General features: G+C 41.7%; 39 protein-coding genes (2 of these 39 cut by a window edge). 16 read left to right on the top strand and 23 right to left on the bottom strand.

The features are described 5' to 3' along the window. The 12 genes from VYM24_RS00515 to VYM24_RS00460 all read right to left on the bottom strand — a co-directional run. A protein-coding gene (locus VYM24_RS00515; protein ID WP_425286621.1) for a DUF4962 domain-containing protein crosses the window boundary here: on the bottom strand, positions 1–629 show its start. 1978 nt of this gene lie to the left of the window's left edge; 629 of the gene's 2607 nt are visible here — the first part of the coding sequence; the start codon lies at positions 627–629; its stop codon lies beyond the left edge, outside the window. 9 nt (positions 630–638) lie between these two features. Then, positions 639–1922 (bottom strand): sugar MFS transporter, encoded by a 1284-nt coding sequence (locus VYM24_RS00510; protein ID WP_299088113.1) that lies wholly within the window; start codon positions 1920–1922, stop codon positions 639–641. 14 nt (positions 1923–1936) lie between these two features. Beyond that, positions 1937–2866 carry an ROK family protein gene (locus VYM24_RS00505; protein WP_299088111.1) on the bottom strand — a complete coding sequence of 310 codons (930 nt, stop codon included), beginning with the start codon at positions 2864–2866 and terminating at the stop codon, positions 1937–1939. A gap of 26 nt (positions 2867–2892) precedes the next feature. Beyond that, complete coding sequence (locus tag VYM24_RS00500) at positions 2893–4521, bottom strand: Tat pathway signal sequence (protein WP_291548762.1); 1629 nt, start codon at positions 4519–4521, stop codon at positions 2893–2895. Between the two features lie 14 nt (positions 4522–4535). Continuing rightward, positions 4536–6146: a sulfatase family protein gene (locus tag VYM24_RS00495; RefSeq protein ID WP_299088108.1), complete on the bottom strand. Its 1611-nt coding sequence runs from the start codon at positions 6144–6146 to the stop codon at positions 4536–4538. A gap of 13 nt (positions 6147–6159) precedes the next feature. Continuing rightward, positions 6160–8157 (bottom strand): heparin-sulfate lyase HepC, encoded by a 1998-nt coding sequence (gene hepC, locus VYM24_RS00490; protein WP_299088106.1) that lies wholly within the window; start codon positions 8155–8157, stop codon positions 6160–6162. A 16-nt stretch (positions 8158–8173) separates the two neighbouring features. After that, positions 8174–9463 carry a DUF4995 domain-containing protein gene (locus tag VYM24_RS00485; protein WP_291548757.1) on the bottom strand — a complete coding sequence of 430 codons (1290 nt, stop codon included), beginning with the start codon at positions 9461–9463 and terminating at the stop codon, positions 8174–8176. A 123-nt stretch (positions 9464–9586) separates the two neighbouring features. After that, a complete protein-coding gene (locus VYM24_RS00480) occupies positions 9587–11353 on the bottom strand; it encodes a RagB/SusD family nutrient uptake outer membrane protein (RefSeq protein ID WP_291548756.1) in 1767 nt (588 codons plus the stop codon). Positions 11354–11379: 26 nt separating this feature from the next. Next, complete coding sequence (locus VYM24_RS00475; protein WP_291548755.1) at positions 11380–14586, bottom strand: SusC/RagA family TonB-linked outer membrane protein; 3207 nt, start codon at positions 14584–14586, stop codon at positions 11380–11382. 378 nt (positions 14587–14964) lie between these two features. Further along, a complete protein-coding gene (locus VYM24_RS00470) occupies positions 14965–16101 on the bottom strand; it encodes an aldose epimerase family protein (protein WP_425286671.1) in 1137 nt (378 codons plus the stop codon). A gap of 9 nt (positions 16102–16110) precedes the next feature. Then, entirely contained in the window at positions 16111–20145 is a 4035-nt protein-coding gene (locus VYM24_RS00465; protein WP_291548753.1) for a hybrid sensor histidine kinase/response regulator, read from the bottom strand. Positions 20146–20183: 38 nt separating this feature from the next. Beyond that, positions 20184–22082 carry an ulvan lysase-like protein gene (locus tag VYM24_RS00460; protein ID WP_330941207.1) on the bottom strand — a complete coding sequence of 633 codons (1899 nt, stop codon included), beginning with the start codon at positions 22080–22082 and terminating at the stop codon, positions 20184–20186. Between the two features lie 247 nt (positions 22083–22329). Here VYM24_RS00460 and VYM24_RS00455 point away from each other — a divergent pair, with 247 nt between their 5' ends. The 6 genes from VYM24_RS00455 to VYM24_RS00430 all read left to right on the top strand — a co-directional run bounded on the left by VYM24_RS00455 (position 22330) and on the right by VYM24_RS00430 (position 29305). Next, on the top strand, positions 22330–24291 hold the full coding sequence (locus tag VYM24_RS00455) for a sulfatase (RefSeq protein ID WP_330941206.1): 1962 nt from the start codon (positions 22330–22332) through the stop codon (positions 24289–24291). Between the two features lie 68 nt (positions 24292–24359). Then, positions 24360–25547: a heparin lyase I family protein gene (locus VYM24_RS00450; protein ID WP_330941205.1), complete on the top strand. Its 1188-nt coding sequence runs from the start codon at positions 24360–24362 to the stop codon at positions 25545–25547. A 118-nt stretch (positions 25548–25665) separates the two neighbouring features. Further along, positions 25666–26703, top strand: a complete 1038-nt coding sequence (locus VYM24_RS00445) for a DHH family phosphoesterase (RefSeq protein ID WP_118435907.1) — start codon at positions 25666–25668, stop codon at positions 26701–26703. 103 nt (positions 26704–26806) lie between these two features. Next, complete coding sequence (gene bamK / locus VYM24_RS00440) at positions 26807–27403, top strand: BamK family beta-barrel-assembly machinery protein (RefSeq protein WP_299088089.1); 597 nt, start codon at positions 26807–26809, stop codon at positions 27401–27403. A gap of 37 nt (positions 27404–27440) precedes the next feature. Next, positions 27441–28829 carry a phosphoglucosamine mutase gene (gene glmM / locus VYM24_RS00435; protein ID WP_291548743.1) on the top strand — a complete coding sequence of 463 codons (1389 nt, stop codon included), beginning with the start codon at positions 27441–27443 and terminating at the stop codon, positions 28827–28829. A 146-nt stretch (positions 28830–28975) separates the two neighbouring features. Next, on the top strand, positions 28976–29305 hold the full coding sequence (locus VYM24_RS00430; protein ID WP_330941204.1) for a hypothetical protein: 330 nt from the start codon (positions 28976–28978) through the stop codon (positions 29303–29305). A gap of 356 nt (positions 29306–29661) precedes the next feature. Here the strand turns inward: VYM24_RS00430 and VYM24_RS00425 are convergent, their stop codons facing one another. Together VYM24_RS00425 and VYM24_RS00420 are read right to left on the bottom strand one after the other, a co-directional pair. Continuing rightward, positions 29662–30168, bottom strand: coding sequence for an NUDIX hydrolase (locus VYM24_RS00425; protein WP_291548739.1), 507 nt, complete (start codon positions 30166–30168; stop codon positions 29662–29664). A gap of 4 nt (positions 30169–30172) precedes the next feature. Continuing rightward, positions 30173–31402, bottom strand: a complete 1230-nt coding sequence (locus VYM24_RS00420; protein WP_330941203.1) for an S-adenosylmethionine:tRNA ribosyltransferase-isomerase — start codon at positions 31400–31402, stop codon at positions 30173–30175. Positions 31403–31551: 149 nt separating this feature from the next. Between VYM24_RS00420 and VYM24_RS00415 the strand changes: the two genes are divergently transcribed. After that, positions 31552–32613: a DUF2027 domain-containing protein gene (locus VYM24_RS00415; RefSeq protein WP_291548734.1), complete on the top strand. Its 1062-nt coding sequence runs from the start codon at positions 31552–31554 to the stop codon at positions 32611–32613. Between the two features lie 87 nt (positions 32614–32700). Here the strand turns inward: VYM24_RS00415 and VYM24_RS00410 are convergent, their stop codons facing one another. Then, entirely contained in the window at positions 32701–34005 is a 1305-nt protein-coding gene (locus tag VYM24_RS00410; RefSeq protein ID WP_330941202.1) for a DUF5723 family protein, read from the bottom strand. A 222-nt stretch (positions 34006–34227) separates the two neighbouring features. Here VYM24_RS00410 and VYM24_RS00405 point away from each other — a divergent pair, with 222 nt between their 5' ends. Both VYM24_RS00405 and VYM24_RS00400 read left to right on the top strand, forming a co-directional pair. After that, a complete protein-coding gene (locus tag VYM24_RS00405) occupies positions 34228–36258 on the top strand; it encodes a tetratricopeptide repeat-containing sensor histidine kinase (protein WP_330941201.1) in 2031 nt (676 codons plus the stop codon). A 121-nt stretch (positions 36259–36379) separates the two neighbouring features. Continuing rightward, positions 36380–37132, top strand: coding sequence for a LytR/AlgR family response regulator transcription factor (locus tag VYM24_RS00400; RefSeq protein ID WP_299088076.1), 753 nt, complete (start codon positions 36380–36382; stop codon positions 37130–37132). A gap of 90 nt (positions 37133–37222) precedes the next feature. On the opposite strand, the gene VYM24_RS00395 is transcribed toward VYM24_RS00400, so the two are convergent. The 6 genes from VYM24_RS00395 to VYM24_RS00370 form a co-directional block, all read right to left on the bottom strand. Next, positions 37223–37576, bottom strand: a complete 354-nt coding sequence (locus VYM24_RS00395; protein ID WP_044266298.1) for a hypothetical protein — start codon at positions 37574–37576, stop codon at positions 37223–37225. 288 nt (positions 37577–37864) lie between these two features. Continuing rightward, on the bottom strand, positions 37865–39007 hold the full coding sequence (locus VYM24_RS00390) for a DUF4249 domain-containing protein (protein ID WP_330941200.1): 1143 nt from the start codon (positions 39005–39007) through the stop codon (positions 37865–37867). Between the two features lie 15 nt (positions 39008–39022). Beyond that, positions 39023–41809, bottom strand: a complete 2787-nt coding sequence (locus VYM24_RS00385; protein WP_330941199.1) for a TonB-dependent receptor — start codon at positions 41807–41809, stop codon at positions 39023–39025. Position 41810: 1 nt separating this feature from the next. Beyond that, positions 41811–42683: a FecR family protein gene (locus VYM24_RS00380; RefSeq protein WP_291548721.1), complete on the bottom strand. Its 873-nt coding sequence runs from the start codon at positions 42681–42683 to the stop codon at positions 41811–41813. 728 nt (positions 42684–43411) lie between these two features. Then, entirely contained in the window at positions 43412–43831 is a 420-nt protein-coding gene (locus VYM24_RS00375; RefSeq protein WP_224320507.1) for a hypothetical protein, read from the bottom strand. A 468-nt stretch (positions 43832–44299) separates the two neighbouring features. Further along, a complete protein-coding gene (locus VYM24_RS00370; RefSeq protein ID WP_330941198.1) occupies positions 44300–44839 on the bottom strand; it encodes an RNA polymerase sigma-70 factor in 540 nt (179 codons plus the stop codon). A gap of 808 nt (positions 44840–45647) precedes the next feature. Between VYM24_RS00370 and VYM24_RS00365 the strand changes: the two genes are divergently transcribed. The 7 genes from VYM24_RS00365 (at position 45648) to VYM24_RS00335 (ending at position 55856) form a co-directional block, all read left to right on the top strand. Beyond that, positions 45648–48980 carry a SusC/RagA family TonB-linked outer membrane protein gene (locus tag VYM24_RS00365; RefSeq protein ID WP_330941197.1) on the top strand — a complete coding sequence of 1111 codons (3333 nt, stop codon included), beginning with the start codon at positions 45648–45650 and terminating at the stop codon, positions 48978–48980. A 22-nt stretch (positions 48981–49002) separates the two neighbouring features. Beyond that, on the top strand, positions 49003–50598 hold the full coding sequence (locus VYM24_RS00360; RefSeq protein ID WP_330941196.1) for a RagB/SusD family nutrient uptake outer membrane protein: 1596 nt from the start codon (positions 49003–49005) through the stop codon (positions 50596–50598). A gap of 26 nt (positions 50599–50624) precedes the next feature. Next, positions 50625–51503, top strand: a complete 879-nt coding sequence (locus VYM24_RS00355; RefSeq protein ID WP_330941195.1) for a zinc-binding metallopeptidase — start codon at positions 50625–50627, stop codon at positions 51501–51503. 9 nt (positions 51504–51512) lie between these two features. After that, entirely contained in the window at positions 51513–52823 is a 1311-nt protein-coding gene (locus VYM24_RS00350; protein WP_330941194.1) for a DUF4302 domain-containing protein, read from the top strand. 25 nt (positions 52824–52848) lie between these two features. After that, positions 52849–53220, top strand: coding sequence for a hypothetical protein (locus VYM24_RS00345; RefSeq protein WP_330941193.1), 372 nt, complete (start codon positions 52849–52851; stop codon positions 53218–53220). Positions 53221–53232: 12 nt separating this feature from the next. Then, positions 53233–54345, top strand: coding sequence for a BACON domain-containing protein (locus VYM24_RS00340; RefSeq protein ID WP_330941192.1), 1113 nt, complete (start codon positions 53233–53235; stop codon positions 54343–54345). 152 nt (positions 54346–54497) lie between these two features. Continuing rightward, entirely contained in the window at positions 54498–55856 is a 1359-nt protein-coding gene (locus VYM24_RS00335; protein WP_330941191.1) for a transposase, read from the top strand. Between the two features lie 308 nt (positions 55857–56164). Here VYM24_RS00335 and hemW read toward each other — a convergent pair whose 3' ends face one another. Together hemW and VYM24_RS00325 are read right to left on the bottom strand one after the other, a co-directional pair. After that, positions 56165–57295 carry a radical SAM family heme chaperone HemW gene (gene hemW, locus VYM24_RS00330; protein WP_330941190.1) on the bottom strand — a complete coding sequence of 377 codons (1131 nt, stop codon included), beginning with the start codon at positions 57293–57295 and terminating at the stop codon, positions 56165–56167. Between the two features lie 78 nt (positions 57296–57373). Beyond that, positions 57374–57671 carry the 3' end of a DUF2264 domain-containing protein gene (locus tag VYM24_RS00325; RefSeq protein WP_291548712.1) on the bottom strand. The gene runs 1721 nt beyond the window's last position, so the window shows 298 of its 2019 coding nt (coding positions 1722–2019); its start codon lies beyond the right edge, outside the window — the gene reads right to left on this strand; its stop codon occupies positions 57374–57376.

Genomic DNA, 57671 nt, shown 5'->3' with positions numbered 1-57671 from the left:
ATCTCTTCCTGAAGATGCTTCAACGGACGGGAAATGCATTGGGAAGCCTTGTCCATATAAGTCCGGGCTTCCGGATTATTTTTATTTTTCGCTATAATCTTTTCCCAGTCAGCTGCATCCAGCAACACACGCGGGTGATGGGAAGGATATTCTGCCAAGACTTTTTCCAAAGTCGGCGGATTGAATTCCGGTGTATCTTTATCTATATAGAATTGGTAAACCGGCGACCATTCTTCAGTACCTTCGGGGGTAACATAAGCATGCTGCCAATACCATTTTCCTTGTGCCAGGCACTGGAAAGGGTTGAAGAAAGCCCAGGCACGTTCACCGGTAAGGACATCTTTCCGGAAATTCTTGTCTTGGGAGATACGAATCCGGTAAACTACTTTGGGCTTTTCATCTACTTGTCCCGGAACTCCATCCAGCACCGGACCTAAATGAGGGAATTTGTCCGGCCACATGAAACGCGGTGGATTCACCTTGATGTATGTGCCATCGGCAGGAGAGGGAGTTGCACGGACTTCATGCATCAATGTTTCTTCGGAAACCTTGATCACGGCAGGTTGCTCGGAACTGCCGCATGCCATTAATAGGCAGAGGGCGGATAAGCCCAATATTATCTTTTTCATCTCAGAATCTTATTTTTGTTTTTTGAAGGTAACCAGCTCTTTCAAGCTAACTGTCTTATTATTAACCAAAGGGTGTGCCCAGAAGCCGATAAACGTAATGTATCCCATGAAAACCAAAATAAGCAGCATGCCTGTTCGCAACGAAGTGGCGTCGGATACCAGGCTGACGAGCAACGGGCCACCTGCACCTCCCACTATTCCGGAACAAAGGATGCCTGCAAAAGAACCGTGATTCTGGGTTACTGTATTCAGGGCAAGTGAAAACACTATGGAGTACATCATGGAGATACAAAAGCCTATTGCAGGAAAAGCCCACACCGCTATTTTCGCGGAGCCGAATAATGAGATTAACAGCAAACTCATGGAAAGTATGCCCGATATTTGCAGCAAACGCTTACTGTCTATCAACTTGAGCAGGAACATGCCAAACAAACATCCGACAGTCATTGAACCCCAGAAATAACTGATGCTTTGCGCACCCACGGTCTTCGGATCAATACCATGATATTGTTCCAGAAAAGTACTCATGAAAATAGAAACTCCCTGTTCCGTACTGACATAGCAAAAGATTCCCAAGAAGAAAAGCCATACGTATCTTTGACGGAACAATTTCTTGTAGGAAGCCGAAGAACCGCTGCGTTCATCATCTTTCAGTTCAATGCGCGGGAAGCGAACCAATGACACAACGAGCAGCATAATCAGCAATAACACTGTGAATACCCAATAAAGGGAAACCCAGGGAAGAGTGACCGGAGTGATGTCCGCCAAAATATCGAGCAGGAAATTCTTTCCCGGCTGATAGACTCCCGGTGCAAGCGCATGTATTAACCAAGTATAAACCAAAGGACTGATAAACGATGCTACTCCAAACACAAACTGTGCCAATTCGGCTATGAATGCGTAGTTCTCTTCTCCACCGACAACACGCTGCAAAGGGTTAATTACGGTCTGCAACATGGCCATTCCCAAGCCGATAATAAAGGAAGACACCAGTAATATCAAATAAAACGGGAAACATGCAAACAAGACGGTTCCGATAAATGGCATAAGGAAACCGGTAAACAGCACCGGCTTTTCTCCATATTTATCTATCAGTATACCTGCCGGTATCGACATAATGGCATAAGCCAGGAAGAAGGAAGTCGGGATAAATCCCGCCATTGCCAAATCCTTCAGCTCAAAGTTATGGATAATGTCAGGAATTAACGGCCCGAGAATGTTTGTAATGAATGAAATGGTAAACCAGAACATCATTATCAATGTCAGCATACCCCATTTCTTATTATTTTTCATAATAATTCGTTTGTTTATAGAATTAGTGATGCTGCACCGATAAGACCGGCTTTATTGCCCAATTCGGCAGCCACAATCTTGGTATTCAGGGCACAGTCTGCTATTACGTGCTTTTTGACTACCGTCCTTATTTCCTCTAAATAGAAGCTGCCGGATTCTGCAACACCTCCTCCTATCACAATCCGTTGGGGACTGAAGATATTGACGAAGCCGGCAATTCCTCTGCCCAAATAGTAAAAGTGTTCGTTCATGCACTCGACAGCGAGCGGGAAATCTTCATGATACAGGCGAACAATCAATTCCCCGTTTATTTCCGTATCAAATCTCAGATTCTGCTCTTTCGCCAATGCGCTAAAACGTCTTGTCAAGGCGGCAGTCGAAGCATAATGTTCCAGGCAACCGATTGCCCCGCAGGCACAACGTTCACCGTTGGCAATCAACGGTACATGTCCCAACTCCGTACCCCGGTTAGCATATCCATTGAACAATTTACCATCAATGATGACAGCTCCGCCGATACCGGTTCCCACAGTCAGAAACACCACATGAGTACAACCTCTTCCTGCACCATATTTCGTTTCTCCCAGTCCCATCAGGTTGGCATCATTTCCAACAACTACCGGTAGATTCATCTGTTTCTCCATAAGGGAGGCTACATCTATATTTTCCCAGCCGACAATATTTTCCGCACCTCCCAGTACGATACGGTTTGTTTCATCTACAATTCCCGGTGTGCCGAGCCCTATGCCCAGTACGGTCCAGTTCTGTTTTGCAGCTTCATCTTTCAGTAAGGTGGTAGCCTTTATCAACTGTTCCATCACTTTTGCAGCCGAAGCAGAAGCAAAAGAGGGTAATTTTCCCTCAAAGAAAGAATTACCCGCTTTATCTACCAAAGCATATTTTATAGATGTGCCACCTAAATCAATGCCAATTGCGTATTTCATAATTTATTACATCAAATAAGGAAACATTATGTTCTTTCCACCCATATAGGAGAACTCCATGCCCATTGCTGGTCACGCTGGCGAACTCTGATATAGTAATAGTCCGTATCTCTTTCGGGTTCAGTGTCTTCCATATAATGTTCAACCATAAAGCAACTTTCCGGCATTGCACGGTTGAATAGAATAGCTTCACTAAGCCATCCGATCATGAAATGGGAGCGGGAACCTTCCAGAAGTTCGCCCAGTGAATGTTCAAACTTCTTGCCGTTGAACTCTGCTGTAATCATACCGTCTTTAGGCATAGTGACATCCAGAATGACGGCCTGCATGGCGGGAGTGGTGGTGTTCGGATTCTTGGAGCTGTACATATCCAACTCCGTATCCTTGTCCGTAACAGACACAATACGGTTGACCTTTGTTTCAAACTCGGGTTCTCCCGGTTGCGGAGAGGTGAAGGCAGCGCCACGGAAGCAAGGTTCCACAGCATTGATAGTTCCTTTGCTGATAGATAGTTTTCCTTGCCAATGTACATACTGCTCTTCACGATTCCATCCAAATTCAATCTTTACCTTACAACGTACCATGTCTCCTTCCGGCATTTCGGGCAACAACGGACCACTTAAACGGGCTATGCATTTCCGATTCTTGACAATGTCTATGTAATCGATACAACTGCCGCCTTCCACATTCAAATAAATACGGCGACTGTTACCCCGTACCACGTCGCCCGGAAAAGCGTCGTTCAGACGAAAATCTATATTGATCTTATCACCGGTAGCGCAACAAACATGACGGTTCTTCATGGCATCCCAGATCTTATCACGGGTCAATGACTCTGCCAGTATGCCTATACGCCCATCACCATAACTGCCCGGATATCCGGCGTGCTGGTCTGTCGAGCCCATAATACCGAATTTCTTGCCTTGCTCCAATCCACATTGAATTGTACCTTCCCATTGGCGAGGTCCCATATCATGCAGATAATTATAATCGCCCTGATCGCTCTCTGCCAATCCATGGCGGGAATACATCTCTACGAACGGAGTCTGGTCTCCTTCCGTAAAGAAGTTCCAGTTATATCCGCGGTAGCCCGTCTGGTAACCCATGTGATGCGGAGTTATAAATACTTTATGTCCGCGGGCTTTTTGTTTCCAGTCTTCAATGGAGTTACATTCCACCAACGGTGCATCCAAGTCATAGTTCAGGGCCACATGATCTCCATGTTCCATGCTGTGTGCCTCATAGCCTACAAAGGCAAGAAATTCTCCTTCCTTATTGTACTCATTGGTCATGGCTACGTATTTCTCATAGCCTCCCTCGCTCAAACGCTTGAAAGCACCGGTATGATAATCAATTACCCACTTCAGACGAGGATCATCTGCTCCGGGTATGTCAGGCCACATAGCATGTGGAGTGACAGATACAAAATCCAATTGCCCCTTGGCGGCTTCGAACGCAGAACGCATGTCGCCATGACCGTAGGTTATGTTACAGTGGTTATGTAGATCTCCCCAGAAATATTTCAGATTACTGGCAGAGGGCATAATTTTCTTTCCTGCGGCAGTTCCGCGCTGGCATGCGGACAATAAACTACCGGAAACTGCTAATCCGAGAAAGGACCAGCTTGTATTCTTTAAAAAACTTCTTCTATCCATGGTATTCATTTAGATTATCTATTTTTCATCAATCGTCTGTCACCTTTGAACAGCTCATTTACCTTTTCATCCGGATCATCATCCTTATACTGCTTTTGAGTTTCTTTCAGCTGTGACATCAGTTCTGTCCGTTTGTCGGCATATTCCGGTTTGTCAAACACGTTATTCAGTTCATTCGGGTCATTCTTCAAATCGTACATTTCCCACTCGTCCACATCATTATAGAAGTGAATCAGTTTAAAATCAGCTGTACGAATACCATAATGTCTTTTAACCGAATGTTCCGCCGGATACTCATAATAGTGGTAATAGGCGGCTTTTCTCCAACCTGCCGGTACTTTTCCCTCGTTATCCAAAATCGGTTTGAGCGACTGGCCTTGAATATCGGCGGGTATGTCTACTCCGGCAAAATCCAGCAAAGTGGGAGCAAAATCTACATTCATGGCAATGGCATTCGAAACACTGCCACTCTTGATAGCCTTTGGGTAGCGGATGACCAGCGGCATACGCTGACATTCCTCATACATGAAGCGTTTGTCGAACCAACCATGTTCGCCCAGGAAGAAACCTTGATCCGAAGTGTAGATAATGATTGTATTGTCCAATTCACCGATTTTTTCCAGATAACTGAGTAACCGCCCTATATTTTCATCCACAGCAACAATTGTTGCCAGGTAATCCCGCATATATTGCTGGTATTTCCAACTGATCAACTCTTTACCTTCCAGTTTACCACTGCGATACTCGGCAATACGCTGGGCATATACTGAATCCCACTTATCCTGTACATCAGCCGGCATGCGTTTGTAGACCTGATAGAGGCGATTGGTTGTATCTTTCAGCATTTCTTCACGAGTCAGTAATTTCAGATCCCAGTCATTGGTCAATGTATGTTCAATAGACATATCTTGTTCCCTGGCAGCGGAACCTCTTCCTTCATACGTATCGAAGAGTGTAGCCGGTTCAGGAAAAACGGTATTATTGAACATACCCAAGTGGCGGGGGGCAGGCATCCAGTTACGATGCGGAGCTTTCTGATGGTACATCATGCAGAAAGGCTTGCTTTTGTCTCTGTGTTCCAGATACTCGATGGCCTTATCCGTGATAATATCGGTAGCATAGCCCTGTTCTACAATCTGCTTTCCGTTCTCATTGAAATCGGGATTATAATAATCCCCTTGTTCATGTTGTCCGGTCAAGATGCACCAATAATCAAATCCCTGAGGCTCGGTGATCAGATGCCATTTACCGATAATCGAAGTTTGGTAGCCTGCGGACTGTAGCAATTTGGGAAAGGTCTGCTGATTGCCGTCAAAAGTACTGGCATTATCAGTGAATCCATTGATGTGGCTGAATTTGCCCGTCAAGATACAAGCTCTTGACGGGCCGGATAAAGCATTGACCGCATAGCAATTGTCCATACGAATACCTTCATTGGCAATCCGATCCATATTGGGAGTTTGCAAGAGGCGTCCGCCGTAGCATGACATAGCCTGCGTAGTATGGTCGTCTGTCATCATAAAGATAATGTTCGGACGTTTCACCTCCTCTTTGGCCTTATTGGAGCTGCAAGCGGAGACTCCGATGGCAGTGAGAGGTAAAAATAAGTATGATAAGCGATTCATAATAAAAGTCTTCTTATAGTTTATACTCCAATTGACGTTTCTTTCCATCAACAGATATCTCTATTTTCACTCCATTCTCATCAAACTTCTTATTCAGGAATTTAGCCTTGAATGCAGGAAAAGAAGCTGCATTTTTCGAAGGATAGATAATGGTTATGTAGCGTACAGCTTCCGAATCCTTTTTGTCCACATCAAAAGCAACTGAAGTACGGGGTACACGTACGCGATAAGCAGTTGAACGCCATCCCTCTTTTTCTCTTATCGAAGCTTTCTTTTCGGCAAAGCATTGTAGTTTCATATTGCTCGGTCCGTCGTAAGCGGTGGTCAGAATATGGTTCTTTCCATCCACATTCACAGTACCTTCACATAAATGATAATTCAGATTCACTGTTCCTTTTGCGTCTCCCACAGCCTCATCGACAATGACAAAATAAGATTGGTCTACAAAGAAGACAGAACGTCTGTGCTTCAAACCCTCATAATGAGGATTCTCCGTCACCAGGATTTGTTCATTACCTTCGGGTTGCCAAAGTTTGGTAACGGATTGTGTAGTCTGCAAGTTCTTCTCATCCAGTGTCAGGGTATTGTGTGAACTTGTCCGGCGGAACCAGTTGCGAAGTTTCATCACTTCATCATCACCGGCATAGACGTATGAACCGCTATCCGGAAAGAGATTCCGACCATTGAACCAAAGCTCAAAAGTTCCGTTATCCGGTTGACAGTGCCATTCACCTTTGGGACCGGCCTTTACCACCATTACAGTAGCATCTTGTTTCCAACCGTTTCTGAAAGTAAAGAAGCCGGAAGTCAGGGCTCCGTGAGAAAGGTTGGGTAGGGGGGAACCTTCACGACCTTCAGTAGCATAATAACGAATCCAGTCACAATCCGGAAACAGTTTGAGCCAGTCTTGATAATTGCGGATTTCTGCCGGGCGGTCTCCCAGTTTTGCATCACTGAAACAAGGATTACTGTAATCCGGGAAACAGATATTAGCGTAGAACTCAATCATATTTTTCACTGTATTCACGTATTCGGCAGGAAATTCCTGACGGAAACCATTGACGTCTGCCATACGCAGGGCCTTGCAGAAGATATTGATTGCCGCCAAATGATAGTGCGGGTCCAGTTCATATTGACCGCCGTCCGGGTAAACCTGCTTTTTTATTTCACGGTTCAAAATGCTTATCCCACTTTCTCTCCATCCGGTTGCCTCTTTAAATTCTGGGAAAAATACGCCTGCATACACCATACGCTGTGCTTCGAACAACAAATGGTTGCCCTGATCGGAGTAATTGCCCAAAATGTGTAAGGCATGCCGATGGTAATTAATAAGGAACTCAGTCAGGAACTCCGGAGTAAAAGCCTGTGAGGGAATAAACAATAGAAATTGCAGTGTCTGATCCTGCAAACGATTGCTCACTTCCAGCGGACGCCATGCAAAGCGTACATTCTCAGCATTTCCTTTTACTTCACCTGCACTGACAAGTTCGTATTCTTCTTTCTCTACGCTTGTCAGAGGATTCTTCTTAATCCAGTCCATATATTGGTATGCCCATTCTTTGGCATATTTCTCATCCCCTGAGATTCTATATGCTTTTCCCATCGGGGTGAACCATTTATGGCGATGCAACTGCCAGCGCAACTCGTTGTCCTGTACCGGCCAATATTGCCAGTTGATGTCTTTACCGTAATTATAGGAAGGCTGATATCCTTTGTGCACAAAAAATGTATGTTCCAAGGCATCATCCGCCCATTTTTGTTCTTCCTTTGATATTTTGATATTCTTCAGATTAATATCAGGATGTCCTATGCCGGTACGTTGGCGGTAATAGTCCAATAAAGCCTGAGCCGCTTTATCCCATTGTTGTTGGGCGCATGCAGCCTTTACTTTCTCCAAACCCGGATAATCCAGGTTCAGTAAATCAAAGGCTTCCTTCCGCAGTTGCTGCGCTTCCGCACTTATGGCGACCAGCAAAAGAGCCAGGCATAAAAAATACTTTGCTATTTTCATGGTATCTTAATTTCGTTTAAAGCGATTTATAATCGAGTCCTTTTACCTGCATATACCGGGCTAATGCTTCGAGGTAATAATAATCGGCATAATTGATAGGAGTATCAATTTCGGAGCCATTAGGCAACGAACCTGTAGAGTGCATCAGGATAAATCCCTGATTCGTACCAACCTTTGCCAAATAAGCATCGGAAGAAAGAGATTTTAGTAGCTTTTCTGCATAATCAAAATATACTTGTCCGTCTTCTACCAAAGTGCTGAGTTCTATCAAAGCAGAAGCAGTAATAGAGGCCGCAGATGCATCACGGGGTGTTTCCGGGCTATTCGGTGCATCATAATCCCACAAGGGTATTACATCCTCAGTCTTTACGCGAGTCATAATCAACGTTGCAATATCTTTGGCTTGCTGCAAGAAGGCCGTATCTTTGGATTCACGGTAGCAAGAGGTATATCCATATACTCCCCAGGCTTGTCCGCGTGCCCATGACGAATCGTCATTTTTTCCCTGATGGGTACATTTCATTTCTACGCTGCCATCATTATTGTAACTGACTACATGATAGGATGAATGATCTGCTCTGAAATGATTCTTCAATGTTGTCTCGGCATGTTTCAATGCGATTTCCTTATACTTGGAATCATTGGTAAGATGGCTTACGTAAAACAGCAGGTCCAAGTTCATCATGTTATCAATAATTACGGGGAAATTCCACTTCCCGAAATCCCAGGAGCGAATAGAACCTATGGTCGGATCAAAACGGCTGCATAAATTATCGGCTGTTTGCACCAATGCCTGACGAACGCTGTCGGCGGGAGCCAAGCGATATGCATTGCCATAACTGCAATTCATCATAAATCCGATGTCGTGTGTACCTTTATAGTTTTTTACGGGATACAAATAATTCGTGAATTTCACGGCATCGTTCTTTAATCCTTCAATGCCGGTCAGTTGGTACGCATACCACAAGTTTCCGGGGAAAAAACCACTTGTCCAATCATAGATGGAAGAGCAATATCTGCGGCTTCCCAGAGCATCCTTCACGGGTTTGACCCGTAAAGAGTCTTTGAAGGTTGCAGGATCTCTTTGTAACTGACTACAGAGAAAATCCATATCGTATCCCGTCCAGATGGAACGGGGCAACAAGACTGAATCTCCTACATCAGCCACTGTTTCTTCCAGTTGTTGCACGGAAGTATCTATTGCTTTTTTCAACCAGTCATAATCTTCCTTAGGTTGACTGGATGAACAACTGGAGAAACCTTGTAGTGTAGCAACTGCGTAACAAAATAATAAAAATTTCTTCATAAATATATGTATATTCTATAGGTTATATTTGCTCAAATTATCATCCTTGTATATAAGGATGGAGAAAGTATAAACATCTTACAATTTCTCCATCCCTTGTCAGCTCATACTTAGGAAATGGAATTACTCAAATCCCGGATTATTTTCACCGTTCAAAGCTGCATTCGACTGAATTTCAGCCAATGGAATCGGATAAAGTTCATGCTTTCCTGTGGTAAAATTGTGGCCTGCTACGTAGTTGGATTTAGCCCATTTCACCGCATTCCAATCTTTACGTGCAGCATCCGTTATATATTCATCAGGTCCTGGGGTCCATGATTCCATATAGTTTTGGGCGGCTTTTAAAGATGCTTCCAGAATGCCCCAGCGCAGTAAGTCATATTTGCGTTGACCTTCGTAGCAAAGTTCAAAAGCACGTTCCCAATACAAGGCTGTACGGAATTTGCCGGCATCGTCACCATCCGGAATGAATGGTAAATCGTACAACTTCGGAGCCTTTAACAAGCTTGAATAATTAGCTGTACTTATAGGAGTAGCACCGGCACGGACACGAACATCATTCAATAATTTCCATGCTTCGGTTGTGTTACCGGTTTCGTTATAAGCTTCGGCTGCCATCAGAACTGCATCGGCATAACGCAACGGAGCATAATTGACACCCGTGTTATTGGGATCTACGAAGCCCGGAGCCATCCATTCTCTGCGCCATTTACCTGGATATCTGTTTAGATTTTTGTTGATATCGGCAGAAGTATGCGATTTTTCCTGAATTTCTTTATTTTTGTTCCACTTAATAGCATAGTCCACGAAATTCACGTCACGGCGTATATCTTTTATGCTTCCATCCTCATTTGACTCATAGAAAGACTTCCAATATGGTAGTACTACAAAGAAGGCATTGGCACGTCCCATATAACTGCTTGTGCCGGGGTAACTTCCTGGAGCATCTACCAGTGGTCCGTTGTAAGTTGCCCATACACCAGCATTATCCTTCAAACCTTGGTTGGGTTCAAAAGCAATTTCCCAAAGAGACTCCTGATTGTCCAATGTCAGTTGAGAATAGTTTTTGAACAGTTGTTCATAACCGCTTGCATAAAAATTATGATAGCCTTCTGCCTTCAAAGCTTCCCATTCCTTAATCACTGCTTCAAAATATCCCTTTCGGGCAGTATCGTCCGGACGGGTCAACTGACGTGATGAACGGTTCAAGCTATAGCCGGCACGTTGCAAATAGACACGCATCAGTAAAGTACGGGCAGCGCCGCTACAAGGTATTTCAGAAGATGCCACTTCACGACCGGATTTCAAATGCGTTTTTGCATAGTTCAAATCTTCGACGATCTGGTCATAAATCAGCTCACGGTCAGTACGAGGTTTGGATGTATTACCAAAACCATTCGTATATTCCGTGCTGAACGGTACATCACCAAAGAATTTCACTAGGTCAAAAGCTATGTAGGCACGGAGAAATCGAGCTTGTCCGTTAATTTCCTGTAGATTTTTGTTTTCTGCAAAACCCGGCATTGCCTCAATGCTGGCAATAGCTACATTGGCACGGTCGAGAGCCTGATAAGCACATCTCCATACACTGGCAATCCATGTATTGGAAGCGTTGTACAGATAGTGAGATATATCACGACGGGTTCCGTCCGAACCGGTTCCGCGTACCATGAACATATCGTCCGAACCAAAGAACGGCATGATATTTTGTCCATAATAGTCTGTAGTTTCAAGACAGTCGTAGATTCCGACTACGGCCATCTGGGCTTTTCCTTCTGTTACGAAATAAGTATCTTTCTCGTAGAATGAGCTGGGCTTTTCAGTTAGGTCACAGGAAGTAACCCCTACAAGCATCATTGCGCCAAGCGCATATATCATTTTGTTTTTCATTTTATTATTCCCTTTTTAAATTCTAATTAAAATGCTACGTTCACACCAAATACGAAAGAGCGGCTTCTGGGATAAGCACCGAAATCGACACCGGGCGTCAATGCACTGCTCATGGTAGATACTTCCGGATCGAAGCCGGTATAAGGAGTCCATGTAAACAGGTTGTTGCCCGTTGCGTACAAACGTAGTTTGGTCAGACCGATCTTGTTAATCATTTTTTTTGGGAAGGTATATCCTATAGTGATATTGCTCAACTTCAAATAAGAAGCATCTTCGATAGCCCAGGAATGAATGTAGGTGTTATTTGAACCGTTATCACCGAAATGAGCCACTGTCTTGCCCCGGTTCACTGCTGCCAGTTCTTCGGGGCTTGTAATCAGTTCGCCACTGGCATTGATGGTCACCCAACGATGAGCCTCATCGGCTACCGACAAAACGTTTTTATTGGTAAGGGCAGTCTTGGTATTGGTCAACTTGGTAGCATTCAGTACTTCGGCGCCATAACTATAAGTAAAGAAAATACTCAAGTCGAAATCCTTCCAACTGAAAGTATTGTTAATACCTCCATAGAAATCAGGAAGGGCATTACCGATGATGGTTTTATCGCTTTCGGTAATCTGGTTGTCTTCGCTGCCGTCCACGTTCTTGAATTTCCAATACCCCGGCTGGATATTCTTCTTGTCGCCATGATAAGGTACACCATCCTTCAATGTATAAGTTTTGGTTGTAGCGTCGTAATTGAAGTCTTCCACCTGATACAACCCGTCAGTTACGTAACCGTAGAATTGTCCCAACGGTTGGTTTACCCCAATTTGATGGGACGCCCCTGCACCGCTATAACCGAAGTTAGCCAGATACAACTGTACATCTTCGCCTGTCAGTTTCTTTACCTTATTTTTGTTGTGGGAGAAAGTAACTGAAGTGTTCCAAGTAAAATTTTTGGATACGATGTTTGCCGTATTGATAGTCAAATCCACACCCGTATTTTGAGTTTCACCTGCGTTGATAACCATACTGGTGTAACCGGAAGAGTTAGGTAACTTGGCATTCAGCAGCAAGTTGCTACTGCGATTAATGTAGAATTCCGGAGAGAATGTGATACGCTGGTTCAAGAAACCAAAATCCATACCTATGTTGAATGTCTTGTTTGCCTCCCATTTCAGATCGGGATTAGGTACTTGGCGGGAAGCATAGCCGGCTTGTGCACCGTTGCCATTGGCGGCAGTAACGGAACTCATGAGAGCAAGACTTTGGTAACTGCCAATACGATTGTTACCTGCAAGACCGTAACCGATACGGAATTTTAAATCAGAAAAGATTCCTAAGTCTTTGATGAATGCCTCTTCGCCTAAACGCCACGCGGCCGAGAAAGCCGGGAAGTAACCCCACTTATTGTTCTTACCGAACTTGGAAGAGCCGTCAGCACGAACCGAAGCGGTAAAAAGATATTTATCCATCAAATTGTAGTTGATACGTCCGAAGAATGAGAGCAGTTTATCATCGTAGTTTTCACTGGAAGTGGGAACTCCCGGAACACCCAGTGAGAGGTCACCTAAACCGATTTCATCATTTGGGAACTGGCTGGCACTTGCAGAAAAGCTGCGTGACCATCTTTCCACATATTCATGTCCGGCAATGGCTGTAAAGTCATGAATTTTGTTTTTCCAAGAATAGGTCAATACATTAGAAGTCTGGAAACTGCTGTTTTCTAAATTAGTAATCGAGCCTTGAATACTGGAACGCTTACCTGTAATAGACTCATCACCATAGAATACATCGTTACGACGGGTCTGATAACGCATACCTACTGTACTACGGAAAGACAGTCCTTTCAGCAACTTGATGGTAGCACCACCATTGGCCTGGAAAGTACGCCATTCCCTGTCGTTAAGTTCTTCTGCCGCTGAAATTAACGGATTCTGCATAACGTTGCCATTATCATCGGCTAATAGAGGATCTTCACCGTATAATAAATCTTCATCTACCCCCATAATACCTACTGTAGGACGATACTGTAAGATGTGTTGCATCTTGTTGAAGCGGTCGCCACCTTCCGATGTGCCCATACCTTCCACGCGCATTTGGTCGTAACTGATACGTGAATTTACAGTCAACCATTTGTTTATCTCATGGTTCATGTTGAATGAGATGTTGTGTTTTTTGCTGCCGCTGTACACCATAGCACCTTCTTCGTTATAGTATGAATAAGCCAGGCTGTAATTCATCTTCTCCGTCTTTCCGGATACGCCTACACGATAGTTCTGTGTAATAGCGTTACGCCCCAAGGTCTCATCTTGCCAATCGATACCCTTTCGACCATTATATATGGAAGCAAGATCACTGAACTTGCCATATCTTTCTTCCCATTTGGTCATACCATCGGCACCGGAATCTCCTGTACCCATTCTCCACAATGTACGTTCGTAATCCAATTTGGCAAATTCACCGGCATTAAGCACATCCAGTTTGTTCGCAATCTTTTTGACACCCACATAGCTGTCGAAGGTCACTGTAGCCTTGCCGCCTGATTTGCTACCATTCTTTGTTGTAATTACAACTACGCCATTGGCACCGCGAGCACCATAGATGGCAGTGGCCGAGGCATCTTTCAACACGTCGATAGTTTCAATTTCAGCGGGGTCGAGGGTAGCCATACCGTCTTCACTAGGGAAGCCATCAATGATGTAAAGGGGCTCGTTGCTTTGAGTGATGGAGATACCTCCACGTACACGTACAGAAATGGAAGCGCCCGGAGTACCTTCACTCTGTTGTACCATTACACCTGCCATACGTCCTGCCAAAGCTTGTGTAACGTCACTTACTGGTACTTTAGAAAGTTCTTTGCTGCTAACCGAAGTTACCGATCCGGTCAAGTCTCTACGAGGAACAGCGGCATAACCAATCACTACAACGTCTTCCAGCAATACGGCATCTGCCTGCAATGTTACATTAATAACACTCTGCTTGTTGACTTTCACTTCCTGAGGAGTCATTCCTACATACGAAAAAACCAATACATCCTTAGACGCATCATTCACTGTCAGTGAATAACGACCATCTATGTCTGTAACGGTACCAATACCGGCAGCTCCCTTGATGATGACACTGCCTCCAATAACTTCATATCCTTCACTGTCAATCACCTTACCGGTAACCGTCAGACTCTGCGCGTATGCAGTGGTGCCGACGAGAGCGAGGACAAACATTAAAACTGTTTCTTTTAATTTGAACATAATAAAAAAATCTAAGGTTTAACTTTAGAGATCATTTTGTGATGGCAAACATACGGCAAGTGTGAAAAAGAGTGAGAAAGTATTGTTTTTTATACTCCCATTTTTGCGTTTTCTCCATGCTAATATTGTTCATCTTAGGCTATTTTTGTGTAAAATATGCGCTACAAAGCTATAGGAGAGGGGATACGTATATGTTAAATAAATAGGTTGTATGTGAAATTAACAACTGAAAGGGCATTTTGACATCTCCGTATCATCTCCGTATCATCTCCGTACTATCTCCGTGTTATCTCTGTATTATCTCCGTATCTGCTCCGTATCACCTTCGTACTCTATGACACGGACTTAGTACGGAGTAGGTACGGAGCAGATACGGATCTAATATGGAGATGACATTTCAGGTTCTGATGAATTTTCAAACTTATAGACTGTAGTCTGTAGGTATGTTTCGCCCGGTCGCAATACTGTAGTAGGAAAATGGGATTTATTGGGAGAATCGGGAAAATGCTGCATTTCGAGGCAGAATCCATAATATTTGCCATATTTCCTATTGCCATGACCATTCAGATAATCCATGTTGGAGCTTGGAATATAGAATTGCATCCCGGGTTCGGTGGTATATGCTTTCAGTGTTCTTCCTGATGTGGGTTCTGTAACTATAGCCACTAACTCCAAAGTATTCGGACGTTTGTTTAACTTATAGTTGATGTCATAAGTCTTTTTCATGAGTCGGATTCGTTTTTCGGCGGTTTGAGGAGTCCTGAAGTCATACTCCGTTCCTGCTACTGCCTTAAGCTCTCCTGTTGGAACTCCAATTGAATCTACCGGAGTAATAGAGTCTGCATGCAGCATATATAGATGGTTCAGTACAGGCTTTTTACATCCGGTCAGGTTGAAATAACTGTGATTGGTGAAGTTCACAACGGTAGGCCGGTCGGTAGTTGCCGTATATTGCAGGATCACTTCATTGCGATTCGTTAGTTTGTAGGCAATTGACAAATTAAGATTGCCTGGAAATCCTCCTTCAAGATGAGGGCTTTTATAGGAAAAGACAACAACTGCCGTGTCTCCTGCTACATAAAAGGTATCTGTTTCGAAGACTTGAGTATTGAATCCCCGGCTTCCGCCATGAACTGAATTTCCTTTACTGTTCTTTTCAAGCTGAAAGACTTGGTTATCCAGGCGAAATTCTCCATGCCTGATCCTATTGGCAAACCTGCCTACGGTAGCACCAAATTTTGGATGTCTTCCCAGATAACTTTCTAAACTATCGAAGCCTAACACCACCTGTTCGAAGTTTCCCTTTTTGTCGGGCACAGAAACAGATGTCAGCGAGGCAGCAAAGTTGGTGACTTTGATAGCCATTCCATTTCTGTTTGTCAAACAGAAAAGCCGGAGGGATTTACCGTCTGCCTTAATCTGTGCGACTTCAGTGACAGAAAGGGATAATGGCTTAGTTGGTTTGCATGCCACTAACAAGGGCAGAACAATTAATAGAGTCCATGTACAATGCATTTTCATATCTTATTTCTTTCCATATTCGGTAGGTAGGCAACCTATATATTTTTTGAAGCGTGCTGCAAAATAAGAGGGAGTATTGTATCCCACCATAAAGCTGATTTCAGAAACGTTGTATTTTCCTTCCTGCAAAAGTTGGCATGCACGGTTAAAACGTATTTTATGGATAAAGTCGATAGCAGACTTCCCTGTTATTGCTTTTAATTTCAGATGTAGATTGGATCGGCTCATGTTCATCTCACGTGCAAATTGCTCTGTGGAGAATTCTACGTTATCCATATTCTTTTCAATCACTGCAATAGCTTTTCTCAGCAGTTCTTCATCCATAGTATTATTGGTCAGTTTTTCCGGTTCTATTTCAACCGTATTGGAATAGTGCTCAAAGATACGATGACGTGTGCGTAACATGTTCATAATCTTAGCTCTCAGCACTGCCATAGAGAAAGGTTTGGCTATGTAATCATCTGCCCCTACCTGCAAACCTTCCAACTGGTATTTAATATCTGCCTTGGCAGATAGCATATATACGGGGATATGACAAGTTCGCAGGTTTTGTTTTACCAACTTACATAATTTGGCACCATCCATTACGGGCATCATGACATCCGTTATAATTAGGTCAACTTCATTCTCTTTCAGAATGTCTAATGCCTTTTGCCCATTTTCAGCTTCCAGCATATTGAATAAGCCGGACAATCCATTTACCAGATATTGCCTTAATTCTTTATTATCTTCTACCACAAGGAGTGTTCCTCGTTTATTTGTATCTTCATCTTCTTTGCTTTCTATATCGGCTTCTTCTTCATCACCGATATATACGTCGTGCGCATTCGTAGAGTATACCCGTTGATTGTCTGCGTTCTCTTCTCCTCCAAGCAGTTCTTCACGGCTATATGCAGATTTATCTTGTGGCAAGTAAATGGAGAAAGTAGAACCTTTTCCGGGCTCACTCTCTAATGTGATCTTTCCATGATGTAATTCAACTAATCGTTGTACAAGGGAAAGACCAATACCGCTTCCTTCACGTCCGCTTTCCACTTGATAGAACCGTTCAAAAATCTTCTCCTGTTTTTCTTTGGGAATACCGATACCTGTATCTGTAACTTGCAGTACAAGATTCTGTTCCTCCAGATACAGTTTTACCGTAATACTTTCTCCTTCTTCGGTATATTTAAACGCATTCGACAGTAAGTTATTAACAATCAGATCCAGGTAGTTTTCATCGAATAGCAGTTCTTTATCCTGCAACTCCGTATAGAAATTATAGTCTATATCTTTTTTCTTTGATAAACTTTCATAGTTCATGAAACTATTCAAGACCTTCTTGTAAGCATTGGCACTTACCAATCTTAGTTCAAAGATTCCCAATTCTGCCCGCCGGTAATCCATCAATTGGTTGACCAAATGCAACAGGCGGTTTGTATTTCTTTGTATATACAGTAGTTGCTTATGTTCCCAATGCCCTGATATGCGACTTAGCAATTCTTGCAAAGGGGCCACAATGAGAGTAAGCGGAGTGCGCAATTCATGTGATATATTAACATAAAAACGGATTTTCATCTGGCTGATTTCTTCCTGTTTTTCCTTGTCCAGTCTTTCCATAAGAATTTCAGCCTGCATACTTTTACGCAACCAGAAATAGCGGACAATGCCAAATACCATCAGCATGAAAGACAGAGCAAACAGTGAAAGTGCCCACCAGGTACAGTACCAAACAGGCAGGACGCGAATATGAAGTACAGTCGGTTCCTCATTCCATTTACCGTCATTGTTCGCTGCTTTTATATAAAAAGTATAGTCACCTGCTGGCAAATTAGAATACGAAACCGGACTGGTATCGTTCTGTCTGTACCATTCGTCATTATACCCTTCCAGTTTATAAGCAAAAGTATTGTGTTTGCCGGCAATATAGTTGGACACTACGAAAGAAATGGCGAATGAATTTTGGGAGGAGGATAAGGTGATATGATCTGCATATTCAATCGTTTCACTCAATATTCCCGTTTCGTCGTTGGGAAGGACTTCCTTATTGTAAACAAACAGCTTGTTGATTACCGGTTTAGGAGCATAAGGATTGTCAATCAGTGTTTCCGGACGGAATAATGTAATGCCGTTGACACCCCCGAATAACATGTAACCGTTATCTTGACGACAATAAGATCCGGCATTAAACTGATTTCCCTGTAAACCGTCCAATATAGTAAAGTTACGGAACTTTCCATTTTCCGGATTCAGGCAACTTAATCCTTGATTGGTACTTATCCACAAACGAGCGTAAGCATCTTCCATGATGCCATAAATAACATTACTCGGCAAACCATCTGCCGTGGTATACTGCAATAGCTCCTTACTTCCTTCTTTCATAGCGAAAAGCCCGCTACGTGTCCCGATCCAGATATATCCCGATGTAGATTCATAAAAGCAATTCACAAATGCCTGCTGTAGTATCGGGTCTATATGGAAATCTGTATTGGGCAGGAAATCTGTTCTTATCTGATTATAAACAGATACCCCCATCTCACCTCCTACCCATATACGCTTCTTGGAGTCACGAAACAGCAAACGATTATATTGTTGTAATTTACGCCCATTTTTATCTTTATCAATAATCGTAAAATTGCGCTTATCTATATCGAAGTGCAAGAGATGTTCCAGTGAAGCGATCCATAATCCTCCATTCTCATCGGAGATAATAGAATAGATATTGTTACTGGGTAAGTTACTGTTTTGGCGATTGAAGTATTCCACCTGTCCTGATTTACGTTGGAGTACCATCATACCTCCGGCATGGGCTCCCACATATACTTTATCATGTTCCTCGTCTACATACACTGTTTTAATATCCTTGAAAGGTACATCTAACGATCCTGATTTAAACAGATAATTCTTATATAATTTTGAGGTGGAATCATAGAAATTCAATCCGCCATCACTTGTTCCGATCCATAGGTTATGTTCACTGTCTTCTATAATGCAGCTTACTACATTATTACTAAGCGAATTCAGAAAAGGAACATGCTTGATACGTTGAAAACGGTTACAAAGGGGATGATAATAGTTCAATCCACCCCAATAAGTTCCCAACCACATACCACCTTGAGAATCTCTGAAAATGCTTCGGACGGAATTCTGTGATAAACTTCCTTCTTGTATCTCGGAACTTTTTATAGAAGAGAAATTATCGGTTGCTTCTTTATAAATATTCAATCCGCCGTAGGTACCTACCCATAAACGATTTTCCGTATCCAGCTCCAATGAACGTACATAATTGGAATTTAAACCGGGCTGTTCACTTTTATACCGATAGTTCTTCAGTTCCTTAGTTCTGGAATCGTACATAAATAGTCCATTCCCCTCGGTTGCCATCCAGATACGGCTGAACATCTGACATAAAATAGCATGTATTCGTACGCCTGCAGGCATACTTATCAATTTTTCCAGTTTTCCTCCTGATAGTGTATAAGTGTATAGCCCATCTTCGGCACCTATATAAATGTATTCTCCCTGACGTTTTAAAGCGGTTGGTTTCAGCAAATGCAGTGAAGGCAGAGTATCATTCAAAAAGCATTCTTTTTCTATATCAAAAAGTAAAATACCTTCAGTCGTGCCCAGCATCAGCCAGTTTTCTTTAATGGGAGCGATGCTGTTTATAGGCACATTGATGCCATTCTTTTTATAGTAGTAATTGGAGAAAATGTTTTTGCGGTGATTGTAAAGAGACAGACCTTCACGTGTTCCTACCCATATATGATCTGAATCATCGATGGCTATGCATCGGGTTATATCGCTGGCAATGCTATTGGGATTCGTATATTCGTGGCGGTACACGGTGAAGTTGTAGCCATCGTATTTGTTCACGCCGTCGTATGTGGCAAACCATAAATTCCCTTCTTTATCCTGATTAATTGCAAATATCGTACTGTGTGACAACCCATCTTCCATGCCGATATGAGAGAAATAAATATCTTCCGTTACTCCGGCATTCAATATATATGGAAATAACACTCCTAAAAGTACTAACAAAATTTGTTTTCTTTTCATAGTTGTATCCTATTATGAGGTATACTTACAATAATATATTAACGAAAAAGAATCTTTAAATGAATTTTCTTCTCCGAACTATTGGGAATTATTCGCAAAGGTACAAAAGAAAAACCAGGAACCGGATTAAATATTCGTCTATCTTTATCGGTCGGCGCTACTTCTATATGTCCGGCTGTACATAGGATGGATAAAATTCCTCCCTCTTTGTTTATGTATGCTTCTTTGGGAGTTACTTTCACCTCTTCTGTAGGTGATGCAATGACCGGTAACATAAGATATGCAGCGTCATAGCAGTTTTCTACGTCTATTTCGATGCCTTGTTGGGTATAGATATAATCAACTGTAATTGGAATTTCCCCATGAGAAGATGCTTTTTGATTTATATCGACTAAATGAGTATTCACGGTAAACCGATAACCATCTTTTTCTGTATCACAGCTGATATCTGTATTCAGGTCATCCAAATTGCTATATACAGTTCCATTTTGCTTAAACTCGATCCGCGGTGTACCTCCCATGATATACTTACGGTTATTACTCTGCATATTAGGCGCTTCAATCAACTGGTATTGGTTCATTGTAGCAGCAAAAACAGGTCCTGCCTGTGCATGCCACAACATAGAGAGTACACCTCCCATCGGATGAGTACCTTTGATTTTATATTCTGCGTCATATCCGGTGAATGTAGCACGCCAGGGGCCTTGAGAGATAAGCCAGGTGTGGATGTCCTTGAAGTATTTCATACCATAGGTCTTGTCACGCGGAAGTTTTTGGGAAGAAGTAATATTCAGGGGAGGAAGTTCTAAAAAAGAAGTGATTGCTTTGGCGTGACCGAATGTATGATGGATGCATGGAGGAATACCGGAAACCCGATAATGCATGCCACCATAAAGCAGACCTTCGGAAGTAGCCTTTTTCAATAATTGTATATTACGATGGATTGCTTCTAAATATTCCGGATGTTGGGCAGCCATCGCATAATAGCCTCCCATAAAACCATCACTGGTACGTCCGCCCCAATAAGTCCATTTAAAACTACGGGTTCCCCAGCTATTATCCCAGGCACCATCGGGCAACATAAACTCCAGGTGAGTAGCCATTGAACGGTCAACGAGAGCCAGTAAATCAGTGTCTTTCGCCATAAGGGCGTAATATACCATATTCGGCAAGGATTCTTCTACATTATAGAGCAGGTCTACCGGAAGACAGCCGTTTTTTGTCTTTGATTCTATATTGGGACCTTCGCCATATAGAAAAGTTTCATTTTCAGTGAAAAAGTTTTTTAGATCGGCAGCTATCTGACGGGCTTCTTTTTGAAAATCAGGTCGGTTGCACATCTCTCCAATGGCATACAATGCATAGGTGGCTGAAGCTGAATAATTCACGTTCATATTCCGCATACCTTCCCGTTTGCGGCTGTATATAAAAGGAGTTGCCAGCATGAACTCACCGGCTTCTATCAGCCTTTGTTTCCAATGGTTCCGGGTAGAATCATCTAATAAATGACCATGGTAATGCAATGCTTCATAAAGAGCTATGGAAGCGAAGACTGTTGTACCGTTCCAGTCGGAGACATGCACATCGTTCATCCACGAGCCATTGGGAAGATGCACGTTTTCCATCCAGGCCATCAGGCGTTTGGCAGCAAGAAGGTATTTCTCTTTGTGTGTTTTATCAGCCAGATACATTAAAGGGAGTACGGCATCTCCGATGCGCCCATGAATGCGGGCACAGGCAGGGCACAGCACGCCACCATTGAGAGACGGATGTAAATTGTCGCATTGATAAGTCAGGAATGTGTCCATCCACTCCGTTAATAACTTTTCTGATTCCGTACGTAAAGAATTGTCAAATGACAGATTGTTGCTGGTAACCTCTTGGGCAGATAAGAATAATGCATTTAACAGTAATAGTACTAAGATTAAGCTTCTCATGTTTTTTTTGATTAGATTATTATTTCAAAAGTAAAGTTTCGCCTCCAGTCTTCTCACCTCTTTTATATAATATCTTATCCATATTCGTCTATGACCAACCGTAATTTTGTTGAATCACTGCTAATATTGTCGAAATATAGTTTGTCGAAACAATATTAGCACTCTTTTCGACATAAGAAAGCGCTTGTTATTCATAAACGCCCTACTTTAGCCTCAAGAATTTATTATCCTTAATATATACTATTTTATGAGACACTTACCTTTATTTATGTGTACTGCTTTCTGTGGTTTATATTCCTCACATACTGAGGCAGCTGACAAAAAAAACGAAAGGCCTAATATCCTTTGGCTAACCTTCGAAGATACCAGTGCTTATGAATTTGGTTGCTATGGCAATGGCGATGTACATACGCCCAATGCAGACAGTTTGGCCGCTCGTGGCATACAATTTATGAATGCATGGTCTGTGGCGCCACAAAGTTCGGCAGCCCGTTCATCCCTTATCACCGGATGTTATTCATCAACTTACGGAATGGATATACACCCGGTTCCTTATGATACTCCGGCTGATATATTCTTTCCTCAAAGATTGCGCGAAGCAGGGTATTACTGCACAAACAATAGCAAAACACATTATAACTCTACAACAGATAACAAAAGCTGTTGGGACGAATGTAACAATACAGCTTCTTACAATAGTACCAAACGTGGAAAGGATCAGCCTTTCTTCGCTGTATATAACACAGTAACTTCACACATGGGACGTATCCGTACTTTCCACACTGATGGACGCAGGGATTATACTCAAGAGGGTATTTTTCCACAACAACTTACTTTACCTTCCTATGTGCCCGATTTGCCGGAAGTGCGGTCGGATTATGCAGGTCATCTGGAAGCGGTACAGGATGTGGATACTTGGTTGGGAATCTTCCTGAAAGATTTAGAGGCTAGAGGATTGGAAGACAATACCATCATTTTCTTTTTCAGTGACCATGGCGGTTGCGTGGCGCGTGGTAAAGGTTATCTGTACGAAAGCGGACTGAAAGTTCCTATGATAGCCTACTTCCCTCCTAAATGGCGGCACCTGGCAAATGGAGCTAAAGGTAAAGAAAATGGTTTGGTGAACTTCACCGATCTGGGACCTACTGTACTTAGTTTAGCAGGTGTAAAGCCTCCCAAGAACATGCAAGGAAAGGCGCTTTACGGCAAGTTCGCCAGTAAAGAAAAGCGTGAAGTACAGTTTGCATTGGCAGCCAACCAACTGCATCATTTCATGCCGGTACGCGCTGTTACGGATGGCCGCTTCAAGTATATCCGTAGTTATATTCCCTACCGCCAGTTTGCTCTGCGCAATTATTATCAATGGGGAATGCCATCTAATAAAGCCTGGGACAAGCTGGTGTTGGGAGGTCACAATACCAATCCGGACTGGAAGCTGACTTTTGAACCCCATCCGGCGGAAATGCTGTTTGACCTTGAAAAAGATCCGGATGAACTGCATGACTTATCCGCTATTCCCGAGTATGCGGAAACTTTATCTAAAATGCGTCAAGCGTTATCCGACCACATCCGTACTACCAATGATTTGGGCTTTTTCCTCCCAAGTTCACGCACCGGACATATACTTTATGAGAAAGTACGCAAAGAGAAATATCCCTTGGATGAACTTTATGGGCTTGCTGAAATTGCGGGAACAGCAACTGTAACTTCTCTTCCCATATTGGAGAAAGCTATTGCCAGTCCTCTGCCGGAGATGAGATTCTGGGGAGTAGTAGGATATGCAAAACTTGCCAGAGAAAATCAAATTAATACTTGTCCGCAAGCATTATTGGCACTCCTGCAAGACGAAAATCCTTATATAGCTTCTGAGGCAGCTTATGCTGTTGTTTATCTGGGTAAAGCACAGGAAGGTATTGCCCGCCTTATTACTCCGGTTCAAGAAAAGGACAGGAAAATAGGTTACTCCTCTTTGGAATGTTTATCTTTAGACCCCGAAATGCGCGACTATATCCGTCCGTTTTTACCTGAGCTGAAAGAAGCGGCTGAAAATTTACCGCGCCTTGAAAATGAAGATGCCGGACTTATGGCGCGCGGTATCCTTGTAAATCTGGATGAAATGGATATTAAAGATCTGCATGGCCCCGAGGCTTACAAGAAAGGTTTGAAACTAAACTATGGCCGTAGGGCAATGGTACCTCTGCCTAATTAGAAGTTGAAGAAGTTAAATAAACTCCATCTAACTCTTGATTCGTATACATTATTAAACATCAATAAAGAATGAAAACCACAGTATTAATCCCCCTTTGTCTTTTGTCTTTGGTAACAGCAAGTCCGGTCCGTGCACAGTCAGATAACTTAACACCCCTGAAAGAACGCGTAAATGTGCAGGCTGATTCAGCCCGTACAAATCAGATTATTGACGGGCGTTGGGTGGCCGTCGGTACAAATAAACCCCATACCATTCAGTTGGATTATTCCCGTCCTTTTCAAGGCAAACCTTCTTATCGCTTCGAGCTGAAACAGGAAGACAATACTTTGGAAGGCTATGCCCAGGGAGAAACCAAAGGCCGTGCCGAATTGTGCTATTGCTATGCTGTTGCCGATGATTTCCGCAATTATCCGGCAGTTGAGTACCTCAATGCACAGAAAATGAAGACTGTATACCACTATGGTAAAGGTAGTTGTCCGCAAGGTTCATCCATGAGTTATACATTCTCTGTTTATATTCCACGGACTCTGGACAAGGATGTGTCTACCATTTTTGCACAATGGCATGGCATGCCGAGTCGTACACTTGTTTCCGATCCTGACGGTAAGGTGATGAGACTTAGCGTTGAAGAATTCCTTGAATTGGAAAAGAGGATGGTTTTCAAGAAGAATATAGCCCATGACAAAATAACTAAAATCAATTCCAAAGGAGATACAATCTATAAAGCCGGAAAACCTAATGGCTGGCTGATTGAGCAAGGTGGCTATCCACCTCTTGCTTTCGGCTTTTCACAAGGCTATTTCTATATTAAAGCCAACTCAGACCGCAAATGGCTGACCGATAAAACCGACCGTTGTAATGTAAACCCGGACAAGGCAGAGATTATGAAGCCCGTAACCTCCACTTATAAAGCTTCGACAATAGCCTACAAAATGCCGTTTGATTCCTTTCCGAAAGATTGTTGGATAACCTTCCGGGTGGATATTGACTGGACTCTGTACGGGAAAGAGAAGGAGACCATTCTGAAGCCCGGTCTTCTGGATGTGATTATGTCCTATCAGCAGGCTGGAAAAGAAGTTAAGAAACATATTGTAAATAAGGAAGAGATATTAATAGGGCGCAATGACGAAGAAGGTTATTACTTTAAATTCGGTATCTATCGTGTTGGAAACAGTACTATCCCAGTTCTATATAATCTTGCCGGCTACGAAGAGCATGAAAAAACTCCGGGAAATAAGTCTGTGGGCAAGGACTAAATAAAACCTGCACTACTTTCCCTCAACTCCCGAACTTTTTCGTACTTTTGTCGCTTCAAATTGTTATAGATGAATGGGGGCACTCCAGCCGTCTGTTTGTAAATCATAGATTAAGCGTATGTTGACTAAAGTAATCGAACAAGCTAAGATAGACCGTTTTGCCAGGTGGATGGGGCATGCGGAGAGAATTGTTATTGTTGCCCATGTAGCGCCGGACGGCGATGCCATAGGCTCTTCATTGGGTTTGTGGCATTTCCTCAATTCGCAGGATAAGGTGGCAAATGTCATTGTGCCGAATGCCTTTCCCGATTTTCTGAGATGGATGCCGGGCAGCAAAGATGTGTTACTTTACGATCACTACAAAGAATTTGCCGATAAGCTGATATCTGAGGCCGAAATAATCTGTTGTTTGGATTTTAACGCTTTGAGTCGTATTGATGCAATGGCAGATGCCGTAAAGGCAGCAAAAGGGAAAAAGATATTGATAGACCATCATCTGTATCCTGAAGAATTTTGTGATATTACAATTTCACATCCGAATATATCTTCCACTTCCGAACTGGTGTTCCGTCTGATATGCCGTATGGGTTATTTCAATGAAATTACCAAAGCAGGAGCAGAGTGTATTTATACCGGTATGATGACCGATACGGGTGGCTTTACCTATAATTCCAATAACCGGGAAATCTATTTTATCATCAGCGAGTTGCTTTCCAAGGGCATCGATAAAGATGATATTTACAGGAAAGTTTATAATACTTATTCTGAGAGCCGTTTGCGGTTGATGGGATATGTGCTTTCGCAGATGAAGGTGTATCCTGATTATCATGCAGCCTTGATTTCGTTGACCAGAAACGAACAGGGACGCTTTGATTATATCCGGGGTGACAGTGAAGGGTTTGTAAATATTCCTCTGAGTATAAAGGATGTGGTGTTTTCCTGTTTCCTGCGTGAAGATACGGAGAAGCCAATGATTAAAGTTTCGTTGCGTTCGGTAGGCACATTTCCCTGTAATCAATTGGCTGCCGAATTCTTCAATGGAGGTGGACATTTGAATGCTTCCGGCGGTGAATTCTATGGTACAATGGATGAAGCAAAGAAAGTTTTGGAGCGTGCTTTAGAGAAGTTTAAGCCTTTACTCAATGCGAAAGGATAAAAAAAGAGGGGCACAAAGGTTAAAAGATACGAACTTTCCTTGTAGAGCTTTCAACTTTCAACGAAATCGAATACTTTTGTACGGAATTACTAAATAACAGATAATGAAGAAACTTACATTATTCTTTTTGTCCTTGCTGGCATGTGGATTGGCTTTCCAGGCTTGTGATAATACCAAGACTTATGCAGAAATGCTGGAGGACGAAAAAGATGCTATAAAGGCATTTATACGGGACAGTAGTATCACTGTTATATCTCAGACTGAATTTTACAGAAACGACTCGACTACAAAGGAGAATGAGTATGTGCAGCTTGCCAGCGGTGTATATATGAATATCGTAAACAAAGGTTCTACTAATTTGGCCGATACCGTAAAGCCGAACGACCAGATATTGGTTCGTTTCTCAGAATATAGCCTTATGGATAAAGTGACAACAGTATCTAATCTGGGTTATGCAGAGGTAGTCGATGAATTTAACTATAGAGTAACAAGCTCCTCTATTGCCGGCCAGTTTACACAGGGATTTATGCTCAATTATTATGGTCCTGCTGTCCCTGCCGGTTGGCTAGTGCCGTTGGATTATGTGCGTGATGGTGCGTGCGTTAAACTGATTGTTCCTTCTAAAATGGGACATAGCTCAGCTATGCAATCTGTATACCCTTATTATTACTATATTCAGAAATATCAAATCTATAAATAACTATAGTATAACCAACAATCTTTAAATCATTAACCTAATGACTCTAATCAAATCTATCTCTGGAATCCGCGGAACCATCGGCGGAAGAGCGGGTGTGGGCTTGAATCCGCTTGACATTGTGAAATTCACATCAGCGTATGCCACACTTATTCGCAAAACGTGCACGGTAAAAAGCAACAAAATTGTAGTAGGACGCGACGCCCGTATTTCGGGTGAAATGGTGAAGAATGTAGTAGTAGGTACTCTGATGGGCATGGGCTGGGATGTAATCGACATTGATCTGGCTTCCACTCCGACTACTGAATTGGCTGTAACTATGGAAGGTGCCAGTGGCGGTATTATCCTGACAGCATCGCACAACCCCAAACAATGGAACGCTCTGAAATTGCTGAATGAACGTGGTGAATTTCTGAATGCTGCCGAAGGCAATGAAGTACTTCGTATTGCTGAGGCAGAAGAATTTGATTTTGCTGATGTAGACCATCTGGGCTCGTATCGCAAGGATCTGACTTATAATCAAAAACATATAGATAGTGTGCTGGCGCTCAACCTGGTAGATGTAGAAGCTATCAGAAAAGCGAATTTCCGCGTGGCTATTGATTGTGTAAACTCTGTGGGTGGTATCATTCTGCCGGAATTGTTGAAACAACTGGGTGTGCAGCATATAGAGAAGCTCTACTGTGAGCCGACAGGTGACTTCCAACACAATCCTGAACCGCTTGAAAAGAACCTGGGTGACATAATGAACCTGATGAAGGGTGGTAAGGCGGATGTGGCTTTTGTTGTTGACCCTGATGTGGACCGTCTGGCAATGATTTGCGAAGATGGAAAGATGTATGGTGAAGAATATACGCTGGTAAGTGTGGCTGACTATGTGTTGAAGCATACTCCGGGCAATACGGTTTCTAACTTGAGTTCTACACGTGCGTTGCGCGATGTAACCCGTAAGTACGGTAAGGAATACTTTGCTTCTGCTGTGGGCGAAGTGAACGTAACCACTAAAATGAAGGAAGTAGGCGCTGTAATCGGTGGTGAAGGCAATGGTGGAGTTATTTATCCGGAAAGTCATTACGGTCGCGATGCTTTGGTAGGTATTGCCTTGTTCCTGAGCCATCTGGCACATGAAGGCAAGAAAGTAAGTGAACTTCGTGCAACTTATCCGTCATACTTCATGGCAAAGAACCGTGTAGACCTGACTCCCGAAACGGATGTGGATGCTATTCTGGCTAAAGTGAAAGAGCTTTATAAGGATGAAGAAATCAATGACATCGATGGAGTAAAAATAGACTTTGCCGATAAGTGGGTACACTTGCGCAAAAGCAATACTGAGCCGATTATCCGCGTGTATAGTGAAGCTTCCACAGTGGAAGCGGCTGAAGAAATCGGTCAGAAGATAATGAAGGTGATTGAAGATTTGGCGAAGTAAGCTGAATTAAACGATAATGACAAGTCCCGCTTTTCCGGAAGAGAAAGGCGGGACTTTTTTTGATTAACGTAGCCGATGGAATCATAATTTGCGCAAACGGGGGTAAAAATTGGTGTTTGCGCAAGTTATAAATGGAGGAAAGAGCGATGAACGTAAAGTTGATAGGACGTAAAAAGGAATTGGAAGCCTTAAGGGAATACGTCAGTTCCAATAGGTCGGAGTTTGTAGCGGTCTATGGTCGTCGTGTAGGGAAAACATTTCTTATCCGTCAGATAGTAGCGGACAACTTTGCTTTTTTGTCAAGAGCAGATTTACGTAAGATTAACAGACGGGAGGCTCAAACTTCCCGTTTTTGCTTTCGGACAGACCGTCTGTTTACCTCAAACGCATCATCTGTTTACCTCAAACGCATCATCTGTTTACCCCGAACACATCATCCGTTTGCCCCGAATGCATCATCCGTTTCGCAGGGCTGAATAACCGAAATGCCACACCTCAGTAATCCGAATGCCACACCTCAACAACCTAAATGCCAGCCATCTCACCTGTTGAGGTGTAGCATTTGACCCACTGAGGTGTGGCATTCGGGGAACTGACATGTGGCATTTCAAATGGGGACAGTAGATATAAAAAAAGAACGGAGAAGCGATGCCTCTCCGTTTATACTAATTTAAAATTGAATCTTAAATAGATTTACCGATACAAATATACGATATCGAGGAAGCGATGTCAAGTGTTTAGGGGGATTTTTTATTTAGAAGTTGCAGATTAATAGGATTATTTTAAATAGATGTTTTTATAAAGTTCTGCATAATTTCAGTTAGTATCAAGGTTAAAGTGGTTCGATTACTTTCTCTATCTCCCCCTCAAAGTTCGGTGTAAACACACCTTTCCCCATATTCTCTTTAATCTCCTCTATGGTCCAGAAACGACCACCGTCCAATTCATCGCTTGGTTGTATCTCGCCGTCGTAAACCGTTTTGTGTACAAAGACAAGCTCTTTCTCGCGTGCGGATTCAAAAACGTAACTTGTAATGGTTTCGGGAGTAAAGTCGGTGATGCCTAACTCTTCCCGTACTTCGCGCTTCAATGCCATTTCTACACTTTCGCCCAGGTCTACATGTCCTCCTACGGAAGTATCCCACTTTCCCGGCTGAATATCTTTCCATTCGGGACGTTTCTGCATATACAGTTCGCCTTTGGAATTAAAAACGTGAAGGTGAATGACCGGATGCAAGAGTCTGCTACCACTGTGGCATTCGCCACGTGTAGCGGCACCTGTGATATTTCCTTGTTCGTCGACAATAGGAAACATTTCTTGGTTGTTATCGCTGTTCATAATTTTACGGTATTAATAATGAAGAATCTCCATAACTCAGAAAACGGAAGTCGTGACCTAATGCGAAGTCATATATCTTGCGCCAGTTGCCTTTTACAAAAGCTGAAACAAGTAATAGCAATGTACTTTGCGGTTGATGGAAATTAGTGACCATGGCACATACAATCTTGTAGTCGTATCCCGGTGCAATAATGATCTGCGTGCTGGTATGCAGGGCTTCCATATCGTGACGGTTCAGATAGTCAAGTATAGCTTGCAGAGCTTTTACAGATGTGATGTTTGCAGCTTCTTCAGCTGTTTCATAAGGTTGCCATTGATGCACATGAAGCTCTTCTTCCGTTGCATCCGGATTTTTCAGCAGGGTAACGCCGATATGGTAAAGGCTTTCCAGTGTTCGTACGGAGGTAGTACCTACTGCAATTGCTTTTCCATTGTGTGCAATCAGCTTTTCAATGGTTCCGCATGACACGGAAATATATTCCGTATGCATTTCGTGCCCTTCAATCTCTTCACTTTTAACGGGTTTGAAAGTACCTGCACCTACGTGTAAAGTCAGTTCTTCGAGATCAATACCTTTTTCTTTCAGAGCATCCAGTACACGGGGGGTAAAGTGTAGTCCGGCAGTAGGAGCGGCTACTGAACCTTTTATTTTAGAATAAACAGTCTGATAAGTTTCTTTATCACTTTCCTGTGTATCCCGATTCAGATAAGGCGGAATGGGAAGTTCGCCGAATACTTCGAGGATATCAGCAAAAGTTATCTCCGGATTATCCCAACGGAAATCTACCCAATGGCTGGTGCCGTGGCATTTACCACGGGTAGCAGTCAAAGTAATCGGTTGCTCTTTTACAGTCATTTCCCGTTTCAGCGTACCTTCTTTCCACTTCTTCAGATTACCGATCATACAAAGCCAGGCGGCATGTTCAGTTTGTTGGAAGTTAAGCGCATAATCGTTCGGTCCAATCGGTTCCAGGCAAAAGACCTCAATGAGAGCGCCGGTTTCTTTACGGAAGTGCAGGCGTGCCTGTATCACTTTTGTATTATTGAATATCATCAGACTTCCCGTTGGGAGATAGGAGGGAAGTGAAGTAAAGCGGTCTTCGGATACTTCACCATGGCGGTAGACCAGGAGTTTGGACTGATCGCGCACAGGTAGGGGGAATTTTGCGATACGTTCATCCGGTAACGGATAGTTAAATTCACTGATGCGGATATGTTTTGGATCTTCTTTCATGATAAACTTCTTTACGGGCTGCAAAGGTACGGATATTTATTCTCTTTTTTCTATCTTTTTTTATTGAGTTGCCGTATCTTTGTAGAGCGATTGGGCTTTCGAACTTCAATCGTAAATTCTAATTCGTCAAATACTTAAATAGAAAGAAGATGAAAATAGGTGATAAAGTACGCTTTCTGAATGAGATCGGGGGCGGTATTGTGACGGGATTTCGGGGAAAGGATATTGTGTTGGTAGAAGATGCCGATGGATTTGATATCCCGATGCCCATACGTGAGTGTGTGGTGATTGATACGGATGATTATAATATGACGAGACCGGTACAATCTTCCATTTCCCATCCTGTACAGGAAGAAAAAGAAATGGGACATTTGTCTAAGCCTCAAGTTTCTGCTTTTCGTCAGCCGGAAATGCGTGGTGGGGATGTGCTGAATGTTTTTCTGGCTTTTGTTCCGGAAGATATCAAAGCAGTCAGCACGACTCCTTTTGAAGCTTATCTGGTGAATGACAGTAACTATTATTTGTATTATACCTATCTCTGTGCCGAAGGAAAAGCATGGGAGGTCCGTTCCAATGGAGTAGTGGAGCCGAATACAAAATTCTTGCTGGAAGAATTTGAAAAAGCAGAATTGAATGATCGTGAACACGTAGCTGTGCAATTTATTGCTTTTAAGGAAGGGCGTTCGTTTGCTATGAAACCGGCAGTAAGCGTGGAATTACGTATTGATACGGTGAAGTTCTATAAATTGCATACATTCCAGGAGTCAGAGTTCTTTGAAACGCCTGCATTGATTTACGATATAGTAAAGGATGATGTTCCCGCTAAACAAGTGTATGTTTCTGCTGAAGAATTGCAATCAGCTTTGCTTCAGAAAACAGTGGCGGACAAACCCAAATCTCAGCCGATCGTGAAACGTGGCGGACAAAGCGGCATTATTGAGATAGACCTTCATATTGGTGAATTGCTGGATGATACTCATGGAATGAGCAACAGTGAGATACTGAATTATCAGCTGGATAAATTCCGTGAGGTGCTGGAACTGTATAAGAATAAACGTGAACAGCGTATTGTCTTTATCCACGGAAAAGGTGACGGTGTACTTCGTAAAGCGTTGCTGGATGAACTGAAACGTAAATATTCTACTTTCCGGCATCAGGATGCCTCTTTCCAGGAATATGGTTTCGGGGCAACGATGATAACGATTAAATAGTTACAAGCTACAAAAGTTACAAGCTACAAGTTGCTGCGCTATTATTCTGCATAGCACTCGTAGCTTGTAGCCTGTAACTCGTAGCTATTATATTTTCTTTCCCAAAGGAATAGAAAGTCCGATAAAGGCATTCACATGTTTGGAGTTATTTCCAAAATACATATAGTCAGTACCCAGCATCAAAGGACCTATTTTGAAAGCAATACCGAATGTCTCGCCACCTTGTAACATGGAATAGCTCAACGTAGTATTAATCAAAGTATTGGGACGATAATTGGCGGAGAATGTCAATTCTGAATACGTTTTTAACTGGCCGAAACGGGTAGTTGATAATAATCCTAATCCCAGTTTGTTGTTCAGTAATCCGTATTCCCCTCCGATAACCATAGTCGGTGATAAGGAGGTGGTGCGTGATTTGTTTTCCTTCTTCTTCAAACCGAATAATTCAAAGTCCAGCACATCGGATGATTCGCTATAGTTATTTTTATCAATAGTAGTATTCTTATCTGATTCAGCTATTTGAGTATTTGATTTGCCCCAGGAAATAAATCCTAAGTCAAGAATGGCGGCAGAAACAGTAAGATTCTTCATCACCTGATAGCTTGCTCCTAAATCGATACCTGCTCCATAACCACTGATACCAAAACTATTGTAATCCAGGTCGGTGATGTATCCGTTTTCTTCTTCCAGATCAAGTCCTTTTGCAGAAGCTTCCAGATATGCATCCGTTTTTAGTTGGAATTCAGAGTCGATACCAGCATCCTTTCCATACATATAGAGCTGGTTGATTTTCAGGTTTATGTTTCCTGCACCTAATAGTAATTTGGCTTTACCGCCTACGGTTAAGCGCTCGTTGATGGCACGTGAATATCCTGCTCCAACTTCTATGTAAGCGTTCAAACGTAACTTTTCATTGCGGATATCAAAACTCTCACCATTCCAGCTGAAATTATCAGCGTCTGTTGCGCGGAGGTAGTCGAACATGGTTTTAGGAATAGTGGCGTCCACATCAGCCCGTGCCCCTACATTGAATGACCAGAAACCTTTTCCTTTATAGAATCCGAAGGATATAACATCTGTATTCGCACTGATATTCACTTCATTCATTCCTTTCAGGCGATTGTAGAACTTGTCATTGTTATAAAATTCACCATCGGAATCGAAAACGTCGATGACATCTTGTATACCAAGTGAGTTAGTGGCTACTTCGGCATTCACGGAACCGATACCGGGGAGATTGACATAACCACGTTTGGGTTGCAATGCCGGATTTAACTGAATGCGGGTACTACTACCTTCCATAAAATAGGATGAACGCAAGTATTGCGCCTGCATAGTTGTGGGGAGAAGAAGAGAGGAGATACAAATCCCCAAAAGTAAAAGCTTTCTCATTGTGTCTCGTAATTTGTGGGTTACTGTTAATGATTACTTCAATTTGTTTACGCAAAGTTAAAATAAGTATTTGTGATACCCAAATTATGTAATAAGTAAAAACAGGATAAATAAATATCTTAGCGGATAAGTGGTCTTAAAATTGTACTAAATGGGAAAAACTATTATATTTGTAGCAATGCATGAAGGATATCTTTATTCTTTATATAAATGTCAATAGCTATGAACACGATATATGGCAAAATTCAGTGGAGAACTTCTCTTCCGGTTCTCTTACTACTATTCTTAGCTGTTTCGTGTAAACAGTCTGAGCAGCATTCCTCCTGGAAAAAAGAATACGACTCTTTTTATCGTTCGGTTACAGATTCTTTGACCACTCATCCACAACAGATACGTGCGTTGGCAAAGCAAAAGATGGAGATGTCGACTGATAGTCTGGAATGGTATTATTACTCTGCTATAGTATTAAAAACGTATATGTTCACTTCGGATGTGGATTCAGCCCGTTATTTAATAAAACGGATAGAGGACTTTTGTGCCCGTGAACAAACTTCACCCTACCTTGCTGATTTACGCTCGGAATATCTGAATACAAAAGGTAATATTTATGTGCGTGTAGGCGCTATGGATTCGGCTATAGTCTGCTTTACAGATTCTTACAAACAACGTTTGAAGGGAGTAAAAACAGAATCAGTCCCGGATATTCTTATCAATCTGGCTGATGCATGCAGCCGGCAGGGAAAATATGACGTAAGTGCATTTTGGTATCGTAAAGCGCTGCAAATCGGAGATTCTTTAGGAATATCGGAGGGACGTCGTCATCCTGTTTATTATGGGCTGGCTCAGGTGTATATGGCTTTACACGACTTTGATCAGTGCGACTATTACTATAATCTGGCAGGAATGTTTTATGATAAAATGCTTCCTTACGAGAAATATATCTATTTGAATAATCGTGGTAATTCATATTATTATCGTGAGGATTATCCGGAAGCTTTAAAATATTTCAAGAAAGGTTTCTCGCTGGCGGTTTCTCATCCCGATATGGGCTTTGAGAAAAACCTGTGTATGGTGAATCTGGGGGATGTCTATCTGCAAATGAATGAACCTGACTCAGCGGCTAAATATATCGATGATTGCCAACCCTTTTTTCGGAAAATAGGGGCAGCAGGAGCGCTTTATTATATTGATACCCAGCGTATCGGTCTGGCTCTGGAGCGAAATGATATGGCAACCGTAAGAAATCTGCTAGGTAAGACTGCCAATCCGAATCAAATAGAGCCGGACATGCTGCGTATTCGTAATAAGTATTTGCAGGAGTTTTACGAGAAGACGGCAGATTATAAAAATGCTTTCTTTTATCAGAAAGAAAACAACCGGCTGGACGATTCTATCCGGAATGAACATGTAAGAATGCGTACAGCCGATATGTCATTGAGATATCAACAGGACTCTACACTGTTGGCAAAGAACATATTGATTGAGCAGCAGAAGGTAGAGATGCTAAAGTTGCATGAGGGACGTTTCTTCTTGATTGGAGTTTGTGTTTTGGCATTGGTTATTGCGAGTTTCATCTATCTGTATGAAAAGAAAAGACGGGCTCTTCTGCTCGCACAAAGTCAGCGTACTATATCTTCTTTACGTTTGGAGAATATACGTAACAGAATGTCACCGCATTTTATTTTCAATGTGCTGAACCAGGAAATGGGCAGTCGGGAAGGGGAGAATAAAAAAGAGCTCTCCTCATTGGTGAAACTAATGCGACGGAATTTGGAATTAGCTGAGCAAATGTGTGTTACCTTAAAAGAAGAATTAGGTTTTGTACAAACCTACATTGATCTTCAACGCCGTTCTTTGGGACCGGAATTTAAGGTGACTATTGAAGTTGGTGAAGATGTGGACACCAATCAGTTGCTTCTGCCTTCCATGTTAATACAGATACCGGTGGAGAATGCCATCAAGCATGCTCTTCGGGGCAAAGAAGGTGAACGGCGCCTTTGGATTGATGTTCATCGTTCCGGTACGTATATTTGTGTCCGGATTACGGATAACGGGGGCGGATTCAAACTGAACAGTGCTAACAGAGGGACAGGGACCGGAATGAAGGTAATCATGCAAACTATTCAGATTTTGAATGCTAAGAATAAGGAAATGATTGAAACTTCGGTACACAATATTCCTTTGCCGGATGGCGAGACCGGATGTGAAGTAAGTTTCCATTTACCGTTGGATTATGATTATTCAGTTTTATGATTTTTGAATAATCCTCAATTTTGATTGGATATCCGTTATTTGGGGCGAATATCCTGAAAATGACATATTCTGATTTTTTAAATTGCTTTCAGTTATTTAATTTCGCAGAAACAAGAGAGGTATGGACAGGTATAAGGTTGCAATAGTAGATGACGATGAGTTGTCCTTGGATAATCTGGTATTCGGGTTACAGAAATTTGAAAACTTCCATTTAGAAGGCACTGCACGCAATGGAGTATCCGGGAAGAAACTGATAGCTAAAGTGCGTCCCGATTTGCTCTTTTTAGATGTAGAGCTACCTGATATGAGGGGGATGGATTTGCTGGATAGTATTCGCGAATCTCTGACTTGGGGCATGAAAGTCGTTTTTTATACGGCATACGATAAATATATGATGTCGGCCATTCGTCAATCTGCTTTTGATTATTTATTGAAACCTTTTGAGGACAAAGATCTGGAACTTATTATTTCCCGATTTATGGAAAGAATAGAATTAGAACGGAAAGCTGCATTTTTTCCTGCGGCATTAGCAAACACCAGTCAGACATTTATGGTGTTTACTCCAACAAATGACATGCGGGCATTGCGGCCCGCCGAGATTGGATATTTCCGGTATTGCTCTGACCGGAAACAGTGGGAGGCAGTATTGAGTGGACAAACGCCGTTACCTCTGAAGAAGAGTACCACGGCCGATCAGATCGTGAGATATGCTCCTTGTTTTGTGCAGATTCATCAGTCTTTTATAATCAATATTGATTATCTGATGATTATCAAGGATGGTAAATGTGTGTTGTATCCGCCATTTGAGAATGTAGATGAGTTGCTGGTCTCTAAGAAATATAAAAAGGAGCTACAAGACAGATATTGTTTGTAAATGAAATATATATTGGTTAGGGAGTCGACACTCGTATAGTGTTGATAGAGGAAAGAGGGCACAAAACGTGATGTTCAGTGCCCTCTCTTATTATTTCACTTCGATACCTTTATTCTGCAAAGTGACATTCAATACTTTCGCATAATCAGCATATTGCTTGTCAGTAAGCGTTTTCTTCATCAACTTCAAGTTTCCGTACACTGCATTGTGGAGTTTCTTTTCTTGGTCCTTCTTTGCAGTTGTGGCACGTCCCATCTGTGTAGAGAAGTATTCGCAGATGTTTGCTACTTCTTCATGCTGGTCAGCCGACAATTTTAAATATTTACTCAACTTGGTTACGTTGATGTTACCATCCCATTTTGCAGTTGTAGGTTGATTTCCTGCTGCAAATGTCGTAGCAGTCAGGCAGACTGCTGCCATTAATGTTAATCCTAAACGTTTCATAATACCTACTTTTAATTTGTTATACCTAAAAACAATTCTAACTCTAAAAATCTAATACCTATTGAAAATAGCTCTAAGCGCTTAGCTTTTTCTTTTTACCTATGCAAATATAGGAATATGTTTTATAACATAAAAGCAAAGAAGAAGGAAAGTGCTGTTTAAGGGAGCATTTCTTGATATAGATCAATTATCTGGTGTTATTTTGCTCGTTTAAGGCTTCTATTTGTAATGTGAATGTAATATAGTTATCGAACACGGGTGATCATAATGATAGTATTTATCCGGATTTTACCACCATCCCCATTTTTTATCCGGCATATCTATGGTGTATTGAATTTCAGATGAAATACCTACAAAGCCCAATCCGCCTTCTACATTGCTGGGCAGGCTGATAGGTTCCATCAGGGCTTCGTCATAATCTTCGTCATCCATGCAGTTTAAAGCTTTCAGGTAGCGATAATATGTTTCAGGCAAACTGAGCACGCGCACGGTGATATTTTGTTTCAGGTAGCACCGGGTATAATTCAGTGATTGGAGAATATCATAGTTGTCATCGTAAAGTGGGGTGTAAACTTTCAGCGTGGCAGATGAATTGGTGAAACGATTATCTGTGAAGATACTGTATTTGTTTTCAATGTTGGTGGGAAACATTGCATTTTCATCATCATCCGAGCTGGTGACATGTCCGTCGGTCAGGATCACGTCTTCACGGTTGATAAGTTCGGTATATCTATAGTTGACAACTGTGTCTTTCGTTATGGTGTAAATGTAATCTCCATTCTCATCCTTTATATAGTCTCCGTTCTCGTCTTCGTTGGGCGTGTAGATAACGCAGCGGAAGTCTTTGTTATTCACTATCTCCAGACGGTAATAGTTCTTTTCGTTGGGAAGATCCTCTAAGGTGATGCGGTATTGACGATGGGCTCTCATGTTACCCCATTGGCGGATGAGGGCGGTACAGGTGTCCACTTGCAGGCTTTGTAGAGGACGGGGAACAGTTACTTGCGAACTGACATGATACTTTCCGCCTTCCGCTGTGGCTTCCAGGCGAATGTTATCTCCAGGTTGTAAGTGGGCGGTGAGACGGAATATTTTGAAACGCATACTTTTTAGTAATGCTTCATATTGCCCCTTGTCAAGCTGATTTCGCATATTTCCATAGTATTCTTCGGGAGATATGGCTTGAGGGGATTCAACCTGTTTATCGTTTACATAGAGGGAAAGCGTTGCTTCATTGATGCGGCCGATGCTGTTTCCTTCACTAAGATGCAGATAAACGAGATTCTCTGTTTGTCCGGCATTGAGCAGGGCATTCATGATAAGCTGCGGATTTTGTTGTCCGGGATTATATGGGATTTCATTTTCACAAGCCATAAAGAGTCCGGCGAAAGCTATATATATAATAAGGTGTAATTTAATTCTTGTTTTCATAATCTGGTATGGCTTTTAAAATTTATAGGTATAAGTCACAGAGGGTATGCAGGGTAATATAGTCAGTTTCTTGATAACAGTCTTCGACTTTTTCTCTGAGTTATATTGATTACCGTTTCCCTGATATATGCTGTTGTAAAAGTCATCGTAAATCAGATTGTAACCTTGTTCCCATTTGCTGTAAACCAGGTTGGGGTTCATAGCATTGTAGGCATTATAAAGGCTGATGTTCCAGGTACGCATGCCATGCTTGGTTTTCTTGTTGAAGTTGATACCCAGGTTTAGGCGATGACTGGCTGGCAGGCGATAGTTGTTGCGCTGGGAAATATAAGGAGCAGATTCTATATTGCCTTCGGGACGGATGATAATGGTCTCCCGTTCAGGTACTGTGATGCATCCCCCGGTATTGAATATCCATGAAGCTCCGACGTCGATACGTTCGCTGAATTTATGATTCAAACACAGACTGATGCTGTGGCGGCGGTCATATTTATAAGGAAACCATTTACCTTGGCTGATGGCGCCATCTTTGAAACGGTGATCGGTCTTTGCCAGCGTATATGCTAGCCAACCGGTAGTCTTTCCCAAAGTTTTTTGTACCATCATTTCCAGGCCAAAGGAACGTCCTTCACCCATTTCTACTTTTTCCTCCCAATTAGTGGAAGTGCCGAAAAAAGAAACGCCATCCTGATATTCCAGTATGTGACGCATCTGCTTATAATATCCCTCTATAGAGAACTCCCAGCCAGCCCGGCTGGTATAATAGCCTCCAAGAGAGTATTGATTGGCATACATGGGACGTATGTTTTTGGTAATTGGTACCCAAAGATCCGTAGGCATAGAGAAAGGAGTGGATGAAAGCAAGTGTACATATTGTGCCATGCATGTATAGGATGCCTTGGCGGAGAATCCCTGTCCGAAGTTGTAGCGTGTGGAGAGGCGTGGTTGAATCGAACAGTAGTTCTTTCCTTGTGTAGAGAACAGAGATGCCCTTATACCGGCATTTAGACTGAGATGATTGTTCAGATTGAAATTATCTTCAGCATAGAGTGATACCTCTTGTCCTCGTAGTACATGATTATTGCTGGCAGCATAAATAGTTTCTTCCTGTTGCTCTCCGTTTTCCACCTCCTGAGTCTTGGAAGTGGAGATGCCCGGGCGGAAAGTATGGTGGATATATTCTGCTCCAAACTTGATGTGATGCTCCGGTGCGGGTGTAAAATCGAAGTCCATGCGCGCACTCCAGTCACTGATGCCCGAACGGAATTGGGATAAATAGCTATAACGATCTAATATTTGCCCCCGGTAGGTGCGCGTATCTTCCACATCCTGATTCAATTTCATCAGATAGTTATTGTAGGAAATAGTGGTGTTGCAGAACAACTTACTATTAAATACATAATTCCAGCGGCCATAGGCTATCGTGTTTCCCCAGTTCAGGTGGCTGTCATCTTTATAATAGACTTTAGTTTCGTCGTTGTTCTGATAGTAGTTGTTGCTGTCGGTGGTGTCAAAGTGGTAGTGGTCCTTTCCTTTATAGAAACCGATGAAGAGGCGGCTGCGGTCATTGAATTTATGGTTCACCTTGGCATTGATGTCGTAAAAGTAGTAGTTGTATTTATCGGCGTAATAATCATCTTTATCCACTATGAGGTTTTTGAAGAAGGCGGTGTGCGTGGCACGTGCACTAAGGCTGAAAGAAGTGTGTCCTTTCCAGATAGGTCCTTCAAAATGCAATTTGTCGGTAAGTGTACCTACACTGAGTGCTCCGTGGTAATGGTGCATATCTCCGTCGTTGGTGCGTATATCGACAATAGAGGAAAGCCGACCGCCGTAACGGGCGGGAAAGGAACTCTTGTAGAGTGTAGTGTTTTTTATAGCTTCGGGAGTAAATACGGAGAATACCCCCAAAAGATGATCTGCATTATATACCGGAATACCGTCCAGCAATATCAGGTTCTGGTCCGGTCCTCCGCCACGTACATATAAACCGGAAAAGCCTTCCGTTCCGGCTTGTACACCTGGCATTAACTGAATAGTTTTCAATATATCAGCCTCTCCCAGCACAGCCGGAGTATGTTGTATCTGTGCCATTGGAATTTCATGTGCTCCCATAGCAGTAGACTGAATGCCGGCCTCTTTCTTATCCGAAAGTACTATCACTTCCGCCAGTTCGTTATTGCTGTCCAGGCGGACGTTGAGCACGGTGTCTTTATTTAGCGGGAACGAACTGTGCCAAGTTTCGTACCCTAAATACGAAAAACTTAAATCCGCATCTCCTTCCGGTAAAGTAAGAGTATAGAAACCGAAAGGATTGGTGGCAGTGCCCACACGCTGACGACTATCGAGGATATTGGCACCAATCAGTGTCTCGGAAGACACCCCGTCCGTCACGTATCCGCTGATAGTGAACCGCCGGCTTACGGTTTTCTGCGGCACGGGCCGCTTGTTTAGCAAAATATGTTTTCCGGAGACTTCGAAACCTATCGGTTGGTTTTCAAAGGCCTTCCGGAGAATCTCGTTAATAGTAAGGTCACGGACGGCCAATGTGATGCGTCCATTTAAGCGTACTTCTTCTCCATATATGAAACTGTACCCGGTTTTTTGTTCCACTTGTTTCACAAACTCTTCCAGTGTAGCGTTTTGCAGTTTGATGCTGAAACGCGTTTGTGAAGGATTGGTCTTCTGTAGAACGCAGGTGGCAAATACGATTGTACTTTGTAGTGTACAGGTTGATAGGAGAACCGCTCCCATCAGGAAAAATTTCCTGATGGTGCGGGGGGAACAGATAGAGGATTTCATTCTAGTTTAATTTTTGTGTGATGGTTATTATGTTATTAGTTTTTGTGTATTCAAACTTTTGGTTGCGGCAAAGCAGCGAAAGAATATCTTCCAGTGTTTCGCCATCAGAGAAAGTAGCCGTCATGCGATAGTTTTGTAAATCAGCGTCTTCAATACGAATGTCTGTGTGGAAAGCGTTAGAAAGTTGTCGGACAATCTCTTGTAAAGGAATGCTTTTGAAAAGCAGTGTTCCGTTTCTCCAGATAATCTCTTCGGATGCATTGTTTTCGGTATGTAGAGTCAGACTTTTCTTATCCTTATTATATATAGCGCTTTCATTGGGTGAGAGTATCAGGTTCTCTTCTGTTTTGTCGATGAGGCTGACAGAAACGGAACCTTCCAACAAGGTGGTTTTCACTTGTGTATCTTTGGGATAGGCTTCGACATTGAAATGTGTACCTAAAACCTGCACAATAATTGCTCCGGCTTCCACTTTAAAAGGATGTGCTGCATCCTTGCTGACTTCGAAATAAGCTTCTCCTTGCAACTGTACTTTCCGGTCTTTTCCTCTGAAGCGTTCGGGATAAGTCAGAGAAGAATAGCGGTTCAGTACAATTTCTGTTTGGTCGGGTAGTGTAACGGTACGTGTTTCTGCCAATGTGGATACGGTTTGCAATGGTACCGGGGCGAACATATAGTATGCCCACCAGCCCAGTACACAAAGCACGGCGACAGCGGCTGCACCAGCCATTGTGTGCAATGAAAGGATGCGGCGTTGCAGATGCGGCAACCGTTTCTCAAGAAGTATCCAGCTATTGGCTTTCGAGAATCTTCCTCTCGGCGAACGGGTGGAGGTTGCGAGTTTATCGAGTATTTTTTCAAATTCTTGTTCCATGTTCTTATTCCTCTTTTCTATAAAGACAGGTAAAACGGAAAAACTCCCTATGCCGAAATTACTTTTTTCTGGAAAAAGTGCTAAGTAGTGATTTAAAAAGGAGGGAACTCATATTGTCGAGTTTATATCAATTCTTCCTACATCCTACACCCGCTATCATTTTCATCTGGTTATCAAATAGATAGGTGGTGTAGGAAGTGGTGTAGGAAGGTGTAGGAAAGTTGTATCCTACACCGAAAAATAGAAAAAAAGAGCGTTTTTATGTTTGTAATCCACTAATTTACAAGCCCTTAATCTGTATTTTACAAACTTTGCCCGTATTCATGCAAATATCTCCTTTTAAACTGAATTTTCATCGCAGAAGTTATCACTTCGTAAGAATTGAGGAGTCAGGCTTCATAATCCCATTATATAGAAAGCTGAATTATAGAGGAGAAACTTGATATGCTCCTTCCTTTTTCCCCTAAAGCTTTAATGTTAATGTCATTATGCTATAAGCAAAACCTCGTTTTTCAGTTGAGGGCTGTGTAGCCCGCAATCGTGGGACCGACAGCCCTCAACTGGAAAACATAGAGCCCGCAACTGTGGGACGAAGTTTTGTTACAGGCAAAAGAACAAAAACAATAAAGCAAAGCTTAGTTTTCATACGGCCTTAAGGCATTTATGTACCAAGCTCACGTGAGAAAAAGCTAGTGGTAGGATGAAACAGAATGGAGTTGTAGTTCCCATTATTGGGGACTTAGATGGATAGTGATCTGTGTCTTTTTGCCTTCTTTATCCTTCGGGGTACAGACGATGCGGAATTCAGCTTTGTCTGTCACTCTCTTCGGATAGATCTTCACTCGTAGATTGGCTGATTTCTTCTTGGCAGGGATAATGACCGTCTTGTCTTCAAGACTGAAAATAACTGCTTTACCCGGCATGTTTATGCCATTAATGAGAACTTCTCTATCCTCATTTTTCTTTTCAGCGGCAATAATCTTTACGTCGAACTCTTCTGTGTCTTTGTTTTTGTCGAACGAATAGTTTTTGGTGGCTTTCTCAAAACCTACATACTCTTCGGGATAACTGGAACTGTTGTTACTGCATGCGGCAAGGATGAAGAGAAGCCCTGCGGTTCCTGCCATTTGTTTGCAAAATCTTTTCATGTCGTTTTAATTTTAGTTTAGTTTAATATAGTTCATGAGTAAAGACAGGAGCAGAAAAGAAACTCCCTATGGCGATAGAAATAAAAAGTGTTAATTAATCATGTGATAATTACTGTGGATGCCTATTCCCTTTTGTACCATTCCTCCAGTCCTTTGATAAGTAGATATACTTTTTCCCCCTATCTTCATCGCCCCTTTCGGGTTGAGTTCTTCAGGCATGGGGATGAGCACTTCCGGAAGTGTGAAAATGTTACATGATGATGTCGGGGCGGAATATGGTAAAAACGGTCTGTACCCGCTCAGGAGATAGCTGTGGCACTACTTTTATAAGGCTACACCCTTTTCTTCGGATGGTGTAGCCATCGCCTCCAAAGGGTGTAGCCATCTGGGGGAAAAGGTGTAGCCCTGCCGGGAGGATGGTTTACTAACACCGGGGATTGATGAATGTTGTTTGACAAGCTCTATTTATTAGAGCAGTATTTCTTTCAATCGAATGGTTGCTTTCTGCAATTGCGCATCCACCGTTTTTGTACTGATACCCAACTCTTCTGCTACTTGTGCATAGGTTTGTTTTTCTTCACGGATGCGGATAAAGACTTCACGGCAACGTTCCGGTAGTCGGTCGAGAGCTTTTACATAGCGGGAAAAAAGCTCCTCGCTGATCAGAGTATCTTCAGGAGATACTGCTTGATCGGAGTGTTCTTGTAGAGTTTCTGTTGATAGGGTGGGGCGGCGCTCCTCTTTTTCTATATAGTTGAGAGAGGCATTCTTTACGAGTATGAAACAGTAATCTTCGATATTGGTAATTTCTAATAGTTGCTTACGGTGTTCCCAGAGTTTCATGAAAACATCAAGCACAATTTCTTGCGACCATTCTTCGTGGTGAGTGTAGTAATAAGCAATACGGAACAGACGATCGTATGTCATGTCATAAAAATCCCGGAAAGCAGTTTGTGAATCCTGCTCGCTCATTTTCCGTAGATACCTTCTGACTTCCTGTTCTGTCATATTGCCGTTTCATGTAATCAGCGGACAAAGGTAAGAGTTTCAAATTAAATATCCTATTCTGTGTGTTTCTTGTCTTTTTAAAATACTGATTAAAAGATGGAGTTCTAGCAGAACTTGATAGATTGGTTAAAGTGTACTAATCAATGATATCAGCAAAAAGTTGCTTCTACCGTAGCTGTTGTTTTCATGATACTTCTGTTACTTTTTCAGGAATATAGACTTTTATTATCTTTTCAAACTTTTAGCTATATATTTATTTGAAGTGTAGATGAAGAATGACATTAATCTTTCTTTCGTAAATGTGTTTTAATCGAATTCGCTGAAAGCATAGCCGTTTATTCATGTTCCACCGCTGCAAAATTAGGTAATATTTTATAAAATCAAAACAAATTGCGAAATAAAAATTAAAATACTTGCAAATACATATTGTTTGGATATGTATTCGATTGAGTGTTTATATTACATTTATATCTATTTTTAATCAAGAAAACGGTGAATCTATGATTGTTTTAAAAAGCAAAATGATAGAAGCGCATCTTGTTTTGGCAAATAATAAAGATGCTTTTGTTGTTAATAACATAAAAATAGTACTGCTTTATAGAAAAAGACATTAATGTTAACATAAAAGCAAATATAAACTATGAGTTTGTTTTTTTAGATATAATCTCATTGATTATATTCAAATGAAATTTTTCATAACGAACAAGCTATTTTGAATAATAAAAAATAACTGTTGAGAATTTGCTTTTCATAAGTTCTGCTAGAACATGGTAGATTCTAGTATTAACACATATATTTAAGAGAGCTTATGGAGAAAAAAATTGTTTTATCATTAGCCTGCCTACTTATTGGAATTGGCTTGGCGATTGCGCAGACTCCAAAAACAGTGACGGGACTAGTCATTTTTGAAGAAGACAATCAGCCTATTGTAGGTGCGTCTGTTTTAATTAAAGGTACAAACCAGGGAGCGGTAACTGATCTCGATGGTAAGTTTACACTTACTAATGTGCCAAGCACGGCTAAAATACTGAGAATAACTTATGTCGGTATGCAGACGGTAGAAGTGAATATTAAGAATGGCACGATGAAAATCATGATGAAACCGGATGCCGAGGTTTTGGAAGAAGTTGTGGTCACCGGTATGACGAAGATGGATAAACGACTTTTTACAGGTGCTGCGACCAAGTTGTCCAGTGAAGATGTGAAATTGGATGGTTTGGCGGATATTAGCCGTTCATTGGAAGGACGTGCGGCAGGTGTATCTGTACAAAACGTTTCCGGAACTTTCGGTACAGCTCCTAAAATTCGTGTTCGTGGCGCTACATCTATTTATGGTAGTTCTAAACCGCTGTGGGTAGTTGATGGTATCATAATGGAAGATGTTACGGAGGTAAGTGCCGATGAGTTGTCTTCTGGTGATGCCGTTACATTGATTAGTTCTGCTATTGCAGGTCTGAATGCAAATGATATTGAGAGTTTCCAAATTTTAAAAGACGGATCTGCGACTTCTATTTATGGTGCACGTGCCATGGCAGGTGTGATTGTAGTTACTACCAAGAAAGGGCAGGCCGGAAAAAGTCATATTTCCTATACCGGTGAATTCACCATGCGCATGATTCCGAGATATGCCGACTTCAATATTATGAATTCACAGGAACAGATGGGAGTTTATAAAGAGATGAAGGAAAAAGGATGGTTAAATTTCTCGGATACTTATCGTGCTGCCCAAAGTGGTGTTTATGGTAAGATGTATCAGTTGATGAACACTTATAATCCGGTGACCGGTACATTTGCTTTGGAACATACAGACACTGCAATGAATGATTATTTGCAGGAGGCTGAGTTTAGAAATACAGATTGGTTTGATGCATTATTCAGTAATTCTGTGATGCATAATCATTCTGTCAGTCTTTCATCCGGTACGGAAAAAGCTTCTTTCTATGCTTCTTTAAGTGCCATGGCCGATCCGGGATGGTATAAAGATAGTGAGGTAAACAGATATACGGCTAATCTGAATGCTACATATAATATTTCAAAACAGTTATCCATAAATCTTATATCTTCGGCAGCCTATAGAAAACAAAAGGCTCCTGGTACTTTGAGCCAAAGTGTGGATCCTGTATATGGTGAAGTGAAGCGTGACTTTGATATTAATCCGTATTCGTATGCGCTGAATACTTCCCGTGCATTGGATCCGAAGACGATGTATGTCCGTAATTATGCTGATTTCAATATCCTTCATGAATTGGATAATAACTATATGAATCTGGATGTGGCAGATTTAAAGTTCCAAGGGGAGCTGAAATGGAAACCTATTACAGGACTGGAATTTTCAGCATTGGGGGCTGTGAAGTATTCTGCAACTTCACAAGAACATCTCATTACGGATGATTCTAACCAAGCTATGGCTTATCGTGCTATGCCCGATGCTACGGTACGTGATCGTAACCCCTTCTTATATACTGATCCGGATAATCCATACGCATTACCTATTAGCGTATTGCCTCAAGGAGGTATTTATCAACGTACGAACTATAAGATGCTGGGATATGACTTCCGAGCTACTGGAAGTTGGAATCATGTATTTGCTGAAAAACATATTGTGAATCTTTTTGCCGGTATGGAGACAAACTCTTCCGATCGTAATAAGACTTACTTTAATGGTTGGGGGATGCAATATACTCAGGGCGAAATTCCGTTCTATACTTATCAGTTCTTTAAAAAGAGCATAGAAGAGGGTACTGACTATTATTCATTGACTAATACCCGTTCCAGATCAGCGGCTTTCTTTGCAAATGCTACTTATTCTTATCAGGGTAAATATACGGTGAATGGTACTTATCGTTATGAGGGTACTAACCGTTTAGGCAAGAGCCGTAGTGCACGCTGGTTACCCACGTGGAATATATCAGCGGCATGGAATATGCACGAGGAGGAATTCTTTGAGTCATTGAGACCGGCTTTGGCACACTTTGCTTTGAAGGCTTCTTATTCTTTGACTGGAGACCCGGGACCGAATACGGTTACTAACTCTACCATGGTATTAAAGAGTTATAAACCTTATCGTCCGTTTGCTAATATTCAGGAAAGTGGTCTAAAGATTATAGATTTGGCTAATGACGACCTGACTTATGAAAAAAAACATGAGTTGAATATCGGTGCAGATATGGGATTCCTGGACAATCGCATCAACTTTGCTATTGACTGGTATAAACGTGATAACTATGATTTGATTGGTGTGATACAGACTCCCGGTGTCGGAGGGCAAATTCGTAAACTGGCGAATGTGGCTACCATGAAATCACATGGTGTTGAATTTACGCTTTCTACACGAAATATTCAAACGAAAGACTTTGGTTGGACTACGGATTTTATCTTCTCCCAGGCAAAGAATGAGGTTACAGACCTGGAATCGGATGCGGAAGTTATTGACGTGGTTTCCGGTACAGGATTTGCACTTAAAGGTTATCCGGTACGTGGGTTATTTTCGTATCAGTTTAAAGGATTGAATGAAGATGGTTTACCTACCTTCATCGATCAGGATGGAAACTTGACGAGTGATGGTAATGATATTGATTTTCAAAGTCAGAAACTGGATTATCTGAAATATGAAGGTCCGACCGATCCTACTATTACCGGTAGCTTCGGAAATATATTCCGCTACAAAGGGTTTAAACTGAATGTATTTATTACTTACTCATTCGGTAATGTTATTCGTCTGGACCCCGTATTCAGTAACGAATATACGGATCTGTCTTCTATGCCGAAAGAGTTCAAAAATCGTTGGGTACTGGCAGGTGAGGAGAATATAACCACAATACCGACGATTGTAACGAAGCGGCAGAGCGATACTGATAACTACTTAAAAACTCTTTATAATGCATACAATTATTCTACGGAACGTATAGCCAAAGGAGATTTTATTCGTATGAAAGAAATATCAGTTTCTTATGATTTCCCGAAGAAGTGGCTAGAGAAAATATTTATTAATGATCTTTCCTTAAAGTTGCAAGCTACCAACTTATTCCTGATTTATTCAGATGATAAACTGAACGGACAAGATCCTGAGTTCTTCCGTTCCGGTGGTGTAGCGGCTCCTGTACCTAAGCAGTTTACATTGACTTTGAGACTTGGTATTTAAAACTTTAAAAGCTAATTAGATTATGGAAAAGAAATATATATATTATCCATTTATGGCATTGGCGATGACTGTAGCATTGTCATCCTGTGATGACTTTTTAGATGAAATGCCAGATAATCGTACAGAACTGGATACAGAGGCTAAAATAACCAACCTTTTAGTATCTGCTTATCCGGAGACAAATTATGCATTATTGGCTGAAATGGCATCTGATAATACGGATGACAATGGTGGGACCTGGACTGCATACAATAAGCTTCAGGAAGAAGCTGCTCTGTGGAAGGATGTAACAGATAAAGATACTGACAGCCCATATAATCTGTGGAATGATTGCTATAAGGCAATTGCTTCTGCCAATGCAGCTTTGGATGCTATTAATGAAAAGGGGAATCCGTCTTCGTTGGATCCTCAGAGAGGAGAAGCATTGATGTGCCGTGCATACAACCACTTTGTACTGGTCAATATTTTTAGTAAAGCATATAGCCCAAAGACCAGTACCAAGGATTTAGGTATTCCGTATATGACCCATTTGGAAACCACAGTATCTCCTGAATATACTCGTGGAACTGTAGCAGAGGTTTATGAAAAAATAGCAGCTGATATAGAGGCCGGATTGCCTTTGTTGAATGATGCGATTTATACTGTCCCTAAGTATCATTTTAATAAGAAAGCCGGTTATGCTTTTGCGGCACGTTTCTATCTTTACTATGTGAAGGATGATAAATCAAACTATGACAAAGCTATCCAGTATGCCACAGTAGTCCTGACAGAAAATCCTACCGCAATGCTGCGTGATTGGGCTACTGTAGGAGCACTGAGCCCTAATAACTCTATTCGTGCCACTGCATTTATCAATGTAAGCGAGAAGGCTAATTTGCTTTTATACTCGACTAATTCTTCATGGGGGAGAATTCACGGTCCTTATGGATTGGGAGAGAAATTTACTCATAATGATATGATTGCCAATAAGGAGACCTGCAAGACCAATTCCATTTGGGGCAGTTATTCCATGCTTTATTTCAGAATACCTTCTTATCAGGGACTGCCCAAAGTAATAATGGGAAAGATTGCGGAATATTTTGAAATAACGGATCCTGTGAATGATATTGGTCAGGTTCATGTGATGTTCCCGGCTCTGACAACCGATGAAGTTATTTTGAACCGTGCTGAAGCTTATACAATGAAAGGAGAATATACGAAGGCGGCAGCTGATCTGGATACATGGATACATGCTTTCACAAAATCTACGAATACTGTAACTGTAGAGTCCGTCAATGCATTGTATGGAGAATATTCGGAAGCAACCGGTACGGGTATGAAGTTTTATACTCCGAAAGCTCCTACTCCTAAAAAAGCTTTGCATCCTGATTTTACGGTAGAACCGGGCACACAAGAAAACTTCATCCATGCAATTTTGCATGTACGCCGTATATTGACTTTGCATGAAGGTTTGCGTTGGTTTGATATAAAGAGGTATGGTTTGGAAATTTATCGTCGTACGGTATACAATAATGAAATAACGGTGAATGATGAAATGAAAGTGGATGATCCCCGTCGGGCCATTCAATTGCCTCAAAGCGTGATAACAGCAGGGTTGGAAGCCAATCCTCGTAATTAACCAGTAAAATTCTTAAAAGATAAATTATGAAAAAATATTTATTTATATTGGGTATAGCTATTTCGTTACTGAACCTTATGGGGTGTGGCGAAGATGATCTGGACTCAAAGAGTATCTTTGAGGATCAGCCGACAAGCGAACTAAATGATTTTGATAAGTGGATACTTGCAAACTATACAACGCCTTATAATATTGCGTTGAAATATCATATGGAGGATATCGAATCTAATCACGATTACACATTGGCTCCTGCTGATTATGATAAAGCGGTGGCTTTATCACATATCGTGAAATATGCGTGGCTCGAAGCTTATGATGAGGTTGTAGGTATTGACTTTACACGCCAGTATGTTCCTAAAGTTCTTCATCTGGTTGGATCGGCTGCTTATGAAGATAATGGTACGATGGTACTTGGCACGGCGGAAGGAGGATTGAAGGTAACTCTATATCTGGTAAATAATTTGCAGATTAATGAAGCGTTCCTGAACGAGTATTACTTTAAGACCATGCACCATGAGTTTGCACATATACTTCATCAGACAAAGAGTTATGACCCTGATTATGACAGAATTTCCGAAGGACTTTATGTCAGTGGAGACTGGTATCAGGAAAGCGAAAAAGATGCTTTGGCAAATGGATTTATTTCTCCTTATGCAATGAGTGAGCCTCGTGAAGATATAGCGGAAGTAACTTCTATTTATGTAACAAATACGGCTGAATACTGGGCTAAACAGATGGCAGCTGCCGGAACTAAAGGTGCTGATATCATTAATCAGAAACTATCAATTGTGAAGAATTACATGCAAACTGCGTGGAATATTGATATGGATGAACTTCGTAATGTAGTTCAGCGCCGTATGGGTGATGTTGTGAGCGGAGAGCTTGATTTGGAAACACTTAAATAAATATGAGAAATGATGAAAAAAATATATTATACTCTATTATTGCTGCTCGTCGGATTGTGCTTTAATTCATGTGTAAGTGAAGAAGAGGATCTGTTCGATAAATCGGCAGCCGAAAGAATGAATGAAGCTTTAGCCAAATATAAGACTATTCTTCAAGATGATCCGCAGGGATGGGTGATGGAGTTCTATCCGAGCGATCGTTCGATGGGTGGATATACTTATACTGCAAAGTTCGATAATGGAAAGGTTGATATGGCTTCGGAATTATCTTTAAGTTCCAGTGATGGTGGTAAATGGCCGGCTGGTACGGTAGTGACTTCATATTACCGGGTTATATCCGAACAAAGTGCAATCCTGACTTTCGACACTTACAATTTACTGTTTCATTTCTTTTCGGAGCCAAGAGGGTCGAGTGATGTCGACGGATATGCCAGCGACTATGAATTTGTGTTTATGGAAGTGAGCGAAGATCGCATTGTGCTGAAAGGAAAGAAATATGGCAATAAGATGGTGATGACTAAACTGACTGAGAGTGCTGGTAGTTATATGCAAAAGGTACTGGATATGCAGGAAAAAATGGCAGCCGTACCTCGCATGAAGATGATAGTAGGTGGAAAAGAGTATGCTATCAGCATGGTAGGTAAACTACTTTCTTATACCGATATAAAAGAAGACAGTTCATTAGAAAATATAGATATGGCCTATATCTATACTCCGGATGGAATAAATCTTTATGAACCGCTTACTATAAATGGAATTACTTTTCAACGCTTAGTCTATGATGATGCTACGGGAGCTATAAAAGCTACGGATGCAGATGTTTCTTTCCCTTATCCTACAGTTTTGGAACAGTTCTGCGGGACAACTGCTCAATGGTACCTTTCTTTTGATATAGCTGCGGGGACTGGAGATATGAACAAGGAACTGATGGATTTATTCAGTAATGCTTATGCAATAAATAAATCAACCCAGTATGAAGAATTCATTGGTTGGTATATTGGAGCAAATCCTGCCTATCCGGGAAATGATACAAACCCATATTGTATGGGTTGGGAATCCAATTGGTTAGGAATGCAGGTTTGGAATGTATGTTATGGATATAAATTATCAATTGTAGATGAGACTGCTAAGAAGATTTCGATCCAGTCTACAGCTCCGGGGTTGAATTATGACTTCTATGCATTTTTAGATCCTATCATAGAGTATGTTGATGCAAATAGTCCCTATACTATAGAATTTGATGATGACCAAACACCCGCTACGGCTAAATTGGTTAGTACAGTTGATAATAAGGTCTGGTTTAGTTTAACTAAGCAATGATTTATTAATAAAGAAAAGTACTGTTATGAATAGAAAAGTAATTCTATCTGTAGTGGTTTCTATGATAGTGCTTTTAGTTGGAATACCCTTCTTTATGTATGGAGAAGACGGATATTCATTCCCACAAGCATTGTTAATGGTTGTATTAATAGATTTGTTGTGTTATTCACCGGTAAATTGGGTGATTGCTAAGGAGTCTGATGAAATCTCGGTCTTGAAGCAAATACTGAAATATATTATAGTGGCGGCACTTATTATTTTGTTACTGATATTCTTTGATAGTAAACATTCTTTTGGAGAATCGTTGTGTATTGCATTGGGAGTAACTTTTTTTATTTATCTCTCTGATACAGTTATTAATGCTTCGGTTCGAAAACTTTTAAAAACTAAAAAATAAAATGTTTAGCGTATGAAAAAAATAAATATTTTATGGATGCTGATAGGATGTCTGTTCTTGGTAACATCCTGCTCGGATGATGACGATTCATCTGCTGTTGCATCCTTACAGGTGATAAAGTCTGATGTATCTTTCACTGCCGTTGCAACTACCGGCACTATAGAGGTACAAAGCACTTCTGCCATTACGGCGGTAAGCAATCAGGATTGGTGCACGGTTACTGTTAACGGTAATGTCGTGACAGTGGCGGTTCCTACTTATACAGGTCTTGTAGGCCGAAATGCGGTTGTTGAAATATCGAATGCTTTAGATAGCAAGGTGCGTGTACCTGTGTCACAAGCCGGTGGAGTATGGTATGTGAACGGGGATGATCTTTACGGACTTTCTGATGAAGAAAGTACCATAACGATCCCTGTGAAGAGTGATTATGACTACACTGTAGATATGCCGGATTGGATAACCGGTGAGAAAGTAAAAGAAGGTTATAATTTTACTTTAGCTGAGAATACGACCGGAAATGCCCGTAAAGGAACCGTAATATTCAAGAGCCAAAAAGGAACCAAAGAAATAACTTTTGTTCAGTTTGGGGTGAATGATATTGCAGGCACTTATGAAGCTACTTATTCTACTTTTGGTGAAGGGGATGATTGGGTAAGTGAAACCGTGAAAATAGAGATCTTTCAAGATGAAAAAGATGCAACAGTTTTCTATGCAAACGGTTTGAGTTCTATAAGAGGAGTTGTATTGCCTCTGAAGTTCGATAGTGAAACCTACCAGTTGAGTGCCCTTAACGGACAATATCTTGGATTTATAGAATCACAAAAATGGTACCTTTATACCATAGTGAGAAGTGAAGCGGGCTATGTACATGCGGACACGTCATTGTCCTATCCAGCTATAGCAGAGCTTGATGTAGCCGATGAAGAATTAATGCCTTTCTTCCCTTTCAAGGATAAAAAAGGATTATCCTTTACAGGAGAAATAGGGACTATAAAGAGCTTTATCGATGCTATAGGAGTTTATGTCTTTGCTTCTAAGTCTCCAACGTTTGGTAATAATAATAACCTTGGTTATTATGATATATTTAAAGACTTATCAATAAAGAAAATAAAAGCAGATAATTAGAATTCTCTCTGACGAATTAGGGATATTCCCAAAATAATAAAATTTAAGGCAACTAATTCATTGCGAGTTAGTTGCCTTTTTTGTATCTTTAAGCATTCCCCCCAAAAAAACGGTTTGACGGCCAAAACGGGGGTAATCTAAACTAAAAACACATGGTAAAGATACAAAAAATCTCCGAAATCGAACCTTGTTTAGGTTTTACCGAGTTCGATATGCTAAAAAAATATCGTCAAAGTTTTGCAACGAGCGAATTAGGTCGCCTCCATGCTCTGTTTCCTTTCTCGGAACTGGCCCGACAAATGCATTTGAAGTCCTCTGCTTTGGGTCGTAAAAGTTATTTTTCTCCCGAAGGTAAAATAGCCTTGATGGTCCTGAAGTCCTATACCAACTTTTCCGATGCACAACTGATTGAGCATTTAAACGGTAATATTCATTACCAGTTATTTTGTGGTGTTCAGATTGATCCTCTTCATCCACTGACCAATCCTAAAATCGTCAGTGCGATTCGCCAGGAACTAGCGGACCGCCTTGTTATTGAGTCCCTCCAGCTTATTCTGGCTGAGCATTGGAAACCTTATCTTGAGAACCTTCATGTCTGTATGACCGATGCCACCTGTTATGAAAGTCATTTGCGCTTTCCTACTGATGTCAAACTCTTATGGGAAGGTATTGTATGGCTTCATCGCCATCTGTGCAAACATTGCCGTACATTGCACATACAACGTCCCCGTAACAAGTATCTTGATGTAAGCCGTGCCTACCTTGCTTACAGTAAACTGCGTAAACGCAGGAAATCACAGACCCGTATGATTAAACGCAGGCTACTTCAGTTATTGGAAAAGTTACTGGACCAGCTGGAGCATCTTCATTCATCCTACAGGCACAGGCTTACACTATCCTCTGATTACCAAAGACGTTTCTCGGTCATACAGACAGTCCTTGAGCAAGGGAAGAATTTATTTGCAGGCAAAAAAGTGTCCAACCGTATCGCGAGTATCGACCGGCATTACCTTCGCCCCATTATCAGAGGCAAGGAAACCAAATCCGTTGAGTTCGGAGCCAAGGTCAACAATATACAAATAGATGGAATCTCCTTCATAGAACATATCTCCTTTAAGGCTTTTAACAAAGGAGTACGTTTGAAAGACTGTATTCATTTGCAACGACAACTGACCAAGGTCAGGGTTAAGGCGCTTGCAGCGGATTCAATCTATGCTAATAATGCCAACCGGAAATTTTGTACTAAATATCATATAAGTACTTCCTTTAAGCGTAAGGGAAGAGCTGCCAAAGATGAGCCACTGCGGAAAATCTTACGGTCGGAACTCAGCCGTGAAAGGGCTACCCGCCTGGAAGGAAGTTTTGGAACGCAGAAACAACATTACTCACTGGCCAGAATAAAAGCCAGAAACAGGAAAACGGAAATACTTTGGATTTTCTTTGGAATACATACGGCCAATGCGGTATCTATGATAGAAAAGGTCGAAAAGAAAAAAAGAACGGCTGCATAATCAAACTAAAAGAAGAAGAAGAAAAGAGGAGAGGGTTTTAACTTCCCCTAAAAAGACATATACATAATGTACCGTTGGGAAGAAAAAATAAGAATATGTAAATAATATTCTATTAAAAAGATAGAAGACTTGAGACTTTACACAAAAAAATTAAGAGAAAAGCTCACGTAAAGTAAAACTGTTCTCTTAATTTATAAGAAAGAGGGACATTTACTGAATATCCCGAATTAGGTTTAACTTTATGTTGACCTATAGAAGAAAGCCGTTTCTGCGAAGAAACGGCTTTCTGTGTCTACTATCTTATTCCTTTATTCTATTTCCAAGAGGTCGCTCATGATACCGTCTGAGATGAAAATGCCTTCCCTGGTTAGCTTTAACCGATTGTCATGCAACTCTAATTTCCCGTTTTCCAGATAAGGTTTGGCTTGTTCAAGACAATATTTCCAGAGCCGGTTGCCGAACTTATTTTTTAGCTCTTCAGTGGATATTCCCCACATTGTGCGCAGACCTGTGATGATGTATTCATTGTAGCGTGTGTGTGTGTCCAGTTGTTCTGTTTCGTGCTGGCGTTGCCCTTGTTCTACAGATGAAAGATATTGATTTAGTGAAGCTACATTCCATTCGCGCGAGTCTCCATTAAAGGAATGTGCGGACGGACCGCATCCCAAATAAGAAATTCCCTGCCAATAAGAAGTATTATGCTGGGAATACATTCCTGGTTTGCAGAAGTTGGAAATTTCATAGTGCTCGTATCCGGCAGCAGAAAGAGTGTCTATCAGTGTGGAGAAGAAGTTCAGACTACTATCCTCATCCACTTGAGATACCGAGTGTTGTTGCAGCATTTTGTAAAGGGGGGTACCTTCCTCGTAAATTAGATGGTAGGCTGAAATATGCTCTACATTAAGACTGACAGCTTGCTGTAAATCTTGTGCCCAGCGTGGGTCGGTCTCTCCGGGTAAACCATAAATTAAATCGATACTGATATTTTGAAAACCTGCTTGTCGACAGCGTTTAACTGCTTCTATTGCTTGTCTGGCATTGTGCCGCCTGTTCAATAATTGTAGTGTTGCATCATCAAAAGTTTGTATTCCCATACTGATGCGGTTGAACGGCAGAGTGCGCAACATTCCGATATATTCATCTGTAAGGTCATCGGGATTTGCTTCAAGAGTTATTTCTGTTGCTTCCCTCGTTCCGTAAACCTGTTCAATCGTTTTGAAAACCTCCTTAAAGTCTTCCTCCGATAACTGTGACGGTGTACCTCCACCGAAATAAATGGTTTCAACAGCTTCCCCTTTCAGATATTCCTTGCGTTCCGTCAACTCCCGGCAAAGGGCACGGATATATTGCGATTTCAATTCCGAACGTGTGGTGGAATAGAAATCGCAATAAATGCAACGTGTCTTGCAGAAGGGGATATGTATGTAGATGCCTGCCATAATTGTATCATTTCTGTAGAAGAACTTCCGCAGTTCTTACTTTGGCGGCAAAGATAACTATTCCTTCCGAAACTTACATCAGGAGAAAGGAACCGTCTTTACCGTTCCGTCGGAGAAATAAATGGTTATAGTGTCCCCGGCCTGTTTGAAAGACTTTACAGGTGTCAGTTCCTTTTTAGTAAATGGCTCGCCACTCTTTTTCCATAATTGCAGTGTGATAAAGACTTTATCACCGGAATGAGTAGCGGCAGCATTGATTACTGAGCATTTGTTACTGACCGGATGGAGCCCTTCAGTCTGTACGAATTCCACTTCCGACCAACCCTGTAGATTGATAAGAGCCGTTTGATAGGCACCATTATCCATGCAGTAGGCG

Origin of the sequence: Bacteroides sp. MSB163, assembly GCF_036416795.1 — a bacterium.
In the GTDB taxonomy this organism is placed as follows: Bacteria; Bacteroidota; Bacteroidia; order Bacteroidales; family Bacteroidaceae; genus Bacteroides; species Bacteroides maternus.
The sequence above is the reverse complement of the archived record's forward strand: the minus strand, read 5'-3'. Positions and strand labels throughout refer to the sequence as shown.

Excerpts from the sequence above, each read along its gene's own strand:
- VYM24_RS00510 (WP_299088113.1), bottom strand. The coding sequence starts at position 1,922 with ATGAAAAATAATAAGAAATGGGGTATGCTGACATTGATAATGATGTTC.
- VYM24_RS00505 (WP_299088111.1), bottom strand. The coding sequence starts at position 2,866 with ATGAAATACGCAATTGGCATTGATTTAGGTGGCACATCTATAAAATAT.
- VYM24_RS00500 (WP_291548762.1), bottom strand. The coding sequence starts at position 4,521 with ATGGATAGAAGAAGTTTTTTAAAGAATACAAGCTGGTCCTTTCTCGGA.
- VYM24_RS00495 (WP_299088108.1), bottom strand. The coding sequence starts at position 6,146 with ATGAATCGCTTATCATACTTATTTTTACCTCTCACTGCCATCGGAGTC.
- hepC (WP_299088106.1), bottom strand. The coding sequence starts at position 8,157 with ATGAAAATAGCAAAGTATTTTTTATGCCTGGCTCTTTTGCTGGTCGCC.
- VYM24_RS00485 (WP_291548757.1), bottom strand. The coding sequence starts at position 9,463 with ATGAAGAAATTTTTATTATTTTGTTACGCAGTTGCTACACTACAAGGT.
- VYM24_RS00480 (WP_291548756.1), bottom strand. The coding sequence starts at position 11,353 with ATGAAAAACAAAATGATATATGCGCTTGGCGCAATGATGCTTGTAGGG.
- VYM24_RS00475 (WP_291548755.1), bottom strand. The coding sequence starts at position 14,586 with ATGTTCAAATTAAAAGAAACAGTTTTAATGTTTGTCCTCGCTCTCGTC.
- VYM24_RS00470 (WP_425286671.1), bottom strand. The coding sequence starts at position 16,101 with ATGCATTGTACATGGACTCTATTAATTGTTCTGCCCTTGTTAGTGGCA.
- VYM24_RS00465 (WP_291548753.1), bottom strand. The coding sequence starts at position 20,145 with ATGAAAAGAAAACAAATTTTGTTAGTACTTTTAGGAGTGTTATTTCCA.
- VYM24_RS00460 (WP_330941207.1), bottom strand. The coding sequence starts at position 22,082 with ATGAGAAGCTTAATCTTAGTACTATTACTGTTAAATGCATTATTCTTA.
- VYM24_RS00455 (WP_330941206.1), top strand. The coding sequence starts at position 22,330 with ATGAGACACTTACCTTTATTTATGTGTACTGCTTTCTGTGGTTTATAT.
- VYM24_RS00450 (WP_330941205.1), top strand. The coding sequence starts at position 24,360 with ATGAAAACCACAGTATTAATCCCCCTTTGTCTTTTGTCTTTGGTAACA.
- VYM24_RS00445 (WP_118435907.1), top strand. The coding sequence starts at position 25,666 with ATGTTGACTAAAGTAATCGAACAAGCTAAGATAGACCGTTTTGCCAGG.
- bamK (WP_299088089.1), top strand. The coding sequence starts at position 26,807 with ATGAAGAAACTTACATTATTCTTTTTGTCCTTGCTGGCATGTGGATTG.
- glmM (WP_291548743.1), top strand. The coding sequence starts at position 27,441 with ATGACTCTAATCAAATCTATCTCTGGAATCCGCGGAACCATCGGCGGA.
- VYM24_RS00430 (WP_330941204.1), top strand. The coding sequence starts at position 28,976 with ATGAACGTAAAGTTGATAGGACGTAAAAAGGAATTGGAAGCCTTAAGG.
- VYM24_RS00425 (WP_291548739.1), bottom strand. The coding sequence starts at position 30,168 with ATGAACAGCGATAACAACCAAGAAATGTTTCCTATTGTCGACGAACAA.
- VYM24_RS00420 (WP_330941203.1), bottom strand. The coding sequence starts at position 31,402 with ATGAAAGAAGATCCAAAACATATCCGCATCAGTGAATTTAACTATCCG.
- VYM24_RS00415 (WP_291548734.1), top strand. The coding sequence starts at position 31,552 with ATGAAAATAGGTGATAAAGTACGCTTTCTGAATGAGATCGGGGGCGGT.
- VYM24_RS00410 (WP_330941202.1), bottom strand. The coding sequence starts at position 34,005 with ATGAGAAAGCTTTTACTTTTGGGGATTTGTATCTCCTCTCTTCTTCTC.
- VYM24_RS00405 (WP_330941201.1), top strand. The coding sequence starts at position 34,228 with ATGAACACGATATATGGCAAAATTCAGTGGAGAACTTCTCTTCCGGTT.
- VYM24_RS00400 (WP_299088076.1), top strand. The coding sequence starts at position 36,380 with ATGGACAGGTATAAGGTTGCAATAGTAGATGACGATGAGTTGTCCTTG.
- VYM24_RS00395 (WP_044266298.1), bottom strand. The coding sequence starts at position 37,576 with ATGAAACGTTTAGGATTAACATTAATGGCAGCAGTCTGCCTGACTGCT.
- VYM24_RS00390 (WP_330941200.1), bottom strand. The coding sequence starts at position 39,007 with ATGAAAACAAGAATTAAATTACACCTTATTATATATATAGCTTTCGCC.
- VYM24_RS00385 (WP_330941199.1), bottom strand. The coding sequence starts at position 41,809 with ATGAAATCCTCTATCTGTTCCCCCCGCACCATCAGGAAATTTTTCCTG.
- VYM24_RS00380 (WP_291548721.1), bottom strand. The coding sequence starts at position 42,683 with ATGGAACAAGAATTTGAAAAAATACTCGATAAACTCGCAACCTCCACC.
- VYM24_RS00375 (WP_224320507.1), bottom strand. The coding sequence starts at position 43,831 with ATGAAAAGATTTTGCAAACAAATGGCAGGAACCGCAGGGCTTCTCTTC.
- VYM24_RS00370 (WP_330941198.1), bottom strand. The coding sequence starts at position 44,839 with ATGACAGAACAGGAAGTCAGAAGGTATCTACGGAAAATGAGCGAGCAG.
- VYM24_RS00365 (WP_330941197.1), top strand. The coding sequence starts at position 45,648 with ATGGAGAAAAAAATTGTTTTATCATTAGCCTGCCTACTTATTGGAATT.
- VYM24_RS00360 (WP_330941196.1), top strand. The coding sequence starts at position 49,003 with ATGGAAAAGAAATATATATATTATCCATTTATGGCATTGGCGATGACT.
- VYM24_RS00355 (WP_330941195.1), top strand. The coding sequence starts at position 50,625 with ATGAAAAAATATTTATTTATATTGGGTATAGCTATTTCGTTACTGAAC.
- VYM24_RS00350 (WP_330941194.1), top strand. The coding sequence starts at position 51,513 with ATGATGAAAAAAATATATTATACTCTATTATTGCTGCTCGTCGGATTG.
- VYM24_RS00345 (WP_330941193.1), top strand. The coding sequence starts at position 52,849 with ATGAATAGAAAAGTAATTCTATCTGTAGTGGTTTCTATGATAGTGCTT.
- VYM24_RS00340 (WP_330941192.1), top strand. The coding sequence starts at position 53,233 with ATGAAAAAAATAAATATTTTATGGATGCTGATAGGATGTCTGTTCTTG.
- VYM24_RS00335 (WP_330941191.1), top strand. The coding sequence starts at position 54,498 with ATGGTAAAGATACAAAAAATCTCCGAAATCGAACCTTGTTTAGGTTTT.
- hemW (WP_330941190.1), bottom strand. The coding sequence starts at position 57,295 with ATGGCAGGCATCTACATACATATCCCCTTCTGCAAGACACGTTGCATT.